At 38.7% G+C, this 57,671-nt stretch carries 57 protein-coding genes and 1 tRNA gene (1 of these 58 running past the window's edge); 24 read left to right on the top strand and 34 right to left on the bottom strand.

From position 1 onward, the window contains the following. The 4 genes from CWB62_RS11325 to CWB62_RS11340 form a co-directional block, all read right to left on the bottom strand. Nucleotides 1-1,578: FimV/HubP family polar landmark protein (locus CWB62_RS11325; RefSeq protein ID WP_283235178.1), on the bottom strand; the 1,578-nt coding region annotated here is incomplete at its 3' end. 350 nt (nt 1,579-1,928) lie between these two features. Then, entirely contained in the window at nt 1,929-2,945 is a 1,017-nt protein-coding gene (locus tag CWB62_RS11330; protein WP_006793896.1) for an aspartate-semialdehyde dehydrogenase, read from the bottom strand. 45 nt (nt 2,946-2,990) lie between these two features. Further along, a complete protein-coding gene (locus CWB62_RS11335) occupies nt 2,991-4,112 on the bottom strand; it encodes a 4-phosphoerythronate dehydrogenase (RefSeq protein WP_138527413.1) in 1,122 nt (373 codons plus the stop codon). Between the two features lie 152 nt (nt 4,113-4,264). After that, nucleotides 4,265-6,487 (bottom strand): TonB-dependent receptor, encoded by a 2,223-nt coding sequence (locus CWB62_RS11340; protein ID WP_138527414.1) that lies wholly within the window; start codon nt 6,485-6,487, stop codon nt 4,265-4,267. 463 nt (nt 6,488-6,950) lie between these two features. Here CWB62_RS11340 and CWB62_RS11345 point away from each other — a divergent pair, with 463 nt between their 5' ends. Together CWB62_RS11345 and CWB62_RS11350 are read left to right on the top strand one after the other, a co-directional pair. Further along, a complete protein-coding gene (locus CWB62_RS11345) occupies nt 6,951-8,096 on the top strand; it encodes a porin (protein ID WP_058404777.1) in 1,146 nt (381 codons plus the stop codon). Between the two features lie 12 nt (nt 8,097-8,108). After that, the gene (locus CWB62_RS11350; protein ID WP_138527415.1) at nt 8,109-8,516 is read left to right on the top strand and encodes a type 2 periplasmic-binding domain-containing protein; all 408 of its coding nucleotides are present in this window, start codon (nt 8,109-8,111) and stop codon (nt 8,514-8,516) included. 280 nt (nt 8,517-8,796) lie between these two features. Here the strand turns inward: CWB62_RS11350 and CWB62_RS11355 are convergent, their stop codons facing one another. The 8 genes from CWB62_RS11355 to rlmE form a co-directional block, all read right to left on the bottom strand. Then, nucleotides 8,797-10,422, bottom strand: coding sequence for a methyl-accepting chemotaxis protein (locus CWB62_RS11355; protein WP_138527416.1), 1,626 nt, complete (start codon nt 10,420-10,422; stop codon nt 8,797-8,799). Nucleotides 10,423-10,714: 292 nt separating this feature from the next. Continuing rightward, nucleotides 10,715-10,799, bottom strand: a tRNA-Leu gene (locus CWB62_RS11360). Nucleotides 10,800-10,865: 66 nt separating this feature from the next. After that, nucleotides 10,866-11,219 carry a preprotein translocase subunit SecG gene (gene secG, locus CWB62_RS11365; RefSeq protein WP_138527417.1) on the bottom strand — a complete coding sequence of 118 codons (354 nt, stop codon included), beginning with the start codon at nt 11,217-11,219 and terminating at the stop codon, nt 10,866-10,868. A 1-nt stretch (nt 11,220) separates the two neighbouring features. Beyond that, on the bottom strand, nt 11,221-11,970 hold the full coding sequence (tpiA, locus tag CWB62_RS11370; RefSeq protein WP_138527418.1) for a triose-phosphate isomerase: 750 nt from the start codon (nt 11,968-11,970) through the stop codon (nt 11,221-11,223). 71 nt (nt 11,971-12,041) lie between these two features. Then, on the bottom strand, nt 12,042-13,391 hold the full coding sequence (gene glmM, locus CWB62_RS11375; protein WP_138527419.1) for a phosphoglucosamine mutase: 1,350 nt from the start codon (nt 13,389-13,391) through the stop codon (nt 12,042-12,044). Continuing rightward, nucleotides 13,388-14,236 carry a dihydropteroate synthase gene (gene folP, locus CWB62_RS11380; protein WP_138527420.1) on the bottom strand — a complete coding sequence of 283 codons (849 nt, stop codon included), beginning with the start codon at nt 14,234-14,236 and terminating at the stop codon, nt 13,388-13,390. Before folP ends, glmM begins: the two co-directional genes overlap by 4 nt. A 114-nt stretch (nt 14,237-14,350) precedes the next feature. Beyond that, nucleotides 14,351-16,294 carry an ATP-dependent zinc metalloprotease FtsH gene (gene ftsH / locus CWB62_RS11385; protein WP_138527421.1) on the bottom strand — a complete coding sequence of 648 codons (1,944 nt, stop codon included), beginning with the start codon at nt 16,292-16,294 and terminating at the stop codon, nt 14,351-14,353. 66 nt (nt 16,295-16,360) lie between these two features. Continuing rightward, nucleotides 16,361-16,990 (bottom strand): 23S rRNA (uridine(2552)-2'-O)-methyltransferase RlmE, encoded by a 630-nt coding sequence (gene rlmE, locus CWB62_RS11390; protein ID WP_006793907.1) that lies wholly within the window; start codon nt 16,988-16,990, stop codon nt 16,361-16,363. A gap of 87 nt (nt 16,991-17,077) precedes the next feature. On the opposite strand from rlmE, the gene yhbY reads away from it, so the two are divergent. After that, entirely contained in the window at nt 17,078-17,374 is a 297-nt protein-coding gene (gene yhbY / locus CWB62_RS11395) for a ribosome assembly RNA-binding protein YhbY (RefSeq protein ID WP_006793908.1), read from the top strand. Between the two features lie 59 nt (nt 17,375-17,433). Here the strand turns inward: yhbY and CWB62_RS11400 are convergent, their stop codons facing one another. Then, on the bottom strand, nt 17,434-17,967 hold the full coding sequence (locus CWB62_RS11400) for a SixA phosphatase family protein (protein ID WP_138527422.1): 534 nt from the start codon (nt 17,965-17,967) through the stop codon (nt 17,434-17,436). Continuing rightward, the gene (locus tag CWB62_RS11405) at nt 17,964-19,118 is read right to left on the bottom strand and encodes a serine hydrolase domain-containing protein (RefSeq protein WP_058404785.1); all 1,155 of its coding nucleotides are present in this window, start codon (nt 19,116-19,118) and stop codon (nt 17,964-17,966) included. The genes CWB62_RS11400 and CWB62_RS11405 overlap by 4 nt, the downstream gene beginning before the upstream one ends. A 112-nt stretch (nt 19,119-19,230) precedes the next feature. Between CWB62_RS11405 and CWB62_RS11410 the strand changes: the two genes are divergently transcribed. The 6 genes from CWB62_RS11410 (at nt 19,231) to CWB62_RS11435 (ending at nt 24,951) form a co-directional block, all read left to right on the top strand. Continuing rightward, the gene (locus tag CWB62_RS11410) at nt 19,231-20,034 is read left to right on the top strand and encodes a hypothetical protein (protein WP_138527423.1); all 804 of its coding nucleotides are present in this window, start codon (nt 19,231-19,233) and stop codon (nt 20,032-20,034) included. A gap of 91 nt (nt 20,035-20,125) precedes the next feature. Next, on the top strand, nt 20,126-20,983 hold the full coding sequence (locus CWB62_RS11415; RefSeq protein WP_058404787.1) for a MipA/OmpV family protein: 858 nt from the start codon (nt 20,126-20,128) through the stop codon (nt 20,981-20,983). Continuing rightward, nucleotides 20,973-21,356 (top strand): DUF3019 domain-containing protein, encoded by a 384-nt coding sequence (locus CWB62_RS11420; RefSeq protein ID WP_058404788.1) that lies wholly within the window; start codon nt 20,973-20,975, stop codon nt 21,354-21,356. The genes CWB62_RS11415 and CWB62_RS11420 overlap by 11 nt, the downstream gene beginning before the upstream one ends. Nucleotides 21,357-21,377: 21 nt before the next feature. Next, entirely contained in the window at nt 21,378-22,082 is a 705-nt protein-coding gene (locus CWB62_RS11425) for a response regulator (protein ID WP_058404789.1), read from the top strand. Nucleotides 22,083-22,101: 19 nt separating this feature from the next. Then, complete coding sequence (locus CWB62_RS11430; protein WP_138527424.1) at nt 22,102-23,385, top strand: ATP-binding protein; 1,284 nt, start codon at nt 22,102-22,104, stop codon at nt 23,383-23,385. A gap of 213 nt (nt 23,386-23,598) precedes the next feature. After that, a complete protein-coding gene (locus CWB62_RS11435) occupies nt 23,599-24,951 on the top strand; it encodes a sodium-dependent transporter (RefSeq protein WP_138527425.1) in 1,353 nt (450 codons plus the stop codon). A 54-nt stretch (nt 24,952-25,005) separates the two neighbouring features. Here CWB62_RS11435 and CWB62_RS11440 read toward each other — a convergent pair whose 3' ends face one another. After that, the gene (locus tag CWB62_RS11440; protein WP_138527426.1) at nt 25,006-25,464 is read right to left on the bottom strand and encodes a GNAT family N-acetyltransferase; all 459 of its coding nucleotides are present in this window, start codon (nt 25,462-25,464) and stop codon (nt 25,006-25,008) included. Between the two features lie 103 nt (nt 25,465-25,567). Continuing rightward, nucleotides 25,568-26,311: a sporulation protein gene (locus tag CWB62_RS11445; protein ID WP_138527427.1), complete on the bottom strand. Its 744-nt coding sequence runs from the start codon at nt 26,309-26,311 to the stop codon at nt 25,568-25,570. A 267-nt stretch (nt 26,312-26,578) separates the two neighbouring features. Between CWB62_RS11445 and CWB62_RS11450 the strand changes: the two genes are divergently transcribed. Next, nucleotides 26,579-28,156 carry a cation:proton antiporter domain-containing protein gene (locus CWB62_RS11450; RefSeq protein ID WP_058404794.1) on the top strand — a complete coding sequence of 526 codons (1,578 nt, stop codon included), beginning with the start codon at nt 26,579-26,581 and terminating at the stop codon, nt 28,154-28,156. A 327-nt stretch (nt 28,157-28,483) separates the two neighbouring features. Beyond that, nucleotides 28,484-28,699, top strand: a complete 216-nt coding sequence (locus tag CWB62_RS11455; RefSeq protein WP_006793920.1) for a DUF3820 family protein — start codon at nt 28,484-28,486, stop codon at nt 28,697-28,699. A gap of 104 nt (nt 28,700-28,803) precedes the next feature. Here CWB62_RS11455 and CWB62_RS11460 read toward each other — a convergent pair whose 3' ends face one another. From CWB62_RS11460 to ilvY, 6 genes are all read right to left on the bottom strand, one after another. Then, nucleotides 28,804-30,048, bottom strand: coding sequence for an ATP-binding protein (locus tag CWB62_RS11460; protein ID WP_138527428.1), 1,245 nt, complete (start codon nt 30,046-30,048; stop codon nt 28,804-28,806). A 21-nt stretch (nt 30,049-30,069) separates the two neighbouring features. Beyond that, a complete protein-coding gene (locus CWB62_RS11465; protein WP_058404796.1) occupies nt 30,070-30,762 on the bottom strand; it encodes a response regulator in 693 nt (230 codons plus the stop codon). 14 nt (nt 30,763-30,776) lie between these two features. Next, a complete protein-coding gene (locus tag CWB62_RS11470; protein ID WP_138527429.1) occupies nt 30,777-31,145 on the bottom strand; it encodes a DUF3019 domain-containing protein in 369 nt (122 codons plus the stop codon). 13 nt (nt 31,146-31,158) lie between these two features. Beyond that, the gene (locus tag CWB62_RS11475; protein ID WP_502704953.1) at nt 31,159-31,992 is read right to left on the bottom strand and encodes a MipA/OmpV family protein; all 834 of its coding nucleotides are present in this window, start codon (nt 31,990-31,992) and stop codon (nt 31,159-31,161) included. Nucleotides 31,993-32,165: 173 nt separating this feature from the next. Further along, nucleotides 32,166-33,212: a GGDEF domain-containing protein gene (locus CWB62_RS11480; protein ID WP_138527431.1), complete on the bottom strand. Its 1,047-nt coding sequence runs from the start codon at nt 33,210-33,212 to the stop codon at nt 32,166-32,168. 112 nt (nt 33,213-33,324) lie between these two features. Beyond that, nucleotides 33,325-34,230: an HTH-type transcriptional activator IlvY gene (gene ilvY, locus CWB62_RS11485; RefSeq protein ID WP_138527432.1), complete on the bottom strand. Its 906-nt coding sequence runs from the start codon at nt 34,228-34,230 to the stop codon at nt 33,325-33,327. 134 nt (nt 34,231-34,364) lie between these two features. Here ilvY and ilvC point away from each other — a divergent pair, with 134 nt between their 5' ends. From ilvC to CWB62_RS11505, 4 genes are all read left to right on the top strand, one after another. Then, nucleotides 34,365-35,837: a ketol-acid reductoisomerase gene (ilvC, locus tag CWB62_RS11490; protein WP_058404797.1), complete on the top strand. Its 1,473-nt coding sequence runs from the start codon at nt 34,365-34,367 to the stop codon at nt 35,835-35,837. A gap of 179 nt (nt 35,838-36,016) precedes the next feature. Then, a complete protein-coding gene (locus tag CWB62_RS11495; protein ID WP_058404798.1) occupies nt 36,017-37,930 on the top strand; it encodes a methyl-accepting chemotaxis protein in 1,914 nt (637 codons plus the stop codon). Nucleotides 37,931-38,063: 133 nt separating this feature from the next. Further along, complete coding sequence (locus tag CWB62_RS11500) at nt 38,064-39,239, top strand: tetratricopeptide repeat protein (RefSeq protein WP_138527433.1); 1,176 nt, start codon at nt 38,064-38,066, stop codon at nt 39,237-39,239. Further along, nucleotides 39,236-40,153, top strand: a complete 918-nt coding sequence (locus tag CWB62_RS11505; protein ID WP_138527434.1) for a M20/M25/M40 family metallo-hydrolase — start codon at nt 39,236-39,238, stop codon at nt 40,151-40,153. The genes CWB62_RS11500 and CWB62_RS11505 overlap by 4 nt, the downstream gene beginning before the upstream one ends. Here CWB62_RS11505 and CWB62_RS11510 read toward each other — a convergent pair. After that, complete coding sequence (locus CWB62_RS11510) at nt 40,117-40,440, bottom strand: GIY-YIG nuclease family protein (RefSeq protein ID WP_138527435.1); 324 nt, start codon at nt 40,438-40,440, stop codon at nt 40,117-40,119. The genes CWB62_RS11505 and CWB62_RS11510 overlap by 37 nt on opposite strands. Nucleotides 40,441-40,547: 107 nt before the next feature. Here CWB62_RS11510 and CWB62_RS11515 point away from each other — a divergent pair, with 107 nt between their 5' ends. Further along, nucleotides 40,548-40,907, top strand: coding sequence for an outer membrane protein assembly factor BamE (locus CWB62_RS11515; protein WP_138527436.1), 360 nt, complete (start codon nt 40,548-40,550; stop codon nt 40,905-40,907). 53 nt (nt 40,908-40,960) lie between these two features. Here the strand turns inward: CWB62_RS11515 and CWB62_RS11520 are convergent, their stop codons facing one another. Both CWB62_RS11520 and CWB62_RS11525 read right to left on the bottom strand, forming a co-directional pair. Beyond that, nucleotides 40,961-41,284, bottom strand: coding sequence for an RnfH family protein (locus tag CWB62_RS11520; RefSeq protein ID WP_138527437.1), 324 nt, complete (start codon nt 41,282-41,284; stop codon nt 40,961-40,963). Continuing rightward, nucleotides 41,281-41,721 (bottom strand): SRPBCC family protein, encoded by a 441-nt coding sequence (locus CWB62_RS11525; RefSeq protein WP_058404802.1) that lies wholly within the window; start codon nt 41,719-41,721, stop codon nt 41,281-41,283. Before CWB62_RS11525 ends, CWB62_RS11520 begins: the two co-directional genes overlap by 4 nt. Nucleotides 41,722-41,866: 145 nt before the next feature. Between CWB62_RS11525 and smpB the strand changes: the two genes are divergently transcribed. After that, the gene (gene smpB / locus CWB62_RS11530; protein WP_006793936.1) at nt 41,867-42,346 is read left to right on the top strand and encodes an SsrA-binding protein SmpB; all 480 of its coding nucleotides are present in this window, start codon (nt 41,867-41,869) and stop codon (nt 42,344-42,346) included. A 421-nt stretch (nt 42,347-42,767) separates the two neighbouring features. Beyond that, nucleotides 42,768-45,359, top strand: a complete 2,592-nt coding sequence (locus tag CWB62_RS11535; protein WP_138527438.1) for a TonB-dependent receptor — start codon at nt 42,768-42,770, stop codon at nt 45,357-45,359. Nucleotides 45,360-45,420: 61 nt separating this feature from the next. Here the strand turns inward: CWB62_RS11535 and CWB62_RS11540 are convergent, their stop codons facing one another. The 4 genes from CWB62_RS11540 to CWB62_RS11555 all read right to left on the bottom strand — a co-directional run bounded on the left by CWB62_RS11540 (nt 45,421) and on the right by CWB62_RS11555 (nt 48,785). Next, nucleotides 45,421-46,026 carry a peroxiredoxin gene (locus CWB62_RS11540; RefSeq protein WP_006793938.1) on the bottom strand — a complete coding sequence of 202 codons (606 nt, stop codon included), beginning with the start codon at nt 46,024-46,026 and terminating at the stop codon, nt 45,421-45,423. A 260-nt stretch (nt 46,027-46,286) separates the two neighbouring features. After that, nucleotides 46,287-47,000 (bottom strand): fatty acid metabolism transcriptional regulator FadR, encoded by a 714-nt coding sequence (gene fadR, locus CWB62_RS11545; protein ID WP_006793939.1) that lies wholly within the window; start codon nt 46,998-47,000, stop codon nt 46,287-46,289. A gap of 880 nt (nt 47,001-47,880) precedes the next feature. Then, the gene (locus CWB62_RS11550) at nt 47,881-48,132 is read right to left on the bottom strand and encodes a hypothetical protein (RefSeq protein WP_138527439.1); all 252 of its coding nucleotides are present in this window, start codon (nt 48,130-48,132) and stop codon (nt 47,881-47,883) included. 341 nt (nt 48,133-48,473) lie between these two features. After that, the gene (locus CWB62_RS11555; protein ID WP_058405096.1) at nt 48,474-48,785 is read right to left on the bottom strand and encodes a hypothetical protein; all 312 of its coding nucleotides are present in this window, start codon (nt 48,783-48,785) and stop codon (nt 48,474-48,476) included. Nucleotides 48,786-49,136: 351 nt separating this feature from the next. On the opposite strand from CWB62_RS11555, the gene CWB62_RS11560 reads away from it, so the two are divergent. Next, the gene (locus tag CWB62_RS11560; protein WP_058405095.1) at nt 49,137-50,399 is read left to right on the top strand and encodes an IS110 family RNA-guided transposase; all 1,263 of its coding nucleotides are present in this window, start codon (nt 49,137-49,139) and stop codon (nt 50,397-50,399) included. Nucleotides 50,400-50,439: 40 nt separating this feature from the next. Here CWB62_RS11560 and CWB62_RS11565 read toward each other — a convergent pair whose 3' ends face one another. The 3 genes from CWB62_RS11565 to CWB62_RS11575 form a co-directional block, all read right to left on the bottom strand. Next, on the bottom strand, nt 50,440-51,186 hold the full coding sequence (locus CWB62_RS11565; RefSeq protein WP_138527440.1) for an SIMPL domain-containing protein: 747 nt from the start codon (nt 51,184-51,186) through the stop codon (nt 50,440-50,442). A 128-nt stretch (nt 51,187-51,314) separates the two neighbouring features. Then, nucleotides 51,315-51,767, bottom strand: coding sequence for a hypothetical protein (locus CWB62_RS11570; protein ID WP_058405093.1), 453 nt, complete (start codon nt 51,765-51,767; stop codon nt 51,315-51,317). Nucleotides 51,768-51,873: 106 nt separating this feature from the next. Then, nucleotides 51,874-52,413, bottom strand: coding sequence for a hypothetical protein (locus tag CWB62_RS11575; protein WP_058405092.1), 540 nt, complete (start codon nt 52,411-52,413; stop codon nt 51,874-51,876). Nucleotides 52,414-52,657: 244 nt separating this feature from the next. Here CWB62_RS11575 and CWB62_RS11580 point away from each other — a divergent pair, with 244 nt between their 5' ends. The 3 genes from CWB62_RS11580 to CWB62_RS11590 all read left to right on the top strand — a co-directional run bounded on the left by CWB62_RS11580 (nt 52,658) and on the right by CWB62_RS11590 (nt 54,697). Then, on the top strand, nt 52,658-53,629 hold the full coding sequence (locus tag CWB62_RS11580) for an integron integrase (RefSeq protein ID WP_058405091.1): 972 nt from the start codon (nt 52,658-52,660) through the stop codon (nt 53,627-53,629). A 241-nt stretch (nt 53,630-53,870) separates the two neighbouring features. Continuing rightward, nucleotides 53,871-54,389 (top strand): disulfide bond formation protein DsbB, encoded by a 519-nt coding sequence (dsbB, locus tag CWB62_RS11585; RefSeq protein ID WP_058405090.1) that lies wholly within the window; start codon nt 53,871-53,873, stop codon nt 54,387-54,389. 5 nt (nt 54,390-54,394) lie between these two features. Next, nucleotides 54,395-54,697: a DUF6170 family protein gene (locus tag CWB62_RS11590; RefSeq protein WP_058405089.1), complete on the top strand. Its 303-nt coding sequence runs from the start codon at nt 54,395-54,397 to the stop codon at nt 54,695-54,697. A gap of 11 nt (nt 54,698-54,708) precedes the next feature. Here CWB62_RS11590 and CWB62_RS11595 read toward each other — a convergent pair whose 3' ends face one another. After that, nucleotides 54,709-55,005, bottom strand: coding sequence for a ComEA family DNA-binding protein (locus tag CWB62_RS11595; RefSeq protein ID WP_058405088.1), 297 nt, complete (start codon nt 55,003-55,005; stop codon nt 54,709-54,711). Between the two features lie 315 nt (nt 55,006-55,320). Here CWB62_RS11595 and CWB62_RS11600 point away from each other — a divergent pair, with 315 nt between their 5' ends. Next, complete coding sequence (locus tag CWB62_RS11600) at nt 55,321-55,638, top strand: YebG family protein (protein WP_058405087.1); 318 nt, start codon at nt 55,321-55,323, stop codon at nt 55,636-55,638. Nucleotides 55,639-55,709: 71 nt separating this feature from the next. Here CWB62_RS11600 and putP read toward each other — a convergent pair whose 3' ends face one another. Then, entirely contained in the window at nt 55,710-57,188 is a 1,479-nt protein-coding gene (gene putP, locus CWB62_RS11605) for a sodium/proline symporter PutP (protein WP_058552264.1), read from the bottom strand. A 332-nt stretch (nt 57,189-57,520) separates the two neighbouring features. Here putP and CWB62_RS11610 point away from each other — a divergent pair, with 332 nt between their 5' ends. After that, nucleotides 57,521-57,671, top strand: partial view of an EAL and HDOD domain-containing protein gene (locus CWB62_RS11610; protein WP_058405085.1) — the 5' end (the start) only. 1,073 nt of this gene lie beyond the right edge of the window; 151 of the gene's 1,224 nt are visible here — the first part of the coding sequence; its start codon is at nt 57,521-57,523; the stop codon falls past the right edge of the window.

The raw sequence follows: 57,671 nt of genomic DNA on the forward strand, positions 1-57,671 counted from the left end.
AAAATCAAAGTCATCACTTTCTTCAACTAACGTATCAGTTGGCGTTTCATTAGCTGAATCATCATTTGCTTCATCAATTAAGCTGTCGATATCGTCTAAGTCAAAATCGTCACTTTCTTCAGAAGTTTTATCAGACGTGTCTACTGGTTCGGCACTCGTTTGATCAAGTAAATCATCTATATCAAAATCATCGGTCGCCAGCTCTTCGCTCAATGCTGCCATTTCATCGTTAGATTCTAAACTATCACTTTGTGGCTCTTTTTCTGCTGGTGAATCAAACTCAGGTAAGCTGTCATCTTCGTCAAATAGGCTATCTAAGTCATCATTACTTAAAATATCATCAGTTCCAGACGGTTCTTGGTCTAAATCTAAATCAATGTCGTCTAAGCTATCATCAGCAGTGTCGTCAAACCCTTGCTGCATAAAAATGTCAACTTCATCGTCTTCGTCACTTTCATCGTCAAAAACAATATCGTCACTGAGTAAACTTTCTAACTCATCTTGATCGAGAAGATTGTCAGATTCATCAAGCTCGTCTGTATCATCTTCTAATAAATCATCATCAGAAAGCATATCGTCTTCAAGATGATCGTCTAACTGAACACTCAAATCATCAAGTGGGTCTGGAATAATAGGATCATCAAGTGGGTCTGCTACATCATCATTTGAATACGTTGGCGTTTGCGGTAAAAACTCATCATCTTCTTGAGGCTCTTCTTGGCTATTTGCTTTTTTACGCAAAAACATAACAATACCAAAAATAATCAATAAGCCAGGAATAAACATTAATAGCCCAAGAACTATGGGATTAGATAAAAGCGCAAGCAGGTCAAAATCGCTTTCAGGTTCTACCTCTTTTGCTTTTTGCTGAGCAATTATTTCGTTTTGTTTAAGTATTAATTCTTTTAACTGCAGCTGTATTTCACTGTCTTGACCTAATTGTTGGCGAACATTTTCGAGCTCTTTAGAAATTCCAGTTAGTTGTTTTTTAAGGTTATTATTTTCAACTAAAATCTCTTCAACATTTGTTACTGAACTTTTAAATTGCTGCTGTAACTCAACTAACTTATTAGTTTGGTCTGTTTTGATCTCTTTTATTTCTTGTTGTAATTCTTTTTTGGCGTCGTCTACATCAACTTTACGTGCTTGTGTAACTTGTGTTTGAGCCGTTGTTATTTCAGTCTGTGTGAGTGTTCCGTTTTTTTTCTTTTCCCACAACTCGTCGTCTTGCTCAGAACGCTGCCTAGCAAGTTGAGTGTTCACACGTATAATTTCAGATAAAGTAGGTATTTTTAAGTAAGCCCCACTTCGCATATGATTGAGGTTTTGATCTAAAAATGAGTCGGGGTTTTTGTTATACAAGGCCTGCATAACTTGATAAATACTTACTGAATTATCTGGGCGTACTTTTACAGCTATACGCCAAAGTGTATCGGTAGGTTTAATCGGACCAATAGATCGCCCTTGAGCACCATAGTCAACGCCTTTAGGCCCCTTTAATTGGGTACTATCTTGTGTATATACAGGCGTTACTACTAGTGCAGACGCTAATATTAAAAGTATAGCCAAACCGCGCATGCTGATCCTTTAATGTCTAAATGTTACAAAGCACTCTAAACTAAGTGTGTAAACATTGATTACTCTTGCCTTATCAGCCTAATGACTGACTCACATTTGTTATTACAATCTATTTTTGTTGCAAGCTCTATTCCAATTACAAACTATAAACCACTTAGGGCACAATATCCATTGCAACACATTGAAAAGAAATGCCTTAACAACACATTTTTAATATTAATTTATTGAGTATTATCAGTAACTTTATTAAATATTATAAAAAACGGCAAAAAAGTGGCACTCTATTTAAACAAAAAGCGGCAAACACATAGTGCTTACCGCTTTTAAAGAGTGCTTAACATTTAAAAATGTTACATATAATTTTCTATTAACTCTTCAGCTATTTGAACGCTATTGGTTGCAGCACCTTTACGGGTATTATCACTAACAACCCACATATTTAGGCCATGAGGGTGTGAAATATCAGCGCGCAAACGGCCAACATATACAGTATCGTTACCACTGGCATCGGAAACCGCTGTTGGATAATCACCTTCATCGTCAATTAGCTCAACGCCTGGTGCATCATTTAACAGCTGTTTAACGTGTTCGAAGTCGTATTGCATACGTGTTTCAATATTAATAGATTCAGAATGACCAAAAAACACAGGAACACGCACACACGTTGGGTTTATTGCGATTGTTGTATCACCTAATATTTTGTGCGTTTCGTTTACCATTTTCATTTCTTCGCGGGTATAGCCGTTATCTTCAAAGCTATCTATTTGCGGAATAACATTAAAGGCTATTTGCTTAGGAAATATTTCATTATCCATTGGGCGTGCATTCATCAAGTTAGCTGTTTGCTTTGCTAACTCATCAACAGCTTCTTTCCCAGCCCCTGATACCGCTTGGTAAGTTGATACATTTATTCGATCAATACCATACGCATCGTAAATTGGCTTTAGTGCCAACATCATTTGAATAGTCGAACAATTTGGGTTTGCAATAATATTACGATTTCTAAAGTCGGCAAGACTTGAGGCATTCACTTCTGGGACAACAAGGGGGATTTCAAAATCATTTCTAAAATGCGAGGTATTATCAATAACTATACAACCTGCATCGGCTGCAATTGGGGCATATTTTTCTGAGACGCTCCCACCGGCAGAAAACAATCCAATATGCGCTTGGCTAAAATCAAAGCCTTCAACGTCTTGTACTTCAATTGTCTCACCACGAAACTTAATGTCTTCACCTGCACTGCGGCTGCTCGCAAGCAAAAATAGCTGATCAACCGGAAATTTACGATCTGCTAAAGTTTCGATAATTTGACGTCCTACTAAACCAGTAGCACCAAGTACAGCAACGTTATATTTTTGCGACATATTTTTTCCTCTTTAAACGATATTAAAACACCGTTAAATTAATAATTAGTTGGTTAGTTTAAAACCAAGTTGACCTAAGGCAGCTAACTGCGAGCCATCACCATTAACGGTTAAGGTGCTAAATTCTCTCCTTACAGGATAGTTTTTACGTAAACTATCAAAACCATCCGACTCTAGATGACGAAGTAAAATCCCATCATCCCTTCTTACATCGTAAATTGTGTGCACCAAACGTGCGATGTCTTGCTCTGTAAAACTCTCAGCAATAGCCACTTGCGTTATAGCTGGTACGGGCAAAAAATCAGTTAAAGATTTTGAAGCCTCAACGCCTTTAAGCTCACACAGCTTTTGGTAAAGCATTTGTGTGCCTCTGGCCTTGCCTTCAAGTGTATGGCCTGCAATATGCACACTGGCGTAGCGTACATGTGCAAGTAAGTCTGTTAAAATATTAGGTTCATTTTCCCACACATCAAGCACTAAATCTAAATCAGCCCCTGCTTCCATTAAATCTAGTAAAGCACTATTGTCAATAACATCCCCTCGGCTGGCATTAATTATCGTAGTACCCGGTTTTAAGGCGTTAAGCCTTACTTTATCCATCATGTGAAGTGTTTTATGTGGCCCTTTTTTAACAAGTGGCACATGGAAAGTTACAATATCTGATTGTGCAAGTAGTTCATCTAACTCTACATGCTCATTCAATAACCCTTGTGCATGTTTTAATGGATCGCACAAAAGCAGCTTTACATTTAATGCTTTTAACTTTTTAGCCAAACAACTGCCAATACTCCCGACCCCTACTATGCCAATAGTTTGGCCTGTTAATGGGCGGGCATTTTCTTGGCTTAATGCAAATAAACTACTAATAACGTACTCTGCAACAGCAACAGCATTACACCCTGGAGCACTTGTAAAAGCGATGTTTTTGTCTTGTAAAAGATCTGTATCAATATGATCGATACCAATAGTCGCAGTACCAACAAAGCTTAATTTATTCGCTTTTGCTAATAGCTCACTAGTAACATTGGTAACAGATCGCGTGAGTAATACTTCTACGTCTATCAGTTGGTCAGGTTTTAAGTTACGCCCATCAAACCGCTCAACCTCACCAAAATCTGAAAAGTACTGCTCAACTAAAGGCATGTTTTGATCGGCAAGAATTTTCATCACAGAGTCCATTTGGCAATTTAGGGCGCTATTGTATCGAACAACCAGACCTTTGCACAAACTAAAAAGGCCGAATCAAAAACTGATCCGGCCTTTTTAGCAAAATAAAATATAATGTTTAAATTACATTGTATTTTAACGCAAACTTCAGTTTATAACTCAAAATCTTTTTTGAATTTTAAACCAAATTCGCTGCGGTCATTACTTCTCATAACACCAACAAACCCTGATTGCTGTAAACGACCTACATCGTATACTTCATTCAGTACGTTTTCGCCATAAAGTGTTACTTCCATATCGCCATATGCGTTAGTGTAAGAAATATTAAAGCCAACTAGCTCACGCGAATCAATCGTTTCACTCTGGCTATAAACTGACTGACCTTGCATTTCACTACGGTATGAATAATTAGCATTTAGTGCAACCGTTGCACCACTGTCTAAATCCATAAAGTATGATGGGGCAACCATTACAGTCCAACGAGGTGTTAATGCCGGTGAATCACCTTTACCAATACCTTGAACACCCGCATCAACCTCAGTGATCTCTGAATCTAAGTAACCTACCGCACTTCTTATTGTAAAGTCGTCAGTAATTGCAACGGTGGTTTCAAGTTCTATACCTTGCGCTTTTGATTGGCCCGCATTTTCAACAATAGTTACAAAACCACCACCCGCTGTTGGGTCTGAAAACGGAAGTGCTAAATCAGTGTAATCAGTAACAAATACCGCTAGCATCATAGATACGTTTTCGTGTACTTGGCCTTTTAAACCCATTTCGTAGTTTACGGCTTTAGTTTCGTCGAACGACACAAACTGATCAGGTCCACCAAATGGACGTGGTGGGAAGCCACCAGTTTGATAACCTTTTTGAATTTGACCATAAACGTTCATGTTGTTACTGATTTGGTAAGATGCATTAATATCCCACGTCACCGCGTCAAACTCTGCACTTACGTATTTACGTTCAGCAAATGTAGGGAAAATCGCATCGGCATCTTTCTCATCTTTTGAGTATCGAAGACCACCACCAATACTTAAATCATCTGTTAAATCGTAACTTGTATTAAAGTATACAGCGTATGAATTTGTTTCTTGGTTTATTTCAAAGTCACCATAGCCACCAAATGAAGGTGTAACACCATCGTTTAATAAACCATTAGGTGTGTTGAATGGGCTAAATACAAATGGACCAGAACGAGTGAAACCATCTTCATTAAAGAAGTAAAGGCCTGATACAAAGTCCATATTGTCGTAAGTCGCATTTAGTTGGATTTCAAACGAGTACTGGTCTGCACCACCCTCTTCTGGGAACTCAGATAAGTTAAGAGGTGACGCATCATCATCAAGTCCACCTTCGTATTCAGAAGTGCGGTAACTCGAAATAAATTTAGCCGTGTACGTATCATCAATTGCCCAATCAGCAGTAAATGACGTACCCCACCCTGAGTAAGACGTAGATTCAATACCAGCAACAGTAGTGCCTAGATCGTCAGGGTCTGATGGGATCATGTCCTGTGTTAATAGAGGAAAGTCACCATTAAATACATCATTTGCATCAAGCGGCTCAGTTAATTCAATAGTATAAGGCGATTGACCCGACTCGTTATCAACACCGTCAAGTGAAAAAGTAAACGCTAAATCGCTATTGGCCTGCCATTTAAGGGCTACGCGGCCACTAAACTCTTCTTCTTCACCAATTTCTTTTTCTGGATTCGCCAGGTTTACTGCTTCGCCAACGCCGTCACGTGTTTTGTATGACGCACTTGCTGACATACTTAACTCATCATTTAATGAGTTATTAAAGTACACATCGCCTGCAATACGGCCACGGCTACCTAACTTTGCAGACGTTGTTAAAATACCTTCATCGCCCGGCTGTTTTGTAATAACGTTTACTGCGCCACCTAACGTGTTACGGCCATAAAGAGTACCCTGTGGGCCGCGCAGTACTTCTACACGCTCAACATTAGGTAATGATAGGTTAGACCCCATTTGACGGCCTAAGTAAACACCATCAAGGTATACACCCACACCAGGGTCGGTTGTAATAATGTGATCTTGCAAACCAATACCACGGATAAATACCGAAGCATGGGCTGCGTTACCTACACCGTAACGTGTGATGTTTAGATTAGGGACGTATTTACCAATATCTTCAAGGTTACTCATATTGGCTTTATCAATTAAGTTAGCACCAATTGATGTGATAGCGGTTGGAGATTCAAACAAGCTCTCTGTACGTTTACGAGCTGTAACTTCGATTTTTTCAAACGCATCTTGTTTTGCAGTTGTTTTGGTTTCTTCAGCACTTACTGAGGTAGTCAGGGCAGCAACTATTGCTAGGCTTAACTGTGAGAGTTTGCGTAGTTTCAAAATATTCTCCAAAGGATACCGTAAATTGTTTATTATGCATTTACTGGTGCAACCAGTAAATTTTGGGCATAAAAAAAGATGCGTGGTAGCATCTTTCCTCTGGAAGGGCATTATATTACACAATTGTGAATTTATGTATTTATTTTTTGGTAAAAATGCAAATGTTCCTATAAAGGAAAGGTTAACACGTTGCAGCAATACTTACTTTTTACGCTATTACTGCATAAAACCTCACTCTACAAATATATGTTATCAAATTAAATTGGTTGCAACTTTTCTTAATATTTTTACTTAAAATCATAAACCTGCATTAAAAATATCAGGTATCCCTCTTCAAAAACCAATAGTAAAGTATTAATTTAATTAATTTTTACTACTAACTTGCTAAATTGATTAGATATAGCTCTATTTCACTTCTATAATATGCTCGAATCAACATCTAATTAACTAATAGGAAATACATATGAAAAAGCTATCTGTAGCAGTAGCATTATGTGCGGCTTTAGCAACAAACTATGCTAGCGCCGAAGTTCGAATTAATGGCTTTGCATCAATTGTCGGTGGAAAGAGCCTTGATAGCGACAGTACCTTATATGGATATGATGATGACATTTCATTTAAAAACGAAAGCGTCTTTGCATTACAGCTATCAGCTGACCTTATGGAAAAGCTAACGGCAACAGCTCAAATTGTTGCTCGTGGTGAGAATGATTTCGACGCAGAATTTGAATGGGCCTACGTAACTTATGAATTAAGCGACGAGTTACAAATTAGCGCGGGTAAAATGCGTGTACCTTTTTACCGTTACTCAGATTTTATTGATGTAGGTTACGCTTACCGCTGGGTACGCCCGCCTCAATCTGTTTATAGCATTCCTTTTTCTACCTATGAAGGTTTAAGCTTATTGCACAATACACAACTTGGTGATTGGGATTCAACAGTACAAGTCATGTACGGTAGTTTTGATGGTGAAATAGACGCAATCACTGAAAAAACTCAAGCTGAGCTTAATGATTTTGCTGGCATTAACTGGACGCTTGCATACGACTGGTTCAGTGTTCGTGCTGCATATTTGATTGCTGAATCATCATTTGCACTTGACGGAACAGACCCCAGCGGCGCTGCATTAAATGGATTAGAAGCTGCACTTCGCGCAAACAGCTTAAACACGTTAGCTGACGATATTGCAATAAACGAAGATGACAGCAGCTTTTTCGGCTTTGGCTTCTCAATTGATTATGATAATTTCTTATTTGATGCTGAATATACACAATTTGAAGTAGAAAACAGTATTTTGACTGAGCAAACACAATATTATGCATCTGTAGGTTACCGCTTGGATGACGTTATAGTCCATTTTACGTATGAAGATAATGACGATAAGCATGATGCATCTCGCTTTGACCCTATCGCAGCAGTACCGAGCCTTAATGCAGCTATAAACGGTGCCTTGACAGGTGTTCAAGCGCAAAGCAATGTATACACTATCGGCGCGCGTTACGACTTTCACCCTTCTGCAGCGTTTAAAATCGATTTTAGCCGCTTTGAAGACGATGTAACTGATACAGAAACTGATGTTGTTGCTGTTGGCGTTGACCTTGTATTTTAATTGGAGCAAATAATGAAAAAATTAATTTTAGCTAGTGCACTTTCATTGTGCTCAATTAATACTTTTGCAGAAGTTGCGGTAATAGTTAACGCTGGTAACGCAAATGCTTTAGATGCAGATACAATTAAAAAGATATACCTTGGTAAAGCCAAGTCATTTGGTGATGGTACTAAAGTAAATCCAGTAAACCAAGATGGAACCGCTGCAGCAGATGAGTTTAACGATAAAGTTGTAGGTAAATCTGGCAGTCAGCTTAATGCTTACTGGTCTAAACTTGTATTTACAGGTAAAGGTACACCACCAGAGAAGTTAGGCTCAGATCAAGCTGTCATAGATTTTGTAGCAGCTAATGCTGATGCTATCGGCTATGTAGATAGCGCAAAAGTGAGTGGCAACGTAAAAGTAGTTGCGACCTTTTAACCGTTTAAATCGGTAAATTAAAAAACCACCAAATGGTGGTTTTTTTGTGCCTGTAAAAAGTTATATCAATTAGCTTAATTAACTAAGCTGTTAAAAATATGGGAAACGCGTTAATAAGCAAGGTAAAAGTTTGTTATCCAATTCATCAATGTAAATAGTACAGTTAGCGTCCAGTCTTGCACTTTAAAATGCTCTGTTATTGCAGGTCGGTAATACCTACTAGCCTACAAAACAAAAAAGCCTCCACTTGGAGGCTCTATTGGTGTAAATTTTACGTATATTACTCAATTCTAAATTTGGCTGTTGCATCTAGCAGGTTATCTGATAAGTAATGTAGATTTTTAGCTACATCTCTTACAGCTAGTAATGAATCCATGGTATCTTCAAAAGAAACATGCATATTAGAAACATTTTCTACAACCATGGCTGCAACCGATGTTTGCTCTTCTGTCGCTGCTGCAATCTGAGAGTTCATACCGTTTATTTCTAACATTTGCTCTGCTATTTTTTCTATTGATATACCTGTTTTTTCAGCCGCTGTTGCATTATCTGTAGCCATATCACGAGCAGAAGTCATGGCAGTAACCGAGTCATTAGCAGCCGTTGTCAGTGCTCCTAACAACTCTCTAATCTCATTTGTAGAATGAGCGGTACGTGATGCAAGCTCTCGTACTTCATCAGCTACTACCGCAAACCCACGACCATGTTCGCCAGCGCGTGCTGCCTCAATAGCTGCGTTTAGAGCAAGTAAGTTGGTTTGATCAGCAATTGAAGTAATTACATTCAATATTTGCGATACGTTTTTTGTGTCGTCCGCAAGTTTATTAATTGTTGTTGCCGCTTGGTTAATTTCATCACTCAATGTACGAGACGCATTTACTGACATTTGTACTTGTGTACGGCTTTGTTCTACTTCTTTTTCTGCTGTTTCAGCGGCGTGTGATGCATTTGCTGCAGATTGAGAAATATCACCCACACTTTGCTTCATCTCTTCCATTGATTGCTTAACAATTTCAGCATCTGTTGTTTGCTTCGTTGTTGCACGCTCTGCCTGCTCCATACCTTGTACTAATCGGGTAGAGTTTTCCATTAGAGGTTCACATACAGCAATTACTTCAAGTACGGTTTCTTTTAACAGCGCAATAAAAGAATTAAAGTTGATAGAAACTTGGCCAATTTCATCTTTAGAATTCACGGTTAACTGGGTACTCAAAGACCCTTTACCATTCGCTAATAAACTTAAATTATTTGCTGCATCACTTGCTGAAGAGCCAATATTCTTTGCTATCCATATAGCCATAAATAAAAGCAGCAATAAAGACACGATGGACACAGCAAGCATTAAAGTAAGTGCATTATCAGAACGCGTGTTAGTGCTTTCAACTAATTCAAAAAAACGATTATCAGCTTTTTGTTGCGCTGCTTTAAAGCTCTCTAAAACAGAACCATAAAGACTTGTTTTTAACTGGGCTTGCTGCTGGATTTTACTAAAGTCGGCAGTGCCATTTACCATTCCATTAGCAATGGTTGCTGAGATTTTTTCGTAGTCGGCTAATTCTTTCACTACATCATTACTAATGTAGCCATTACTTATCTGCTTAATTAGATTTATATTTGATTCAATTGTTTTGTAAGTGTCATCAGCTTTGGTTATTAAGTCTTGTTCACCAAATGTCACTGCTTGCGTGTAAAGCTCATCGAGTTTTTCTAACAGCCCTACATTCGCTGATGTTAACTTTACAACTTTATATGAAGAATTCCCCATTTCATCTAAAGAAGCCCTATTATCATCTATGGCAAGAAAATTAATTAATACCATAATTATAAAAGCAACAACTGCAATACATGTTATTGCATGTATTTTTTTAGTTATGCTTAGGTTTTGAAAAGAGAAGCCTGAAGCCATACTATTTACCTTTTTGAGTTATCTAAATATATTATCGGCTCAATACTGATAAGTGTGAGTTAAATTTGTAAAATTTCTAGTTTTTTTTTCATTTTAATCATTAATTAAGCCAAAAACTAAAATTAACACAAAAAAATAAACATTATTGGGTACGCGATGTATTTTTCGTAGAAAAGACCAACAACAAAATCTAAATTATTGTTGGTACACAAACGTTTGAAGTGCAAAAAACAATCAAAACAAATTTTAGAAATAAAAAAACCAGTAACATTACTGCTACTGGTTTTAAATTTGGTGCGGATGGGGGGACTTGAACCCCCACGCCCTAAAGCACTACCCCCTCAAGGTAGCGTGTCTACCAATTCCACCACATCCGCATTTTAAATTTTTGTTCGCTTTTTTTATTTGTTTGAGGTTAACAAATAGCTGAACGTTAAACTGTATTAGTTTGGTACGTCTGAGTTACTTTCTTCGTTAGAAGTAACAGGAACATCTTCTTCAACAGGTACTACTGTTTCTAGTGCAGGCGCTGCTTCTAGGTTTTCCCATTCATCAGTCTGTTTTATTTGACCGGCTGTTAAGTTACCTAAAACTATACTTAGCACAAAAAAGACTGTAGCTAGGCTTGTTGTCGTCTTTGTCATAAAGTTACCAGCACCTGAAGAACCAAATACAGTTCCAGAAGCGCCTGCACCAAATGAAGACCCCATATCAGCACCTTTACCTTGTTGGATTAAAACCATACCAACTAAAGCTAAAGCTACAACTAAATAAACTACTAATAAAATTTCGTACATCTTATACGGTCCCTTTTGCACTATTACAGATAGCAACAAAAGATGCTGCTTTTAGACTAGCACCTCCAATAAGGCCACCGTCAATATCTGGTTGTGCAAATAATAATTCGCTATTTTTTTCGTTAACGCTTCCACCATATAAGATGGTAAGCCCTTGTGCTAAATTACTGTCTAAAGACGCAATTTTGTCACGGATAAATTTGTGAACAGCTTGTGCCTGTTCTGGCGATGCAGTCTTACCTGTGCCTATGGCCCAAACGGGCTCGTATGCTATCACAGAATCTTTCAGCGCTGCTACACCTAATTTTTTAATTACCGCATCTATTTGAGCAGCAACTACATGTTCTGTTTGTCCACTTTCTTGCTCTGCTTCACTTTCGCCAACACAAAGAACGGGTATTAAACCAGCCGATTGAGCTCTAGCAAATTTATCAGCAATAACATCGCTGCCTTCGTTATAAATACTACGACGTTCTGAATGGCCAACTAGCGCATAATTTACGCCAAGATCTTTCAGTAGTTGTGCATCAACTTCACCAGTAAAAGCGCCTGGCGTGTTTTCAGATACAGTTTGAGCACCTGTTATGACACCGCTTGCAATCATTGCTGAAACAAGTGGGAATGGAGGAAATAAAATAACATCTATTTCTGGTGATTTAATACTATTTATAGCATCCGACATATCTTTGACTAGCTCTATTGAGCCATTCATTTTCCAATTGCCAGCGACCATTGCCTTACGTATTGCCATTTTCCACTCCACATTAGAAAGCGGGCGAGATATTAACTTTTATCGCCCGAAGTTACAAGAGGTTATTGTTATCAATCAGGTTGTTTGCTCATAGATTCGACAATCTCTGCAATCTTACGTGCACTGTCTAATACTATTTTTTCTTGCTCTGCTTCAACCATAACACGAACGACAGGTTCAGTGCCTGATTTACGAAGTAAAACGCGACCTTTATTACCTAAGCTTTTTTCTACCTCTTCTACAGCCGCAAGCACTTTTGGCGCCGTTGTAGGATCGGTACCCGGTGTATAACGCACGTTAATCATTTTCATTGGGTATTTTGTAAACCCGGCGCCTAAATCTTGAAGCGTTCTATTTTGTGCAACCATAGCAGCCAGCACTTGCAAGCTTGATATAATACCATCACCCGTTGAAATTAAGTCTAGGTTGAGTACATGGCCTGAACTCTCTCCACCAATTTTCCAGCCTTTTTGCTGAAGTAATTCCATTACATAGCGATCGCCAACTTTGCTTCTAGCAAACTCAATGCCTTTTGCTTTTAGTGCATTTTCAAGACCCATATTTGACATAACAGTACCAACAACACCGCCACCTAAAATATGATCGTTCGCTGCCTGACAAGCAATTATATAAACTAAATCGTCACCATCAAATACACGGCCATTATGGTCAACCATCATTACGCGATCGCCGTCACCATCATAAGCTATGCCTACATCGGCTTTATGTTCAAGTACTTTGCGTTTTAACGTGTCTACATGAGTTGCACCGCATTCATGGTTTATATTTACACCATTTGGCTCACATGCATGCGTAATTACGTCAGCGCCGAGCTCACGCATGACTGATGGGGCAATATGATATGTTGCGCCGTTAGCGCAATCTACAACCACTTTTAATCCCTCTAAAGACAGCCCTTGTGGAAACTGACTCTTACAAAACTCAATATAACGTCCATCTGCACTTGCCAAGCGTGTTGCTTTACCTAACTTATCTGAGGCCACACAGGTCATTTGCTCATCAAGCATTGCCTCTATTTCGAGCTCTACAGCATCATCAAGTTTTAAACCTTGACCATTAAAAAATTTGATACCGTTGTCGTAATATGGATTATGTGATGCGCTTATTACAATACCGGCTTCAGCCCTAAATGTTTGTGCTAAATAAGCAACAGCCGGCGTAGGCATTGGGCCAAGCAGAACAACATCAATACCGGCGGCTATTAAGCCTGCTTCAAGGGCTGTTTCAAGCATGTAACCAGAAATACGCGTGTCTTTACCAATAATAACTTTTTTTGTTCCACCTTTTGATAGCACACGTCCTGCAGCCCAACCCAGCTTCATTGCAAATTCAGGGTTGATTGGCGCTGTTCCCACTAAACCACGTACGCCATCTGTGCCAAAATACTTTCTTTGTTTCATTCTATTATTCCTTTTATACACGCTTGGTAAACACCAAGTACATCTGCAGTTTCTTTTACGTCGTGAACACGAATTATTTTTGCGCCATTTTGTGCGGCAATAAGAGCGCCGGCTAAACTACCGGCCATTCGTTCACTCGTGCCTCTGTTTAACAGATTGCCAATCATCGACTTACGAGATAACCCCGCTAATAATGGCAAACCAAATTTATTAAAGTCATTAAACTTGGTTAAAATTTCGTAGTTATGGCTTAAGGTTTTTCCAAATCCAAAGCCAGGATCAAGAATAAGCTGTTGAGCTTTTATCCCCATTGTCTCACAGGCAATAATGCGATTTTTAAAAAACTCATTCATATCGCCCATTAAATCATTATACTGAGGAGACGTTTGCATACTTCGGGGCCGACCTTGCATGTGCATTAAACAAATTGCGATATTTTCAAATTGTGCAACAACACTCAGTGCGTCAGGTTCTTGTAATGCGCGAACATCATTTACCATATCTGCCCCCGCTAAAATAGCCTGCCTCATCACCTCAGCTTTACTCGTATCGACAGAAATAACACAATCACTCTGAGCACGTATTGCCTTTATAATGGGAATTACTCGTTCAAGCTCATCATCAAGACTTACAGCCTGAGCACCCGGACGCGTTGACTCACCACCAATATCTATTATTTTTGCGCCATCACTTAATAGTTTTATTGCGCGCTGTACAGCGAGATTAGGGTCTATAAACTTCCCACCATCTGAAAATGAATCAGGGGTTACATTTAATATCCCCATAATCACAGGTTCAATTAAATTAAGCGTTCGACCATTTGGCAAATTAATAACGTTATTCATCGTGAGCCTTGTTTGCATTTCAGCATCCAAACACACTCTAACTATAAATTAGAGCGAAATTAAAACCGATACAAAAAAGCCCCGAAGTACGGGGCTTTTTTAGTATTTTAACGATTATTCAGCTTTGTCATCAACATTTGTTTCATCTTTTTTAGATGATTCTGTTGTTGATTGGCTTTCATCACTAACAGGTTCTTTTACAGAATCTGTTTTTGCTGCTTTGGGCTCATGACGGTCATGAGCATCGCGAGGCTCACGCACTGGCTGACGCGCCATTAAATCATCAATTTGCTTAGCATCAATCGTTTCGTATTTCATCAATGCATCTTTCATTGAATGAAGAATATCAATATTGTCTTTCAGTATTTTTTCGGCACGCTCGTAGTTTCTATCTGAAAATAAACGAACCTCTGCATCAATTACTTTAGCTGTATCATCCGACATGCTCGATGCGCGACTACCGCCACCACCCATGTACATTTCGTTTTGATCTTCAGCGTAAAGTAGTGGTCCTAGTTTTTCGCTTAGACCCCAATGTGTAACCATTTTGCGTGCTATATCTGTTGCACGCTCAATATCGTTACTCGCACCGGTAGTCACTTTATCGGCACCGTAAATAAGGGCTTCAGCAATTCGGCCACCATAGAGGCTAGAGATCATTGACTCTAAAAGCTCTTTAGAATGACTAACACGGTCTTGCTCAGGTAAATACATAGTTACACCTAGCGCACGGCCACGTGGAATGATAGATACCTTATAAACAGGGTCATGTTCTGGCACCATGCGTCCAACAATTGCATGGCCGGCTTCGTGATATGCCGTCATTTCTTTTTCTTGCTCGCTCATCACCATGGTCTTGCGCTCTGCGCCCATCATGATTTTGTCTTTAGCGGCATCAAATTCAGCCATGTTTACAACACGTTTGTTACCACGTGCAGCATAAAGTGCAGCTTCGTTAACTAAGTTAGCTAAATCAGCCCCCGAAAAACCGGGTGTGCCGCGCGCGATTACAGCCGCATCAACGTTATCACCTAGTGGTACTTTACGCATATGTACTTTAATAATTTGTTCACGACCGCGTATATCAGGTAAACCTACTTCTACTTGACGGTCAAAACGACCAGGACGAAGTAATGCTGGGTCTAGTACGTCTGGGCGGTTAGTCGCAGCAATAACAATGATGCCTTCATTACCACCAAAGCCATCCATTTCTACCAGCATTTGGTTTAATGTTTGCTCGCGTTCATCGTTACCGCCGCCCATACCTGCGCCACGTTTACGACCTACTGCATCAATTTCATCAATGAAGATAATACAAGGCGCTGCTTTTTTTGCTTGTTCAAACATGTCACGTACGCGCGATGCACCTACACCTACAAACATTTCTACAAAGTCAGAACCCGAAATTGTGAAAAATGGTACTTTTGCTTCACCCGCAACAGCTTTAGCAAGCAATGTTTTACCAGTACCTGGTGGGCCAACCATTAGTACACCTTTTGGAATACTACCGCCTAATTTTTGGAATTTAGACGGGTCACGCAAAAAATCGACCAATTCGGTAACGTCTTCTTTTGCTTCATCACAACCAGCCACATCAGCGAACGTAGTTTTAATTTGGTCTTCGCTCATTAAACGTGCTTTGCTCTTACCGAATGACATAGCGCCTTTGCCGCCACCGCCTTGCATTTGACGCATGAAGAAAATCCATACACCAATAAGCAGTATCATTGGGAACCAAGAAATAAATATGCTTGCTAAAAATGATTGTTCTTCAGGTTTTACACCTTTCACATTTACATCACTTTTAAGTAAGTCATTTAAAATGTCTTTGTCGTAAATTGGCATAATGGTTTGAAAACGCTCACCATTATTTTTAGTACCGGTGATTGTTCCACTGGTGCTCTCGATTGCCACTTCTTGTATTGAGCCATTTCGGGCATCTTTTACAAACTGACTGTAACTTGTTTGACGGTCGATTTGCTCGCCACCATTAAAGCTCTGAAAGACTGACATAAGCACAACTGCAATGACCAGCCATAATATTAAATTTTTCGCCATATCGCTCAAGGGGTTAACCTCTTGTATCCAATTAATTTAAATTCAACTAAACGCCAAGCAACTGTACTACAGTTTGTATCCAGTCGCTACTATATATACTTCCCGAGAACGGGCACGTGAGGCATCAGGTTTGCGTATTTTCACTGCTTTAAAACTATTACGTACTTCCTGCAAGTATTGATCAAAGCCTTCTCCTTGGAAAACCTTAACAATAAATGCGCCATTTTTCTTTAAAACTTGATTACACATATCTAGCGCAAGCTCGACTAAGTACATGCTTCCAGCTTGGTCCACTGAGTTATTACCACTCATATTCGGTGCCATATCAGAGAGTACCACATCAACATTTTTTCCATCAATGCGTTTTAGTAAAGCATCTAACACGGCTTCTTCGCGAAAATCACCTTGTAAAAAATCTACACCAGCTAAAGAGTCCATAGGTAAAATATCACAAGCAACAACCTGCCCTTTGTCACCTACTTTTTCGGCTAAATACTGTGACCAACTACCTGGGGCTGCCCCTAAATCCACCACAGTCATACCAGGGCGAAGTAACTTATCTCTATTTTGTACTTCATCTAATTTAAAAACCGCTCTTGAACGCCAGCCTTTTTTTTGCGCTTCCTGAACATATTTGTCATCAAAATGTTCTTTCAACCATCGCTGTGAACTGGCTGACTGTTTTTTATTTGTCATAAATTACACGCAACTAATTAGTAATATTCTCTAGATGGCGTTAGAATACCCTTAATTCAAGCCATATTCAGCAAAATTTGTATAAACATGACATTATCAAATAAACAAAAGCAGTTTTTAAAAGGCGAGGCACATAGCCTCAAGCCTGTAGTTTTACTAGGTTCTAACGGTTTAACCGAAGGCGTAGTGATGGAAATTCAAAGTGCATTAGAAATTCACGAATTAATCAAAGTTAAAGTACCGACTGATGATCGTGAAACTAAAGCGCTTATTTTTGAAGCAATCGTTCGTGAAACAGGTGCAACAAAGCTTCAAACAATTGGCCACACAATTGTGCTTTACCGCCAAAGCCCTGAGAAAAAAATTCAACTGCCGCGTAACTAATATACTTTTTGTATAATTTATCGCACTAAATAAAAAAACCAGCTGATAGCTGGTTTTTTTTATAATTTATTTAAACCTGAATTTTCAAAAGTAAAATTCATTTCTAAGTCTTCAAGCAAATATTTTATTTCTGAACTGTGTTCTTTTTGGCTTAACAAAAAGTAGCGTGAAAACTGCATTTCATTCATGGGCGCTACTTCTTCATTTGAAAGCAACACGGCAAGGTCAGGCGTTGTATTACTATGACCAATCACAGCAACTACCCCTTCCAACAACACTATTTGGTTTTTTAAATCTACCAAATCTCTAGCATTGTAAATTTGTATTTGTGAATCAAAATGCGCAGCAAGAGGTGCTGCTGTTTGTAAGGTGCGTTTATAGTTACTACTAAATACATGAACCCTATCGTATTGTTTAAATAATGAAACTAAATGCTGAGCCCGCTTATTGCCTTGTTGTGTGAGCTCCGGGTCTTTTCCCGCTAATTTTTCACTATGGCGAAAAAGGTATATTTTTTCTGGAGCCGAAAATACATAGTGGCTTTTAAATAAAACTGCACATAATAAAATAAAAACACCCTGTTTTATTTTCATACCTTCTGCTCACGTTTGTACTTTAATAACCGATTAATAAACTCGGTTGTTAATTCATTAATTAACCCAGTTTCAGCGTTTAACACCAAGCTAAAGCCAATATTTAAATGGGGAAATACCACTAAGTCGCTTCTGTATCCTTGTACCCAGCCACTGTGGTAATACAAGGTTTCATTGTCGTAATTGTATACTCGCCAACCTAAACCGTAATAAGCTTCGTTAAGTTGTTTTTTCCATACCCTGCGGTACATTTCTTTTTTCGTGCGTGTGTATGGCCGAGTTTGTTTAGACAATGCATCAAGTGATAACACTTCAGGGTAGTGACCTAATTGCGCCTTTAACCAAATAGCCATATCGCTTGCACTGGCGTTAACCCCCGCAGCAGGCCCAACTTTGTAATAGTTTTTCTTAAGCTTTGCGGTGTACCACCGTTTTTTTCCACGTACGTGCGGTAGTGCATAATTGTTATCAGCTACCATGGCTTCAAAACCCAAGCTGGCATCAATCATTTTGAGTGGCTGAAAAATACCTTCATTTAGCCATTGTGAATAATCTTTATTGGTACTTTTTAAAATAACATCATCAATTAAGCTAAACATGACATTCTGATAACCGTAACATATCCCAGGCTCGCAAATAGGTTTAACTGTCACCAGCTTTTGAACTATATCGGGATAGTCCATCCGCGATTCAATTAAGTTGTCGTACGCATTTGGCACCAAGCCGCTAGAGTGACTCAATAAGTGATAAACTTTTAAATCCTCTTCGTATACTGTGCCTTTAAAATCAGGTAGGTAATCACTGACGTAGTTATCTAATTTTATGAGCCCATCACTAGATAATTTTGCAGCTAGCGAACCTGCAAATGTTTTGGATACTGACGCCAATCTAAAACGAGTATGAACATTAACCTTTTGACCATTTCGGGCTTTAGTGCGCCCAACTCCATGGATGTAATCACTGTTGCCTAAATTAACTATGGAGAGTGCGGCACCAGGTATGCCCTTACTCGCGAGTTTTTTTTCTGCGTAACGGCCATATTTTTTTACAAAACTATCCCAATTTGGGTCTTGCTGCGCTGCAAAACTAACGGTTGCATACACATAACACACTGCAGCTAAGCAATACTTTAAAAGTGGTAAGCGCTTCATTTTTTAATACTTTGTCTTTTTAACTGCGTCTATATGCATAATATCATGAACTTTTCTTTGGACTAACGTACAATACAAAAATTATTGTACTTTTTGTGGGTGTTAAGTATTTATGCGTTTTTTAGTTGTATTACTTTTTGTTTTATTATCATCAGGTTGTGCCATTACCAAACAACCAGCAGAGCCTTTGGCTATGCCGCTAAAGCCAGCACTAAAAACTCAAACATATCAGCTCAAATACCAAACTGAGCATGCTTCACCAAAAGTAAAGTCGGTGCAATTACCTGCGCACAAAGTTTTACAAAATCAAACGGTAAAAATAATTACCGATAAAGCAAGCGTAACCGATACACTGCTTTCACAAATAAGCCAAGCTCTTAACGATAAACAACTTAAAGTCACAAGTAAAAATAACAGTGATTACACGCTTACCATTCAAAAGCTCGACTTAACATTTAAAGAAAACACACAGTACTCACTTGTCACACCAGAAAAAAAATTCCCTCTGTTTAACAGTATTGCAAATCAATACCCAACGCAGCAATGTGCATCTATATTTGCAGAGGTTAACATGCGTTTAACGCACAAAGCTTCTGGTGATGTAGTGTGGTTTGCCACGTCGTCTATAGACAGCGCCAGCTTTCACCGAGAGCCGCTAATTTATAGCTTAAGTGAAGAGCAAAGAATTACAAACGAGTTAGAAGTTGTTGCGTTTATCCACCAGCAAAACACCGAAGAAGCGCGTATGGCGAGAGTGGGTAAAGAAGTGAAAATCCCTGAATATCAAATGCTCTCTAAATTATCTAGCCTAAGCAAATTAAGTGGTCCGTGTAACCGCACAGAAGTGAGTGCGCTTACACCTATGATGCAATTTTACTTAAGCAGTATCCTAATAGATAAGATTAAAGTTCAGTAAAATTAACATTTACTACATTTTTTTACAGATTAAGGGTACACCTTAACAATATACTACACACTATAACATCAAATAATCAGGCTCAATGTGGATGAAACATACCTTACTTAACCATACTACTTTTTGTATTGTCTTGTTTATTTTGAGCCTTATATCGACCTCAACCCAAGCAAGTAATCGCTACTATGCAGATAACACCCTTGAGCCAACTCAAGGCTTTGCATGGGATTGGAGTGCAGGTGCAAGCTACTTTGTAGAAGATACTTACCTAATTGGCACAAATGCCTACGACACCGATTTAGAGCTCGATTTAAGCCTTGCTGTCTCCTACGATCGATTTTATCTCGACTTTGACCATAACCAACTCAGCGGTGGGCTTGTTATCGGTTACAGTATTATTGATAAGTATGATTGGGGCTTGGATATACTGGGCACAAATACGCAAGCTGGCTTTGACGAAAAAGGCCTTGGTTTTTATAACAATGGTGTTATAGCAGAACTTGATGGCATAAAGTCTCGTCGCTATGACTTTGGTGTAGGCCTCAGGCTTACACGCCGATTCGAAAATTCTCAAATTTCATTTGAATACCTTCATGATATTTCTGGCGCTCACAACAGCTGGGTTATTAATACCTTTTTTAGCCAAATTTTACCCTGGCGAAACTGGGAATTTAGATCCGGTGTTGGCGTAAGTGCATACTCAGCTGACTTTACAAATTATTATTTTGGCATTGACCAAGAAGAAGTAGCCGAAAACCGACCCTTTTATGATGCACATGCAAGTACCAGCTTAATATTTGAATTTCATGCAGAATACCCAATAAGCCAAGATTGGGTCTTTTTAGCAGGGTTTCTCTCTACCTGGTTCTCAGCTGAAATCGACGACAGCCCAATTATTTCTCAAGGGTATCAACATAAAGCCAAGGTAGGCCTCCGTTATGTTTTTTAGATGGCTCTGTTTACTAATAATTTTTCCTGCATCAACGTTTGCACAATCGGACGGCGGACAAGATAATTTAACCGCTGTTCCTGATACCTGTGTGGCTCTTCGTGAGGGGCGTGACTGTTACGCTGATGTAGTCATTACTTGGCGCCAACCAATTATTGGTAACTACTGCTTACGCGATGCTACATCTAAATACATTATGCAATGCTGGCTAAAACAGCAGCAAGGCACATTAAATTACGCGTTTGACTCTAAGCAAAGTATCGCTTTTGAATTATTTGATAGTAATACATCACAAATAATTGGCACTGCAGAAGTGAAACTTCAGTGGGTTTATCAAAACAGACAAAAAAAACGTCGCTGGCGATTATTTTAACCACTGTATTAAGGATAATTTATGGATAACTACGGCACTATTTTATTAGTAGAAGACGATATATCATTGGCTCAATGGGTAGCCGAATACCTCACTGAACAAGGCTACACTACGCATGTTTGTCACCGAGGCGATGAAGTTGTCAGTAAAGTAAAAACCTTAAACCCAAACATTGTATTGCTCGACATTATGTTACCAGGTCAAGATGGCATTAGTGTATGTAGAGAACTTCGTAGCTTTTACAATGCGCCAATCATTATGCTGACAGCTCGAAACGAGGAAATGGATGAAGTTATAGGTTTAGAGGTCGGTGCAAGCGATTATATAATGAAACCTGTGCGCCCTCGCGCTTTACTCGCTCGTATAAAAGCTGCACTTCGTCAAAGTAATGAACCCAATAAATCGGCAATAGTAGAAAGCACAATTTCGGTCGGTTCGCTTAATATTAATACCGAATCAAGAAACGTAAAATTCAACGATCAAGATGTAAATATTTCCAGTGCGGAATATTTACTCCTGCATTATTTGGCAAGTAATGCAGGGCAAGTTGTATCACGTGACGCTGTTTTTAAAGCAACTAAAGGACGAGAATACGACGGACTTGATAGAAGTGTTGATGTGCTTATCTCTGCACTTAGAAAAAAATTTAACGACGATCCACAAAACCCTGAAAAAATTAAAACAATTTGGGGCCGTGGTTACTTGCTTGTCTCTACCGCATGGTAACTTACAGCTGTATGTTTAAATGAAAAAGTTTTACATATCACTGCTTGGCAGCGCGCTTTTATCTATAGTGGTTTTAGGCTGGCTAATAGACGCCTTTAGCCAGCAAGCACATACCCCACAAGACGAGTTTAGTGTGCAAAGTAAAATGATGATGGGGTTTAGTAAGCAACTGGCAAATGTTCCCACTTCCGAGCGTGGCGCATATGTTAAACAGTTAGCTAAAGAATTTGAGCTATCAATAGATTACAAACCAAACGAATCGCTTGCCTTACCCCCTTCGTTATTGCTTCAAATGCATGCTGTTGGTGGGTTGATTTTAGAAGATCAGCAAGGCTTTTATATGCTGTATAGCAATCAAGCACTAAACCCCTTTCATATTTCTATGCGACTTAAAAAGAGCGCAGAAGCCGACAAACGAAACGATATATTCTTAACTTTGCTTTTTTATGCTGGGTTATGCATTTTAATGGGGTTCATTATTGCGCCACTAGCAAAGCGACTAAGCGTACTAAATGAGGCTGCTAAACAGTTTGCTTCGGGTAATACACAAGCCAGAATTAAAGCATCTCATTTTACTTATATAAGGGACGTAGAGTTAACGTTTAACCGAATGGCGAGTCAAATTGAAAAGCTTGTTGCTGAAAATAAACTAATGGCGTCAAGTTTATCGCATGATATACGCACTCCTATTGCCTGTCTTCGCTTTGGTTTAGATGCCGCCATAGATACCCATGATGAGAAAAAAATAAAAACCTATTTAGAGCGCATGGAAAACGATTTAGATCATATGGAATCTATGCTTAAAAGCTATTTAGCGTTTGCAACACTTGAACAAAACGCAAATAAACTGACGTACTCTTCAACAAATATCAAGCATTACCTAGAAGATATTTTAGTTCAGCTTGCGCCAAAGTTAGAATCACAAATGCTAAGTGTTGATCTTAATTGCTCAAGTGACATCATTGTGGCCGATCTTCATTGGCTAGCTCGTGCAATTACAAATCTGCTTACCAACGCTTGCGATTTTGCCGAGCAATATATTTATTTAAGCGCAAAGGTTCACGAGCACCAACTTATAATAACAGTTGAAGACGACGGCCCTGGAATTGCTCAAGAAAACTTTAGGAACGTATTTAGCCCCTTTTTTAGAGAAGAAGAACACAGAAACCGCGCAGATAAAAGCTATGGCCTTGGCTTAGCTATTGTTGAAAAAGTAGCAGATTGGCATAACGGCACTATTACTGTTAGCAAAAGTAAGCACTTAGGCGGTGCCTGCTTTACCCTTAATATTACCCAACAGTAAAAGTCGTAAAGTATAAATTACGCAGTGTAATTAACATTTTTAAAACAAAATCAAGCTATTAATTTTAATTAGCTAGTAACATTGACTAAAAACAGCGTATTAATCATGCCGCTGGAAAACTAAATTGTGTGGGATCAGCAAATAAGCACTTTTTATTTTTTTACATTTCCAGTAGATTGTCAGCGCCGTTAAAAAACAGAGAAGTATAATAATATGAGCGCAGTTAGAGGCGAGTTTAGTTCTCGCTTTGGATTTATTATGGCCGCCGCCGGTTCTGCCGTAGGTTTGGGCAATATATGGGGCTTTCCCACACAAACAGCCAGTAATGGCGGTGCCGCATTTTTGGTTGCCTATTTAGTGTTAGCTTTCTTTTTGGCTTATCCTGCGCTAATGGCCGAACTAATGATTGGTCGACACGGCCAAGCCAACGCCGTGGTTTCTTTAACTAAAGTGTCCAATAAACCTTGGCAAAAACACTTTGCATTTATTGTCGGCTTTGGGGGTATTTTATGTGCCGGCTTTATACTTAGTTTTTATGCTATTGTTGCCGGCTGGATGCTCAGTGCAACAGCCCAACCTATTGCTACCTTGGCTGGAGCAGACGCTGCATCTTTGTGGCTAAGCGAACAGTCACTCACTCGCAACATTATATTTACCCTTGTTTTTATTGTTTTAACGATAGCAATCATTAGCCGTGGTGTTGAAAACGGTATCGAAAAATGGTCAAAGCGCTTGATGCCGGCTTTATTGGGCATTTTATTTTTATTAATTGCTTATGTAATGACACAAGAGGGTGCAATGGAAGGGTTAAAAGCCTACTTGCTACCTGACTTTTCATCTATTTTTGACACCCAGTTAATTGTTAGCGCCTTAGGCCAAGCCTTTTTCTCATTATCACTTGGTACAAGCGTTATGATTATATACGGCTCGTATATTAGTAAAAAAGAAAACCTAGTGTCTCTAGGTGCATACGTAACATTAATTGATGTGTTTATCGCGTTTGTTGCTGGTTTACTTATTATTCCAGCTATGTATGTAGCTCAAGCTCAGGGCGTTGAGATATTTTCAGCCAGCGGCAAGTTACTCTCAGAAGATACTTTGGTATTTCAGGTACTTCCCGCTTTATTTGATGGCATGGGCAGTGTAGGTTTATTTGTTGGCTTTGCATTTTTTGCCCTGATGAGCATAGCAGCGCTAACGTCCTCTATTTCAATGCTAGAAGCCCCTGTATCTTATAGCGTTGAACGCTTTGCGATGAAGCGAATTCAAGCTACATGGTTAATCGGCGTCTTAATAGCCGTCGTTAGTATTACGATTGTATGTAACCTAGGCACCTTATTTGGCTTTGTAATTACTTTAACAACAAAAGTTGCACAGCCTTTGCTTGGCTTAATGTGTTGTATTTTTGTAGGTTGGATTTGGTACAGAAACTCATTATTACAAGCTATTCAAGAAGGTAACCCAGAAGTACACAACAGCTTATTTTGGAAAGTATGGCCTTGGTACACCAAATTTGTTTGCCCTATTGTTATAGGCGCCGTGTTCGTGCATTCAATATTAAGCTAGCAACACACTATAAAAAAGCCCACTTTTTGGGCTTTTTTATAGTGACTCACAACATTACGTTTTGAGCTTTTCAATTGTTAGCAGCATATCCTGGTGAGGTATACCGTCTTCTAAGTAGGCCTCCCCTATACACTTAAAACCAAATGAACGATAAAAATCTAACAAGTAGGTTTGCGCACCTATCACTATATCGCGTTCGGGCCAGTGCAATGTACAACACGCTATTGCCTTTTCAACCAGCTTATTCGCAATCCCCTTACCTCGGTGCTGATCGTTAACTAAAACACGCCCAATTGCACTGTACTGGTCATTTTTCTCATAGCAACGGGCATAGCTCATTAACTGCATATTATCCAAGGTATAGATATGCTGAGTTGTTTTAAAAATATCAACATCGTCTAACTCAGGGTAAGGGCAATTTTGTTCTACAACAAATACGTCTACACGACCTCTCATAATTGCAAACAAAGTATGGGGGGTCAGATTTTCAAATGGCTCACAGTTAAAATGCATGGCAATCCTTAAACAAAAACCCAGCTAAAGCTGGGTTTGATATCGCTATAATACTAAAATGAACAATAAAAATTATATTCACCGCTTAACGCTATGCTAAGCGTTAAGCAAATAAACGCTCTAACTGATCACATAACTGAGACAGATTCACATGGTCATGTTCAATGGTTACATCAATATATCCATCGCCTCTAAATGCACGGTCAAGCTCAATTAAAACGTGAGTTTTATGTGCTTCTGGCACAAATGACAACTCGATTTCTTGAATCCCAAACAAGCTTCTGCTGTTAGGTTTATATTCAAGCTCTTGGTAACACCCAGAAACAGACGCAAATGTAGAGGCACGTAAAAAACCTTTTTCAACATCGGCTTTAGATAAACTAAAACCTAATTTATCCATTGCCTGCATGCACGTTTTAACGGCTTCATTTGGGTAAATATGAAGATGATCTTTGTCTGTTGGATCTAATGCTAAATCAATGTCCAGCCCAGTTTCTAACCAAACATGAGACTGATTGTAACCCGCATTAATTTCAGTGATCGGTGTTTCTGAATGCAGACGCGCTTCAAAAGGTATGCTTTTTACGTCACCTGGCTCCAACTTACCTAAATCTGTAATTCGCCATTGATCAATCACATGGTTGGTAAAATAATCACCGTCATCACCAGCTACTTTTACGCGGGTCATTAGCAATAAATCTAAGCCTGCAATTTCTTGGCTAACGTCACCTGCTGTAATAACAATATTAGCGTTAAAAAGCTGTCCTGGTTGTAGATGTTCAGTTTCTAAAATAGTATCCACTTTTGCTGCACCAATACCAACCGATGCTAAAATCTTTTTAAACATATAATTCTCCTTAAGCTGAGCCGCTCTTAAATATGCCCTAACTTAAATGTTTTCGTTATCTCATCTTAACCATAATTAAAAGCCGTTGTCAGTTTAAAAGTAGGATTTAAATGCTTTTAAAGGTTAAATATGCATAATTTGTGCGTTTATTATCCAAACAAAGTCCTAAAAGCGACTAAATAAACAAAGCTCAAGTGGTATATTTAATTTTCATTAATCGTTGTTTTTAGCTACACTGCAATACCAAATGATGTAATTTTAAGTATTATGGAACTAATTTACTTTGCTACCGCATTTGTGTGTGGTTTTGCCGTTTATCAATTAAAACTCCCCCCACTTATTGGCTTTTTGCTGGCTGGCTTTGCGCTAAACCTCGCAGGTTACAAAAGCACAGATCTACTTGATACAATTGCCGCATTGGGCGTTACTTTATTGCTGTTCAGTATTGGCTTAAAACTTAAAGTAAAAAGCTTAATAAAACCCCAAGTGTGGGCACCCGCTACCCTTCATATTATTTTTAGCAGCGCTATTTTTAGCGGTTTTATGTTGTTATTAGGTATTTTTGCTCTGCCTCTTTTTGTTGATTTAAGTTGGCAGAGTGCCTTATTGGTCGGCTTTGCTCTTAGCTTTTCAAGCACAGTATTTGCTGTAAAAGTACTTGAAGAGCGCGGTGAAATGGCAAGCCTACACGGTAAAATCGCTATTGGTATACTTGTAATGCAAGATATTTTTGCGGTTATATTTTTAGCAATTAGTACAGGTAAAGTACCCAACATTTGGGCATTAGCTATCATTATTGCCCTGCCTTTAATACGCCCTATTATGTATTTTATGCTTAACCGCTCTAAACATGGTGAACTACTTCCCTTGTTTGGCTTCTTTTTTGCGCTTGTTGCTGGTTATAACGCATTTGAATTTGCAGGTCTCAAAGGTGATTTGGGTGCGCTAATCATAGGCATGATGTTTGCGCCACATAAAAAAGCGGGCGAGTTATCAAAGTCATTACTCAACTTAAAAGATATTTTACTTGTTGGTTTTTTCTTAAGCATTGGTTTAAATGCTCAGCTAACCCTTGATTCGCTCTTTATTGCCATTGTGCTTATTTTTGTACTCCCTATTAAAGTGATTCTTTATTATGTATTTACCAATGCGTTTAAATTGCGTGCACGTACATCGCTACTTACCGCATTTACCTTATCTAACTACAGTGAATTTGGCTTGATTGTGTGCGCCGTTGCAGCTTCAACAGGTATTATTACACCTGAATGGCTAGCCGTTATGGCTATTGCGGTATCTATTACCTTTGTTATTGCCTCACCACTTAACAAACGCTCTAATGAGCTATATGTAAAAATAGAAAGCTGGTTAGTCAAGTTTGAAAGCAAAACACGCCTAGCCGAAGAATTACCAGTAAACCTTAATGATACAAAAATTGTTATTTTTGGCATGGGCCGTATTGGCACCGGTGCATATGAAACAATTAATATGACTCACCCAAATTTAGTAGCAGGTATTGATATTAAACCCGAAGTTGTCGATAAACATATAAGTAGAGGCCGTAAAGTACTGATTGCAGACGCTACCGACCCTGATTTTTGGCAACGTGTAAACCACTCTCACGTTGAAATGGTTATGTTAGCTATGCCGAAGCACATGCAAAATATTTTTGCATTAGAGCAGCTTCAAGCGTCAGGCTACACAGGGCAAGTTACTGCAATTGCAAACTACCCAGACCAACAAAAAGAACTTGAAAATATGGGAGTTCATTCAACCTATAACTTTTACTTAGAAGCAGGAAGTGGTTTTGCTGAACACGTAAAACAAGAATTGTTTGGTGAAAAGTAGTATTTAATGTGTATAAAGGCAAAAAAACAATTTTTTTTATTAGTAAATAAATAAAAAGCAATTGTATTTACATTCCTTTACAAGTGCATACACCACACCTGCAAAAAACAGGTAAACTGTCTTCGTTGGTTAAATATAACCCATGTTAAATACAATCTAGTTAGACTCCAGCTAACAAAAATTGTGTCGGGCGGTTACACCAACAAAAATTCTTAAATCAGAGGGCCTACTCCCTCACTCAATAGGCTGTTTCTTGCCCGTCACAGCCTATTTTATCTCTCTAAAATACCTTACACTCAAATCATTATTACACCACTAAGTAAACCTATGGATCCGGAACAATTAAAAATTGCCATAAACACTAAAATGCCATTTGGAAAATACTCAGGCCGCCCATTATTATTACTTCCAGAGCCCTACTTAGTCTGGTTTAAGCAGCAAGGCTTTCCAGATTCAAAACTTGGCAGCCAATTAGCTATGATGTATGAGGTTAAATTAAATGGCTTGGAGCAAATGTTAATGCCGCTGCTAGAAAAAAAATAAAATTATCCGGAACTATTTTATATATTCACGGTCTATTTAATTGCTACTTGTTGATTTTGGTTTTAACCACAAAAAAGCGCCTTTTGGCGCTTTTTTCATATCTTTTAGTTTTGCTCCAGGGGTAAGCTAATGATGAACTTTGCCCCACCTAAAAACGAGTACTCAATACGATAACTTCCCTGATGCCAAGCAATAATTTTAGCGACTATGGCTAACCCTAGGCCAAATCCACCTGTTTTTTTGTCTCTACTTTTATCGAGCCGTGTAAAAGGCTTAAATACGTTTTCTCGCTCTATTTCAGCAATGCCCCGGCCATCATCTTCAATTACAAACTGTATTTCGTTATGCTGCGTAATGAGTGATATTTTAACCTGGCTGTTGGCGTATTTAATTGCATTACCAATTAAGTTTTGAAAAGCACGCGCCATAAAATGCGGGTCACATTGGTAAATTAAGCTACTTGGCAATACTTCATACAAATTAATTTTCTTGTCAAAATTAAGCTTTTCAACGCTTACTCTTACTAACTCAACCAAATCACTAGGGAGAGGCTGCAAGCTAGGTTGCTGAGAGTCTAGTTTTGCGTAATCGAGCATTTCTGAAACTAGGCTTTCAAGTTCATTAATGTCGCTGTTCATTTTTGCAATGTAGACTTCACTTTTTTCATCTAACAAACGCTCTTTGAGTATTGCCGTTGCAAACTTTAGGCGAGCTAAGGGGGTTCTAAATTCATGAGAAACCGACGAAGTCAGCTCTTGTTGAGCGGTTAATAAAAAGCCAATGCGTTGCTGCATTAAACTGAGTGTTTCAGTAATTGGTAAAAAAAATGATTTAGAGGAGTCAGAAAGTTGAAAGTCTTGAGCACCTTCAACCGCTTCGCATGCATTGCGTAATTTCGAAAAGTCACGCCAAAGTAAAAAGCTCCATAAGCCTACGGGAATACCCACAATAGTGAGCAATAATACGTATGGCCATACCGAAGTCGATACAGGGGTACCTAGCCCTATAGGGCCTACCTGCAAAAGTTCACTGTCATTAAGCGTTATGTACCAAACAACTCGCTGCTGTTTATCATATAAATATAGGTAGTGATGACTATTTAACTGAACCTGCTGTTCTTGAGGTAGCACTAAATCAGCGCGACTGATAACAAGGCTTTTGTAGTGTTCCTTTAATTTTGCTAATCCGTCAGGTGTTTGCGAAAGCAGCCAGAGCGACTGCCCAAACTCGTCATCGAGAAAAACGGTCTGCTGCGATTCATCATATGGCCATAATTGTTCTATAACGCCGCTAACAACGAACAATGAAACCACAATATAAATATATAAACTTGCAAACAGCTTTCCCATTAATGCCTATTAACCTTGTGTTTAAAGATCCCACGCATCAGAAACAAATAAGTAGCCTTGCCCCCATACTGTTTTTATTCTAAATGGTTTGTCGCTGTTGTCACCGAGCTTTTTGCGAATACGCGACACACGAACGTCTACGGTGCGGTCAAGCCCATCATATTGGCGACCGATCATATGTTGGTGTACATGCTCTCTACTAAGCACTTGACCTGCATTTGAGGCTAATAACCAAAGTAATTCAAACTCATGCGACGTTAGCACTATTTCTTTGTCAGAAAGTTGCACTATACGGCTAGTCTTATCAATAATTAAATCACCAAACTGTAACTCTTCACTCGCTTTTGTCACTGTTTGACCACGGCGTAGTAGTGCATTGACTCTTGCGAGTAAAACACGAGGTTCAGCGGGTTTAATAACATAATCATCTGCGCCCAGTTCTAAACCCAAAACTTGGTCAAAATCTTCGCTTTTAGCTGTTAACATTAAAATTGGTAGAGAAAACTTATCGCGCACTTGACGACACACGCTAAATCCATCTTTTCCCGGTAACATAACATCTAGTATCATTAAATCGACGTGATTATTTTCTAAATAACTAAATACTTCATCACCACGTTCTAAAGCTGCGACTTCTAATCCATTATGTTCAAGGTAATCTTTTGTGAGTTGTTGTAAACCAAGATCATCTTCAACAAGTAGAATTTTTGGCATTGATTGCTCCTAAATTAAAAAAAGCTCCATGGTGAACGAAGCCGACGCCTACTTTTTTGTACATGAGTACTTTGTACTTCAACCTGTGCTTTAGCTAATAACACACCAGATTTTGAATTGATTAAGGAGTATATGGTTTCGACCTGAACACGCGCTTTATAATTAAACTCTCCTGCGCGCTGCTGTTGCCAACAATGTATCTTTTTACTCTGTTCATATATACACACATCACCTACCACATCGCCCTGCCATTCAAACGTTAAATCAAGATCGCAAAAGTCCTGAACGTTTGAAATAACACATACTTTAGGTGACACAGTAAATGACGCAGCATGCACACGGCTAAAAGGCATAAGCAGTGGTGCTAAAAATAAAATGACCATTAAATATTTCATATTAAAAAGTGCGTTCTAATCCTAAAAATGCAGTCATTGAATAATCACGCTCTAAAAGTGGGCTGTCATCTATAGCTGAATAGTCATAATAAGCTAAATGAAAACGAACAGAATAGTCACCGCTTAAGGGGAATTTGGCATCAATTTTTGCATAGGGTTGCCAACTGCTACCAACATCTACCTCGCCCAATAAAGTTTCACCGTCTTTAAGGCCATAATAATAAGTATTTAGTTCCGCAGATTTATAATTTAAACCAAACGATGGCTTAATATTTATAGGTCCTAGTTGAGTATGGTATTGCCACTGTAATGCACCGCGAACACCGTTATACACATTTGTCACATCATGTAGTACCTGTACAGAAAATACATGGTGATCATTCACGTAATGATATGCAAGTCCTGCATCTAAGGCTACATGACGTTTATGCAGGTCATTTAAATTAATATTTTTTACTGAAGAGGCCTCTGCTGCCTGCAAATAAAACGGGCTATCTGCACTACTACCTTGCAGCGTAAACACATTATTAGGATGCCAATCTATAAAAAAGCGAGACTCAGTATTGAGCTCGCTAATAATGTTTAAATGGTGCTTAGAAGTTTGCAAAAAAGAATAGCCTAAGCGGCCATTGTCAAAAAACCACTCTTCAGCATAAAACGCTATTTGAGGAATAACGACTAAAGGAACATTGTCGCCACCACGCAAAGGATTAGTGATAACACCCACACCAGCGTTAATACTAAACATTAGCTGGTGAGATTGAACATGCTGCTCTGAGTATTCTTGTTCCGCGTACGTATTTTGCTTGGCATTTAACGTAAAACAAGTGAACAATAAATTTAAACTAAGAATGGTGAGTAGAAAAAAATTAAACCGCATCAGCGTAAATCAGAGCACAAGGTTATTTATTTACGTATGGTAACAAGGTTACCTAAAACTATCTGCAGCTGATTACAATCATTCACACTTTTTATACACAATGTAAAAGTTTAAACCCCTTATAGTGATTATATATCAGGGGCTATTTCAACTCGGTTGCGTCCATGTGTTTTAGCAATATAAAGCGCTCTATCGGCACGCTCAACCAACACAGAGCTTTTTGTAAATGGGCGTAGCATAGCTAATCCAAAACTGGCCGATATAGCACGCTTGTTATTTACATCTTGTTTTTTACGGATAGCCAGTTTCGAAATTTCTAATCGAATACACTCTGCAAAAGCAACCAAGTCATTTATGGTGTCAAAATAGGCGGTAATACAAAACTCTTCTCCGCCGTAGCGATAAACTTTCGCTTTTTCAGTTAAATTTTCTTTTACTTTTTTTGCCACTAGCTTAATGACTTCATCGCCTTTTTGGTGACCAAAATCGTCGTTAAATCGCTTAAAGTGATCAATATCAAACATAATAAGTGCAGCAAGTGAACTTTCAGTTGTTTGCTCTGAATATTCACGACAAAAATCAGTTATATCAGAGTCAAATTTACCTCTGTTATAAAAACCGGTTAATGGATCTGTGTCGGCAGCTTCTTTAGAAAGGTTAAGCGCTTCTTTTAAATCTTTGATTTCGTTATATGCAACCGATAGCTTTGTTTGAAACTCGCGGGCTGAGTCTTGCATAGCAATAGACTCATCGGTCAAGCGCTCTACACAACCAAGAATATCGTTAAAAGAGTTAGTATCTATCAGGCTGTTAATTTCGTTTTGTGAGTCAATAAGTGAAGTGCTAAAGCTTTTAGAATGACCCAGTGTAATACTTATATCTTGCTGAATGTTTTCAACCGTATTGTGAAACTTATCCGACATTTCTTGAAAAAGAGCTAAATCTTCATCACTTAAATGCTTATCGAATATTTCTTTTGCTTTACTTTGAGTACATGTTTGGTGCTCTGAAATAACTTGATCTAATTCAATGTTTAAAGACGGTTTATTACCCTGAAAATAGCAATACCAAATAGCATAATTAATAGGTGTTACCGGCATACGGTACTTCACCATCATAGGTACTGCTTTTTTTAAATACTGAGCGGAATGAGAAAGTGATACAGCATTATTCATAAAGAACTCTCAAGCGTCATTTTTATTATTAGCATTCAATGTTAAGTAATAGTAAACCTTTACGCAAGCCATAATAATACTATTTTATGAACTTATTTAACGGTAGATAAATCTAAATCGCTTTTGCGTCTAAAGTTTGTGCAATATTCCATAAAGCACTAATAGCGGGGTCGTTGAGCTCTTTTCTTAAAACCGCCAAGCCAATATCAAAGCCTTCTGGGGCCTGCATTTTTGGTGTAAGTATCTGTACTTTATCTATAAGAGGGCTGTTATCTAATACTATTTTAGGAACCATTGCGACCCCAAATCCCAGACTAACCATAGACACCATTGCCTCATGCCCCGCCACTTGTGCATAAATTTTCCCGTGAATATTGTTTTTTCGCCACCACATCTCTAAGCGTTGGCGAGAAAACCCCTGCTCAGGCACAATAAACTCCAAATCTGAGTAATCAGGCTCCTCACTACAGGATGTTAACTTTTCGGTGATCGTACACTGAACCTTTGGCCCAATAAGCACCAAGGGTGAATGGCCTATATCTACAAAAGCAATTTGGGCGGGTAATTTAGCGGGTTTAGCTGCTATCGCCATAGATTCATGACCATCTAATACACGATTTATAGCAAGCGCAGGGTCGCCCGTATTTAAGGTAATTTCTATATACTGATGCTGCGCTCTGAGTTGCTCCAAAATTTGATGCAAAAAGCTATAAGATGCCGTAACAGAACAATAAATACTGACTTTTCCATAAATATGCTGCTGTGGCTCTTTCACATTAGCTTTGAAGCGTTGCCAATTAGCAAGAGTGGCAGTGGCGTAATCAATAAAAGACTCTCCCTCTTTTGTTAACTTAACACTACGGTTATCCCGCATAAATAGCGCAACACCCACCTCTTCTTCTAGGTGTTTAATATTACGACTTAATGTAGGCGCACTCACATGACAAAGCTCACTTGCCCTAGCAAAGTGCAATGTTTTAGCCAGAGCTAAAAAATATTTTAAATGCTTATGATCCATAGCAACACCAGTATTTCATATTTTGAAATACTTTAATTCAAATATATCATTTTACGCAAGTGGCATTTTTAAATATGGTGTTTACAAGCGCAAAATACAGCGCATCTAACAAACATATTTATAGGACACTAACAATGGCGAATTACTTTAATACTTTACCTTTACGCGAACAATTAGCGCAATTAGCACAATGTGAATTTATGGACGCAAGCGAATTTACAGACGGTGTTAATGCACTTAAAGGTAAAAAACTAGTTATTGTAGGCTGTGGCGCACAAGGCTTAAACCAAGGCCTTAACTTACGTGATTCAGGTTTAGATGTGTCTTACACGTTACGTGATTCAGCTATTGCTGAACGCCGCCAATCATTTTTAAATGCATCTGAAAACGGTTTTACTGTAGGTACTTACCAAGAGCTAATTCCAACCGCCGATGTAGTACTAAATTTAACGCCAGATAAACAACACACAGCAGTCGTTAGTGCCATCATGCCGCTAATGAAGCAAGGCTCTACACTTGCTTACTCACATGGCTTTAATATTGTTGAAGAAGGCATGCAAGTTCGCGAAGATATTACAGTCATCATGGTTGCACCTAAATGCCCGGGTTCTGAAGTACGTGAAGAATACAAACGTGGCTTTGGTGTACCAACACTTATTGCCGTTCACCCAGAAAACGACCCACAAGGTCATGGCCTAGCACAAGCTAAAGCCTACGCTGCTGGGACCGGTGGTGACCGCGCAGGCGTGCTTAAATCGTCATTCATTGCTGAGGTTAAATCTGACCTTATGGGTGAACAAACTATTTTATGTGGCATGTTACAAACGGGTTCTATTTTGTGTTTTGATAAAATGATTGAAAAGGGTATCGATGCAGGTTACGCATCTAAACTAATTCAATTTGGTTGGGAAGTTATCACAGAAGCCCTTAAATACGGCGGTGTTACAAACATGCTTGACCGTTTATCTAACCCAGCAAAAGTAAAAGCATTTGAACTTAGTGAAGAACTAAAAGTAATTATGCGCCCACTGTATAATAAGCATCAAGACGACATTATCGATGGTACATTTTCACGTGTAATGATGGAAGATTGGGCAAACGATGATGCTAACCTTCTAAAATGGCGCGCAGAAACAGCTGAAACTAATTTTGAAAAAACACCCGCTGGTGATGTAGAAATCTCAGAACAAGAATTCTTCGACAACGGTATTTTGATGGTTGCGATGGTTAAAGCAGGTGTTGAACTTGCGTTTGAAACTATGACAGCGGCAGGCATTATTGAAGAGTCAGCATATTACGAGTCACTTCACGAAACACCGCTAATTGCGAATACCATTGCGCGTAAAAAGTTATTTGAAATGAATCGTACTATTTCAGATACCGCTGAATACGGATGTTACCTATACAATCATGCATGTTTACCATTACTTGCCGACTTTATGAAAAACATCGACACCGATGTAATTGGTAAAGGCCTAAGTGAGCAAAGTAACCAAGTAGACAACAAAGCGTTAATTGAAATTAATACAGCGCTTCGTGAGCATCCGGTTGAAAAAGTAGGTGCTAAATTACGTGGCTATATGTCAGCTATGAAAAAAATTGTTTAACGTTACCCTTTAAGTTTCGCTTGTTAGAAACCAAGCTCACATGCTTTGCGTGTGGGCTTTTTTATGGCCTATAGCTTAGTAACAAAAAGGTCTAATTTTATGTCCGTTAGCATTATTTAACTCTAAATAAATTGTGTGCTAACATCGTATTCTACTTCGTTGTAAAAAATTATTATAAAATGATACAAAACCTTTCTATTACTCAAAAAATCACAGCACTTGGCAGTGGCATCGCTATTTTTGTTGCAGCACTCATTGGCATTACATCGTTATATAGTTCTGAAGATATAATAGAACAACGTATGATTGAGTCAGAGTTACCAGGTAAGCTGCAAACAATTAGTAACCACATTGGTGGTGAAATAAACATGCTAATTGGTGCTGCAGAGCAACTTTCATCAAACGAGTTTATTTTACAATGGGCACAAACTAATAATAACGATGCGCTGCTTTTAAAAGAGCTAAACCGCTTGGTAGAACAATACGACTTAGCCACAGCATCGTGGGCTAACCGAAACACCGCACAATACTGGAATCAAGAAGGCTTTTTACGCGTACTAAAAAACGATGAAGCCGATGGGTGGTTTTTTGCATTCAAAGAATCAAGAAAACCCTACTCTATCAGTATTTATCAAGAGTCAGTGAATGATGTAAAAATGTTTATTAACCACCAGCAGGTGAATGGTAAAGGTTTAGCAGGGCTAGCTAAAAGCATTACTGATATGCAAAAACTACTGCAACAATTTAAAATTGAGCAAACAGGGTTTGTATATATTGCTGACAAAAGCGGCCTTATTCAATTACACAAAGACTCAAATAAAGTAGCCAAAGCAAATATTGATTCGGTTTATGAAGCGAACATTAGTAATGAAATACTAAGCTCAAACGGCTTTAAGCTAAAAGAAATCACACTAGATGGTCAAGCCACCCTTGTAGCAGCAACCCCGATAGAAAATACCGACTTATTTATTGTGGCCCAAGTTCCAAAAAGTGAAGTGTTTGCAAGCGTAAGTACACTTCAGTGGCAAATATTTACGTTTACCCTAATCATTGCCTTAATTGCCAGCTTAATTAGTTACTTGTTAGCGCGCTCGTTGTCTTCACCATTATTTAAAATGGGCGAATTATTCTCTCGTTTAGGTTCTGGCGACGCAAACCTAGCGTATAGATTACCCGAATCGAGCCAAGCAGAGCTTAATAACTTAAGTGCAGGGTTTAATCAGTTTATTAGTAAAATTGAAGTGGCTATTGGCCAAGTTGCCACAGAAAGCCACGATATAAAGCGCAGCTCTGACCATGTATTTGAGCAAGCCAAACGCAATTCTCAAGCAATCGATAGCCAAAAAGAGCAAACTATTTCTGTCGCGGCAGCTATTAATGAAATGGGCGCAACAGTTCAAGAAATTGCTCAAAGCGCTGCCAATGCGGCCAAACTTACCGATAACAGCCGCGAAAACACAATGCAAAGCCATAACCAAGTAATGCAAAGCCAGGCAACTATCTCTGCGCTTGCAAGCGACATTGACGGCATAACAGAGCAAGTGTCACTACTCTCTAAAAAGACAGTGGATATTGCCAGTATTATTGATGCAATTCGTAGCATTTCAGAGCAAACAAATTTATTAGCTTTAAATGCGGCAATCGAATCTGCTCGTGCTGGTGAGCATGGCAGAGGGTTTGCTGTTGTTGCTGATGAAGTAAGAGCGCTTGCAAACCGGACCTCTCAATCTACCAACGAAATTCAGTCGATGATTGAGGAGCTTACACAAATATCAGATGACGTAGTAAAAGACATTAGTCAGTCAAAAGATAAAGCACAGCAAAGTGTGGGGGCTATGCAAAGCTCAGTTGAATTACTCGATGTAATAAGCGAAACATCTAATCAAATAAATGACATGGCAACGCTTATTGCAACAGCTACCGAACAGCAAAGTAATGTAGTTGCCGATGTTGGCCGTAATATTGAGCAAATTAGCGAAATTAGCGACAACGCAATGAGTGAACAAATTAACACTGAACAAGCTATTCGTGACCTAGCAAATAGCGCTCAAACATTAGATGCCTTAGTGGCAACGTTTGAAAAGCACCGTTAAAACTTTCTGCATTACACCAATTCGCTTGATTAATGATCCCGAGGGGTTTGATATTAAAGCGAATTGGTATTAGGTACCCCTCTAGGCAAAATTACGACTAAACTTATTAAGACGTTTTTGTTTGGAGGTGGTTATGCAATCCCATCGATTTCAATCTTTGGTCATATTGGTGGGGCTATTTACGCTAAGCGCATGCAGTTCAATACCGCCTGCCCCGCCGCCAGTTAAATTGACCCAAATAAATTCGTTTGAGTCATATACTCTAGAATCTCCAGAAGAGATTTTTACTCTCAGCGACAATCTCAAGCAGCAGCTACAAAACCATCTAAAAAGTCAGCAATCTGCCCAAGCGCTGGCACACAGTATATTGAGCTTTTTACTTAAAAATGGTGATGATTCGCTTTCATATCAATCAGGGGCAACCCTCACCGCGTCACAAACCTTTAAAAACTTAAATGCAAATTGCTTATCGCTCTCTATTTTAGCGTATAGCCTTGCTGACTATTTAGGTATAAAAGCACGGTTTAATAAAGTACATATCCCAGAATACTGGGCTCTTAACAATGGATTTAATTTACTGACGGGCCACATTAACTTAAGTATTGATATCGCCATTGAACCTTCTAACCAGTCAGTATTTGTTTACCAAGGCAAAAAACGCTTAACAATAGACTTTGACCCTAATAGCCGCCAAGCTCGCTTTAAAACAACACCTATTAGCAAACAGAATATTACAGCCATGTTTTATAACAATAAAGGCGCAATTGCACTCGTTAATAAGCAGTACGATTTAGCTTATAACTACTTTAGCCATGCAGTTAAAGTCGACCCTAATTTCAGTGCTGGGTGGGGAAATTTAGGCGTATTGTTTAGACAATTAAACTACTTAACTGAAGCTGAAAAAGCCTACACCCACGCAATATTGCTTAATCAAAACAACAATACCGCACAAGGTAACTTGGCTGTTTTGTATCAGCTAACAGGCCGTTCGCAGTTAGGCACTGACATCTTAAACAAATTACATATCAAGCGTCAAAACAACCCTTATTACTATATATCGCTTGGTAATACAGAGTTTGAGCAATCTAATTTTACACTTGCATTAGCACATTATAAAAAAGCCTATAGCCTTTCACCCTCATTGCACGAAAGCCACTTTGGCCAAGCTCGCGTGTATTTTAAATGGGGAAATACCCAAAAAGCGACATATCATCTTAAGCAAGCGGGCAAAAAAGCTGACTTTTTACATGACAAAAAACGCTATGAGAGTAAATTAGATACATTACGTTCACTAACAGCAAAGCTATGACCATTAAATACTTTTTATGCTTTATTTTAATAAGTGTGTGCGCTAATAGTTATGGAAATGCCTTACACACCCAACTTATTGATGATTTAACTTATTTAGCCAGTAATGACCTAATGGGTCGAAAAACAGCAACAGAGGGCGCCGTAAACACTCGAATATACTTACAGAATAGACTTTCTGAAATTAACCTAAATGTGAGTGAGCAAACATTTACTTATAAGTCAGGCGTTTTTGAACAAATACAAGGTATTAATATTGTTGCTAAGCCAGCTCAATCAACACCCCATCCAAAAATTATTATTACTGCCCATTACGATCATTTGGGAAAACGCGGTGGAAAATATTATTTAGGGGCAAATGATAATGCAACAGGCGTCGCTGCCCTGCTTTATCTGGCATCTTCGTTACAGAATACAGAAATCCCTTACGAGTTTATATTTGTATTAACCGACGCAGAAGAGAATGGTTTACATGGCAGTAAACATTTTGCGCAAACACTTAATCCTAATAACGTTTTAATGAATATAAATTTAGATATGCTGGGGGTAAAAAAACATAAAGCCCGTGTGTATGCATTAGCATCGTACTCACTAAAACAAAAACTAAAACCTGTGTTCTGGGCTTTAAAAAACACTAAAATAACAATCAAACCGGCCTATTCGTCAAAACAAATGAATCGGCTAATTAAATCACAAAATATTGATTGGCATAGGGCAAGCGATCATTACTCATTTGCGCGTAACAACATACCTTACGTGTACTTTGGAATGGGTCACGACCCCCATCACCACACAACTAAAGACACCGCAGAGCACATCGACCTACCTAAGTACATAAACACGGTGCTCACGATAGAGCAATTTATTAAGCAGCTTGCTCAGGCCCCTGCTGATGATTTAAACGCTGAAACATAAGCCTCTTTTTTCGCTCTGGGTAGTTTTTTTATTTTGCATTCAAGCTTACTCGCCTCGCTTTTAGTTCCTACCTCTTGTTGATGAATAAGTAAAAGTGGCCCTTTACCTTTTAAATTTTTCGCCCCCTTACCTGCTTGATGCGTTGCAAAGCGCTTATCTACATTTGTAGTAATTCCGGTATACCAATGTCCAAACCGTGTTTGCACTATGTACAAGTGCCATAAAGTGTCTGGTGTGTGTGTTTTTGGCTCTGTGGTTAGTAAACTTTTTTCATTATTGGTGGTCAAAATATTACCTTAATACCCTTAACTTAAAACAATTGCTTAAAAGGGTTTTACCTTCAGTGACTAATCGGTATCATGCAGATTATAAAAAATAAGGATCACAACAAACAATGCAGTCGTTAAAAACTTTTTCTCTTTGGCTTATCGTCGCTTTAACACTTAGCTCTGCAGCAGGTTGCTCTAGCTGGGTATACAGAATAAACATCCCTCAAGGTAACTTTTTAGAGCAATCGGATGTTGAAAAGCTTCGTGTAAACATGACTCGAGACCAAGTTATTTATGTATTAGGCCGTCCTATTGCTAAAGATGCTTTTGATAACAACACATGGCGTTATGTTTACAGCTTTAACAAAGGCCGTGAAAACGAACAACATAAAGAGCTTGTTATTAACTTTGAAAATGAAAAACTTGTTTCGCTTTCAGGTGACTATGACCAGCCAGAAAATTTCAACACCCCTTTAGAACAATAATATTGTCGCTAAAGTAAAAAGGTAAGCATTGCTTACCTTTTTTTATACCTAAATTAACGCTCGAGTGGGCGACCGCCTGTTATTTTATTTGCTCGACCTTCTTCTTTTGCCTTTTCAGCGCGTTTTCTTCGTGCATCTTTAGGGTCTGCAATTAATGGGCGGTATATTTCAATACGGTCACCATCTTTTAATTCGTAGTTTGCCTTAACCGTTCTATTCCACACACCTAATGTCAGTGCATTTGCGTCTATTTCAGGGCACTTTTCAATAATACCCGACTGAATAACCGCTTGTTCTGCTGTGCAGCCTGGTTGCACCTCAAGCGATAAACAGGTAGCTGTAGTGGGTAAAGCAAATACAACTTCAATATTGATCATACTCGCGCTCCGTATACTTCTTTAGCTCGCGAAGTAAAAGCACTGACCATATTTTTTGCAACATCATTAAAAATTTTGCCAAACGCGAGTTCAATAATTTTGCTCGAAAACTCAAATTCAAGTTCTAAATAAACTTTACATGCATAGGCATCTAATGCTTGAAAATGCCAACGCCCTTTAAGTGTTTTAAATGGACCATCAACCAGTTTTAACAACACGGTTTGTTCGTCTATAAAGGTGTTTTCGGTGGTAAACCACTTTTTTATACCCGCCTTGGATATTTCTATACTCGCGGTCATGTTATTATGCTGTTGCGAAACAATTTTTGAATCAGAACAATTTGGTAAAAACTGAGAATAAGCTTCTACATCATTAACTAGATCAAACATTTCTTTAGTGCTGTACATAACCAGCGCACTTTTTTCTATTTGTGGCATACTCACTCCCAAATGTGTGGGCGAATTTTAGCAAGCTTTGTTCGTTTCCCCAAACTTTCATGACGCATAAATTAGATCTAATTTTTTAAAATCATTACTAAAAATCGATGTAAAACATCTCACATTACGTATATTATAGGGCACTATGGCTAAGAAAAATTCATCAAAATCGACAAGTAATACCATCGCGCTAAACAAAAAAGCGCGACATGAGTATTTTTTACACGATAAGTTTGAAGCAGGTGTCGAACTACAAGGCTGGGAAGTAAAAAGTATCCGAGCTGGTAAAGTAAATATCTCTGAAACTTATATACATCTTAAAAACGGCGAAGCATTTTTACTTGGTAGTCAAATTCAACCATTAAATAGTGCCTCTACTCACGTTATTTGCGACCCTATGCGTTACCGAAAGCTTTTACTAAGTAGACGAGAACTTGACCGCTTAGTGGGGGCAACTGAACGTGACGGCTATTCATTAGTCGCAACAGCCATGTATTGGAAAAAATGCTGGGTGAAACTTGAGTTTCATTTAGCAAAAGGTAAAAAAATGCATGACAAACGCGAAGATGGTAAAAATAAAGACTGGTCACGCGAAAAAGAACGCTTAATGAAGCACAAAGTATAAGTAAAGCGCCTAACTCAGTTAGGCGTTTTTTTTATAAAAAACTAATCGCCATTTGTTTTATTAATATACAACACGATTATTATTCACCCTAAATATGGAAATAAATAATTTATTACAATTTTATCATCAATCAATTAATTTAATTATTACTCTTATTTAGGCTGTATTTTTTATCTCTTGAATAAAGCATATGCGCCTATTTCAACCTCCTTCAGCGCATAAAACCTGTTTTAAAATCATCCAAAACCACACTAAAAGTCATACTAAAATCACATTTCGGTCTAATTGCTAACACTTAAGTTACATGATATTAATGTCGTCGCTTGTTATATCAATCCGATAAAATGTGGGATTTATTTAACAATTTAAAAGGATTGGTATTGAGCAACTAAACTTATTACATATCAACAAGGATTTAAGGATGAAGCAATCAATTGCATTTACACCAAGTATTATTATTGGTGCAACACTTTCACTATCAGCGGGCTTTACAACAACAACCTACGCTGCTGAAGAAGCAAAAAAAGTAGAACGCATTGAAGTTACAGGCTCGCGTATTAAACGCTCTGACATTGAAGGCCCTTCACCGGTGCAGTCAATCAGCAAAGCCGATATTGAAAACATGGGTTATGACAACCTCCAACAACTCCTCGAAAGAATGCCTGTAGCAGGCAGTGGTACTTTTTCTACACGTGGTAATAACCAAGATTCAACGGCAAATGGAGCTGCCGCTGTAAGTTTGCGTGGCCTAGGTGCCGACGCAACGCTTGTGCTTATTAACGGGCGAAGAGTCTCAATTAGTGCATTTGCCGAAGGTATAACAAATTCGTTTGTCGATATAAACAGCATTCCAGTATCGGCTATTGAGCGTATCGATATTTTAAAAGACGGTGCATCTGCAATTTACGGCTCTGATGCCGTAGCCGGTGTTGTTAATGTTATTTTGAAAAAAGATATCGATGGCGTAGAAGTAAACTTAGGTTACGGCGGCACTGACGGTCCTAACTATGAAGAGACAACTGCAAGTGTTGTATGGGGCACTACTAGCGAAAAAAGCAGTGCGTCGGTAATCATTGATTACTTTAAAAACACATCGCTTTCATCAGATGAAATGGGCCGCTTAGGCACCGCTAACCAATCACCTTATGGCGGTGAAGATTTCCGTTCTTCTCGTGGCTTTCCTGGCTACTTTTACGTTGATGGCGTAAAAACAATTGACCCAGATTGCCCAGCTGAAAACGCAACAGCAAGCGGAAGCTGTTTATTTGATTATGGTCCATTTGGCTACATTGCCCCTGCCGCTGAGCGTATTGGCGCTATATCGCAATTTGAATATCGTTTTGACAACGGCATTACGGGCTTTTTAGAAATGGCCGTTCAGCACAATACCTCAGTTGCAGCCGGTGCACCAACGCCACTTGACGAGGATGCCGGCCTAACGGTACCAGCAAATCATCCAAATAATCCTTTTGGACAAGACATCGAAATTGGCCGCTACCGTACTGTCGATGCAGGTGCACGCCAATGGGATATTGAATCAGACACAATGCGTATTGTGGCAGGCTTAAAAGGCGAAATTAACGACTGGAGCTGGGAAACAGCAGTACAAAAAGGGCGGAGTAAATCAATTCAAACCGGCGACCGTTCGCAAGGTTGGGTTCGTACAGATTTCTTACAACAAGAAATTGACGCAGGTAACTACAACCCATTCGGTGGCACTTACAACGATCCGGCTGTTGTAGACAGAATTACCACCAGCCTTGTTCGTCGTGGCGAATCGCATATGACTTCATTTGACGCAAACATCACTGGTGAAGCATTTAGCTTTGGTGATGATGTTGTGATGATGGCTGCAGGTATTGAATACCGCGAAGAAGACGTTAGTGATATTCCAGATGACCAATTCCAACGTGGTTTAATATTTGGTACTGAATCTGTATCGGCATCAGCAAACAGAGACCAGTACGCCGCGTATGTTGAGTTTTCAATTCCACTTGCAGAAACCCTAGAACTGCAACTGGCAGGTCGTTACGATGACTACAGTGACTTTGGTACGACTACCAATCCAAAAGTGGCACTTCGTTGGGCACCAACCGATGAAATTACGGTTCGTGGTTCATGGGCTCAAGGCTTTAGAGCTCCGTCTCTTGCACAAGTTGGTTTAGGTCCATCTCAAGAAAGTCAGTTTTTTGTAGACACCTACCGCTGTCAGGCAACGGGTAAAGACTGTAGCGCTCTTGATTACAACATTGAGTTTGCAGGTAACCCAGATCTACAACCAGAAGAGTCTGAATCATGGAACGTTGGCTTTATTTGGGCACCAACAGCAGAGTTTGGTTTAAGCGTAGACGTGTGGAGCATCACACAAGATAACAAAATTGACGAGCAAGAATTTGGGCCTATTTACGCCTCTGAGTGTAATAACCAAAACAGCACCGTGTGTGTTCGTTTAGCACCCAATGGTGGTGATGCACTCGGCACAATTCAAAAAATATTCAGTACCTTTGAAAACGTATCATCGCAAGAAGTATCGGGCGTAGATATTTCAACAAACTACAATCACTCGCTTGACGATTTAGGCTTATTAAAATTCAATTTAGAATGGGCATACCAAGATAAATTTGAAAAAGATGGTCGTGATTACACCGGCGAATATGGGTACCCAGAGCACCGCTTTATCTTCTCAACTAACTGGGAAATGGGCGCGTTTAACACTAACTTAAACATTAGCTATGTTGGTGAGTTTGAAGATACGCCAGATATCGATTTCGATGGTAACTTAGATTTCGACACCAATACGTCGCGTATGGTTGATTCGCAAACACTGGTTGACTTACAAACGTCTTACCGTGTTTCTGATGCAGCAAAAGTATCGTTAGGTATTAATAACTTATTTGATGAAGAGCCACCATTTGCAATTGGTGACGGTGATTCTGATTTATACGGCTATGCGTCAGGTGTTCATAACCCTCGCGGTCGTTATATTTATACTAAAGTGAGCTTTTCTTTCTAAACGCTACATAATTAAAAAAACCGCCAACTGGCGGTTTTTTTATTTAAAAAAAAGGGCTAAATTATAGCTCGCCTTCGTTTTCAGATAGGAACTTAGCAACACCTTCAGGGCTTGCATCCATACCTTTTTTACCTTCAGTCCAACCAGCAGGACATACTTCACCGTTTTCGCTGTGGAATGCAAGTGCGTCAACCATACGGATCATTTCGTCGATGTTACGACCTAGTGGTAAATCGTTCACTACTTGGTGACGTACGTTACCTTCTTCGTCGATTAAGAACGAACCTCGAAATGCAACACCCGCTTCTGGATGTTCAACGTCGTATGCTTTACAAATTTCGTGTTTAACGTCTGCAACAAGTGCGTATTGTACTTTACCAATACCGCCGTCAGCTACAGGCGTGTTACGCCATGCATTGTGAGAGAATTGTGAATCGATAGAAACACCAATTACTTCAACGCCGCGCTTTTTAAACTCTTCAAAACGCTTATCAAATGCAATAAGTTCAGAAGGACATACAAACGTGAAATCTAATGGGTAAAAGAAGATTACAGCTTTTTTACCTTTAATTGTTTCGTGTAGATTGTAGCTATCTACAATTTCACCATTACCTAAAACTGCTGCAGCGGTAAAGTCTGGTGCCTGGCGGCCTACTAATACACCCATTTTATTCTCCAAATATTTTGAGTTTGTTTTCAATTGCTTTCGCAATGCTGGTACATATATGGGCGCTAAAATTTAAAAACCAATAGCACCAACATATAATTGTTTTGTATATTAAATATAAATATTTGAAAAAGACAATCGTATTTACCGATGTAAGCAATCGAAAATACCGAATAGAAAGAATCGAATAGAAAATACCGAATAAAAATTAAAACACCGCAAATACAAAAAAACCTGCAAATGCAGGTTTTTTTAAATGTTTAGTCCATTATATCCGACGGCATATCACCACGAATTTTTTGCCAAATTTCACCCGTTTGATGACCATATTTACGCATCATAGAAATTGCACCATCGTGCTCATTATTTTGCGCTAATACAGTTAAATCTTTATAAAACTGGCGGGCAAGCTCGCGGGTACCCGGATCTGAAAAGTAATGGCAACCAATTTTAGAATAAAACCCTCTAAAACCATTTAAAATTAAAACGTAAATTCGGTTATTCCCTGCAACGGCTAATTCGTGGTGCACTTTATAGTCGTAATCAGCAAAGGCTTGTGCAGTATCTTCAAGTTCGTGGCTTAATGATAAAATTTCAATAACACGTTCAGGATTAAGCTTAATTGCAGCACGGGTGTAAATAGCACTTATATTAGTACGAGCAGACAACAACTGATCTGTCAGCTCAGGCATTTTATCTTCGTCTAAACGTGCTAACGTTTCTAATATATTCAAGCCCGACGTTTCCCAAAAGTTATTCACCTTTGTTGGTTTACCGTGCTGAATAGTTAGCCAACCGTCTCGCGCCAAACGCTGTAACACTTCGCGTAATGTAGTTCTTGTTACGCCAATTAACTCCGAGAGCTCTCTCTCAGCTGGTAGAATTGAACCTGGAGGGAAATCGCCATTCCAAATAGACTCAACTATGTATTCTTCAGCAAATCCTGCTGGGCTTTTTGCTTTAAAAATTCTCATCCAATTCCCACTCGAATTAATCTACAACGTTTCGCTTACACGAATAACTGACTGATTGTACCAGACGAAACTCAACTAACAAGTAAAGTAAGATATATTGTTAAATTGATCATACACATCAAGGTAAAGTTACTGAGGAACGTGAATTTCCGACCTTTTTAAAGGAACAAACATAGCTTTCAATAAAACAAATTCATTGAAAATGTCAAATTAGAATTAGGCTACACACAGGGTAAAGATGCTGATACTCAATGTAAGCAACCTACCATGAGCCGGTATGGGTAAAACCAATGTAGACCGGATAAGCGAAGCGTCATCCAACACAGTGAAATAAAGTGATAATTTAATGCTATCGGGTGACTGGAAAGCAGCATTTACACGCTATTGCACCAAAGTCGCTTGTTATGCGGACGTTACTTTGAGTACGCTAAAACTAACTGTATGAATACTATTGCCCCCATTACATACATATTAATAAGTCCAGATGGCAATGCAGCTAACGCTGCATTGAACCACGAACATAGACTGAAGACAGGTGCGATCGGTGACCGCCACAGGACGCAATAAGTAAGGTCTGCTCTTTTACTAGAAATAGTAATAACCAACGACAAAATTGTCAGGAACAATTTTGAACAGCGAAGCTGATTCACGAAAGGCAGGACGCCTGTAGTCATATCAGCAAGATAACCGACGACATTACTTGCTTCATCCTATGTATTAACTCGCTCTAATTCGAGCTGAAGTAATTATGGCTTAAAAAGTTAAGCAAGGATCAGTGTGTTTAACATGACAGTGGGAGTCATACCAACGCCCAAAGCAGCGGCCGAGCGTAGCGAGGTCCAGCCCCGCAGGGGCGATGCTGCCTTTGCTTGTTAGTTGCTTAAACCTCAAGATTAGACACCTGCTCTTTTAGAACTACATTTAATTCTTGTTGACTCATTTTAAACTCTTCATAGGATCTCGATGTTATTTCAAGCATCACATCTTGAAAGCACGCTACATAGTGCGACAGCCCAGAAAACAACGAATCGCTATGTCGGGGATGTACTTTATTTAGTTCAATTTGCTCTTTTATCCATGGAGAGTTTTCAACTTCGTAGAAACCATAAAAACCTAAGCCATACTTAGTCAAAGGATGCCCTCCCCGCGCTTCATCGTTTGGACTGCCATATTTGACCAGCCTAGACCTAAATTTAATACCGTATATGGAGTCATCAGTCCTTTCGATTAGTAGATAAACATCGTGCTGAGTTGCCAGTACAAAGTTTTCATACGAAAAATCATACTCCCGACTCAACTTGATCTCTTTAACTCTAGGATTTTTCTCGAACAATGTACTGAATCCTTATGGGCAACTAACTTTTCAATAACGGTCGCAGGCACGTGGGGCATAATGGGGAAGCCGCCCAGCGTGTATGCGTCCCAGCGAACGAAGTGAGTGAGTTTATTGAGTTGTTAGGCCGTGCTGATAAGTTAGTCATGGCTATTAATAAAACTTTGTAACTCATCTGAGAAGTCACTAATTTGTTTAACTTCTAGAAGGCCGTCTGATTTCATTAATGCAAGTTGCAGCATAGCTTTAGACCTTGCATTGTAATCGAATGTGTTGGCGATACGTTTGTCGCTGTTTTCCATCAATTTATACAAATAAAGATATTTTTCATGATTTGAAAGTTCGGGGTTATCGATTCCTTTACGCACTTCGTCCAAAACTTGCTGGCAGCATTTATCTAATGCATCTGCCTTAACTTGTTTGAAGTGTTTCCAATCTGCCTCTGAAATCATGTTTTACCTCTATAGGCCTGACGCCTCATTAAGAAGCGAGTTAAGGCTTGCTAAACTAAGTGACGAAGGAACTCGAGCAAGCCGTGACGAGTCTTTCTTTAATGACTTATAGTTCGACCAAGCCACTTAATTTAAAAGTAACTGACTATTATATTAAGTGGAATATGCTTCTGTTGGTTACGAATATTGAATGACAAACATCCAATGTTTTTAACAAGACGTTCGAGCCAACAGAGCACCTCGATTTCAAAACGCATACTCAGGGATTGCCGACCAAGACTATCTATAAGACCTGCGAGAAACCAGATTTAAGCACATTCCGTCCTTAACTTTAACCGTAGGCGCTATAAAATGAAAGCATATAACGTTGATAATTTTGCTGCACTCATTGGCATTGATTGGGCCGATAAAAAATATGATATTTGTGAGCATCCAACAAGCACTAATAAATATCATTACACCGTTGTTAAACACAGACCTGAAGCGTTGCATGAATGGGCTATGGATATTAAACAGCGTTATCCAGACCAAAAAATAGCGATTGTTTGCGAACTTAAAAAAGGCCCGCTTATTTATGCATTAGCTAAATACGACCACCTTACTTTATTCACCGTTAATCCTTGTGCTGTTGCTAAATATCGCCAGGCTTTTACGCCCAGTGGCGCAAAAGATGACCCATCAGATGCCTTTCTGCAAGTTGAAATTCTTAAGTTACACATGGATAAGCTCTCTGTCATTGAGCCCGAGTCAGCAGCTATGCGAACGCTGTCTCAGCTTGTTGAATATCGCCGAAGTTTAGTGCAAGACAGTGTCGATTTATCCAATAAAATAACGGCGACATTAAAGAATTATTACCCGCAGGCACTTGAATGGTTTAAAGAAAAGGACACGTATATATTTTGCGACTTCATTCAGAAATGGCCATCGCTCATTGCGGTTAAAAAAGCAAGAAAACAGACCTTACTCGACTTTTTTGAGAGTCATAATTCACACTATTGCACGGTTAATAATGCACGACTAGACAGTATTAAAAATGCGATGCCATTAACTCTTGACGAAGGAGTAATTGTACCTAATCAAATGCTCGTTGAAGTGCTTATCACGCAATTTAAAGTGTTATTAAAGGGCATTGAAAAGCTCGATAAAGCAATAAAATCGGCTTATAAAGCCCAGCAGGATAAAAAGATATTTGATAGCTTACCCGGCGCAGGTCCACAACTCGCCCCACGATTACTTGTTGCTTTTGGGAGTAATCGTGCGCGTTACAATGATGCTGCAGAACTTCAAAAGTACGCAGGTATAGCGCCTGTTATTGAGCGCAGTGGTCAAAAAATGTGGACGCATTGGCGTTATAGTTGCCCCACTTTTTTAAGGCAAACATTTGTAGAATGGGCAGGCTTTTCTATTCGTTATTCATTTTGGGCTAAGGCGTATTATGAGCAACAAAAAGCCAAGGGTAAGCCGCATAATAGCATTATTAGATCACTGGCATTTAAATGGATAAGGATTGTATTTAGGTGTTGGAAAACGAATACACCCTACGATGAATCGACATATTTAGCAGCATTGAAACGCAGAGGCTCACCACTTTTAAAATTTGCAATTAATAGCTAAATTTTACTAGTCGTCCACCTCAGGGCGTGTTGTTATGTAACTATTCCACTATAAACTGAACCGTTACATTTGTACTGTAAGTTATTTTTTCAAATGATGTCTGGGATCGCTCTTCACTGTTAACACTTGAATAATCACTTCTCTTAACTCTACTTCCCGTTACTACAATTCTTTCAATATCGTCATTTGCAAACGAGGCTTGATTAGTAAAAGATATCGGCTTTAGTTTGAGCCCTAAACTTTTAGCGTAAAATTCTTTTTGTTTTAATACTTTATTTAATGCTTTTTCTTTTACTTTTTGTTTATAAAGTTCTTTTTCCGAGTGCCTGTATTCTGTACTTATTAACGTGACTTCATCGTAGGAATCTACAATTTTTGCAATACTTTGTAGGCCTGTTTCATTGTTTATAACAACAGTCACAGTGTTAGCAACTTTATAACTATCAGGTTTATTCCCAAACCAACCATAATCAGGTGAAGTTGAAAACTTTGAGTTTTTAATGTTTTCTAATGGAATTTTATTGGCGGTTAGTGCAGATGATATATCAGCCCTAACTTTAGCGTTTTTACTTAATGATATTGCTAATTTATCATCTTCCGTTGTTACTAACAGACTCAAAACAGCTTCATCTTTGAATGCAATTTCTTCGGCGCTTTCTGTAATAGATATAGTTTTAACTTCAGGGTGTAAAAAGCTTTTAAGCTCCTTAGGGCTACCTTTTAACTCTGTCTCTGCTGAAGCAGAAAGTGTAAAAAGTAATGCAATAGTCATTATTTTAAATTTCAAGAATACACTCCATAGTATAATTAGTTACATAACGCCGAGCTAAGCGGCGTGAAATGGTTGGCTAAATTTTGCGAGGCACGAGCGAAGCCAACCTTTGAACGTCCGTGTTTGAGCGATTTGTTAGGTAACTATTTGAACCAACCAGACAAATTTTCTATGTCTATGAACTCACAACCATTTGACTCTGTTATATGAAGAGTAGAATGCTCTGCATAATCTTTTTTAATTTGAATATGTACACCATGAAATTTAGGACTTAAGAAAGTAACTATATCGCTAGGTGAACGATACTCTTTTTTTGCATATTCTTCATCCCAGTCATAGACAGGAGTTGGAATATATAATTCTGAATCCTCTGTACCTTCAAGATCATAAATTATTGCTGCTGTGTCATATTCCGAAGGGATTCTAATATATAAATCACATAAGCCAGTAAAGCGACCACAGGACAATAGTGCTTCTACCCCAAGCGAATTTTTGTCACCTGCTTTAAGAACAAAGCCTTGCATATCAAAACAACCATTTGAAGCATACGAGCTAAATGCTTGAAGCATTAAAATCCACACTAGATATTTGCGCATGACCTTCCTTAGTTACCTAACGCCCTAATAATGGGCAAAAAATTGTTGGCTAAAATGTTGAGGAACGAAAACAGCCAACTGTTTTTTGTCCTTATTAATTAGCTTGTTAGTTTGCAATTTTAAACTCCGGTGCCCAATCATCGCTTACAGAATGGTGCTTGTAAAATGCATTTATGATCTTTTTAGGGTACTTGGAAAATCGAGCGCTTTTTAAATCACTAAAAAGACTCAGTGACTCAAGTGATAAGTCTTTTGGAACCACACCAAATAGCTCTAGGTACTTTAAATTAGGGAGCATTGATAAGGGACATAGTGAATCAATTATTGTCTTTTTACCCGAGGAGTCCCAGCTTGGCAATGTTTCAAGTGAGATCGTTTCGAGTTGTCTTAAAATAGGGAAAGTTTCAAGGCTTGAAATGTCTGGCAAATGAACAATTGATAACAGCTTTAATTTCGAGCACTTTTCAAGGAAATCAAAATCATCCTCAGGCAATGTCGCTATAGATAGTTGCTCTAAATTCACACAATTAGAGATTTGATTAAGCGACTCAAAGTTACAATGCCAGACCGTCATAGAAATAACCTCCTCAGGTTTTTCTATTTGTGGCATAACTCTACTTTTATCTCTCATGAATTCGATGTGCACGGTGCTTCCTTGCAAACTAACATGTTTATAGCGAGCTAATCGCGCGTATTTCTACCAAAGCGTAGCTCGTTTTCTTATTGGTTTATTTTTAACAAACTTGTCAACTAATTGCCAGTGTTATTAAAATTCATCAGTGCTCGTTTTTCCTCTCAGTATAAAACGAGCGACTGGGTCGTTTTCTTGACTATGCGAGCGACTGAGCTATAACTGTATATACATACAGTTAAAATTCGACGGATTGAAAATGAAAACTCGCTCTGCGTATTTAAATTACATTGCGGACTATATGCTCACTCGACAATATTCATTAAGAACTATTAATGCTTATTTGAGTTGGATCGCAAATTTTATTCACTTTCACAACAAACGCCACCCAAGCTCAATGGGAGATTCAGAAGTCGAAGCGTTTTTAGACCATATTGTATTAAAACGTAACATGTCAGCTAAAACACAATGTGCAGCTTTAAATGCGTTAGCTTTTTTATATAAACATATTGTCAAAAATGAACTTTCGTTAAACTTGAACTTTGCACGAAGTAAGCGACAGCCCAAATTGCCTGTTGTGATGACCCCTGATGAGGTCAAACAATTGATGGTTCATCTATCTAAGCGATATTACTTAATCGTGGGGTTAATGTATGGTAGTGGCTTGCGAGTGATGGAGGCTGTGCAGCTGCGAGTAAAAGACATTGATTTTGATTATAAATGCATTCAAATTTGGAACGGGAAAGGCAATAAGCATCGTATCGTTACACTTGCAACTGAGTTGCTCCCGTTACTTAGAAATCAAATTATGCAAGTTGAAGAATATTTGCGATTAGATTTACAAAACGAACAATACGCAGGCGTATGGATGCCAAACGCTTTAGCTCGTAAATATCCGTCAGCTAACAAATCACTCGCGTGGCAGTACTTATTTCCTTCCTACAAATTAAGTAGTGATCTAGAAACCGGCGAGATACGGCGTCATCACTTCCATCCAACATGTGTTAGAAAAGCGGTTAAAAAGGCATTAAAGCAAACCAATATTACAAAGATTGTTACGCCTCATACCTTTCGTCATTCTTTTGCAACACACTTGTTACAAAGTGGAGCAGATATAAGAACGGTGCAAGCTCAGTTAGGTCATACAGGTGTTAAAACCACGCAGATTTACACTCATGTTTTACAGCAAGGAGCAAACGGTGTTGTTAGCCCGTTAAGCAAAATTTTCTAGAGTAAGGCCTACTATGAGGCAAACAAATGGGCAAAGCACATATTTTCCAGTAGTAAAAATGTAAATCCATCAATACCACAATATGCATAAAAACATATCACAGAGTATTTCAACATGGCCTTTTAGAGTACTGGAACATTTTTTGGAGGATAGCTATAAAACTTTTTTATCTCACTCTTTTTGTTGCCGCTTACTTTTTCGTGCGTCATAATCTAACGCCTTATTTATTAGCGGACTTTTTATGAACTGGCTTGCGCAATTACCGACTCAACGAACACCTTGGCTTTTATTTTCTGCGATTGTTTTTATGCTAGAAGTAACCGCATTGTTTTTTCAATACAATATGGGGTTAGCGCCTTGTATTATGTGTATATATCAACGAACCGCGGTATTAGGATTACTTGGCGCGGGTATTGTTGGGTCAATTAATCCACAAAGCAAAATAATGCGTATAGTTGCTTATATTGCTTGGGGAGTATCGAGCATTTGGGGGTATTTAATTGCCCGTGAGCACATAGATATGCAAACAACCACCGATCCATTTGCGTTTAGCTGTGAATTTGAGCCTAATTTTCCATCGTTTATGCCGCTGCATGAATGGATACCAAGCTTTTTTGAAGCCACTGGCGATTGCGGTAACATAGATTGGGAGTTTTTATCGCTTAGCATGCCTGCTTGGATGGAAGTTATTTTTGCATTTTTTGCACTGGCATTTTTTATTGTATTGGGTAGTCGATTAATACTAAAAAGAACGGTTTAATAATTATGTTTACATTTTTTTCTAGCCAACTTAAACAGTTACAGCATTTAAAAATACGCGAGAGGCAGCTTGTTATAGCACGGTCTTTATCAATGTTGTCGCCAACAGACCGTGTATTACTCCGTATTATCAAAATATTGCTATTAAGCCCATTATTTTTAATATTTACCCTTTTTGAAGGTTGGTTAATTATTCCCTTTTTACTATTAGGTGGACTTTTTTATCCGTTATTAACCGCCCCTGTTGATATTAATTTTGCACGAAGAAACCTAGACGAAGCACTACAACAACATGAAAAGGGCGCTTAGCGCCCTTTTTTTTAAAGTTTAACTTTACCTTCTAACTTGCTCATTACTTTTTTACCTATCCCCTTCACCTTGGCTAAATCCTCAAGGCTTGTAAATACACCATTTTCATCTCGGTAATTTACTATTGCTTGTGCTTTTTTCTTACCAATTCCAGGCAGTTTAGCTAACATTTTAGCATCTGCATCATTAATGCTCACCGCCTCGATGGGAGCCATAGATTTGCTTACTTCAGGTAATTGCGCGTAAGAGGTCGTAACAGGTAGGATACTTAATAAGCTTGCTATAAGTAAAATTTTAAAGGTTTTCATTTTATCGTCCTTATTGTCCATTTTAGAACATATTTATTTTAATTATTAGGAACCCAAAAATAACAAACGCGAGGCTAGCCACTTTGGAGGTACCTAAATGCATTATCACTTTTCTCCGAAATCCTTAAAATGCAGCTGGTACAACCAAGTGATATATTAAATAAAGTTAAGTTACCGTTTTTTGTCAAATTTAAGACACTTAAAAATTACAACTCTGCGCTTGCATATTTACTTGCAAACCTTTACTGTATATAAAAACAGTAATCTTATGGTTTTTTATAAACCACAGTGCCAAGCAAGTTTGCAGGAGAAATCATGGCTGTTGTTGTTAAATATGTTGTAGAACGAAACGGAGTCGAACGCATGACGTTTACTACTAAAAAAGAAGCTGATGCCTATGACAAAATGCTAGACATAGCAGAATCACTTGAGCTGATGCTAGAAAAAGTAGACGTGCCATTAAGTGAGCAACAAATAGAATCGCTTGCGTTAGAAATAGCAAAAAGCAAAGACGACTTTATGTCGGTACTTAAAGGTGCCAAAGAACCTGCTACTGCTAAAGCGGTAAGTAAAAATAAAAAGTCAGATAACGTTGCATCGATAGACGATAACAACGCCAAACAAGCAAGCTAAATATTTTGCAAAAAGAAAGGGAGCAACTTAGTTGCTCCCTTTTTTACAGCTTTTATAAAAACAAATATTAATTAAAGCTCTTTCTCTACTTCATCAAATAACGTTGTTATATCTGAATTAGGCTCATTGGTTGCTAAACTTACAACTACAATAGCAATACTCGCGAGTATAAAGCCCGGGACAATTTCGTACATTACGCTACTTAAACTTTCACCATTGATTGTGAACGGGCCGTAAATCCATAGTAAAACGGTAACCGCACCCACAACCATCCCCGAAAGCGCACCCGCAAAGTTCATACGTTTCCAGTAAAGGCTAAACAATACAAGCGGCCCAAATGCAGCACCAAAGCCTGCCCACGCATTACTTACTAAATCTAAAATAGAGCTGTCTCTATCGTACGCTAGATAAATAGCGAGTATTGCAACAATAGACACGCTAATGCGCCCTACCAGTACAAGCTCTGCGTCGCTGGCTTCTTTACGTAAAAATGTTTTGTAAAAATCTTCAGTTAGTGAGCTTGAACTTACTAATAGCTGAGATGAAATTGTACTCATAATTGCAGCTAATATTGCAGCAAGTAAAAAGCCAGCAATAAGTGGGTGGAACAGGAGCTCTGAAAGGATCAGGAATATAGTTTCAGGATCATCCACTACTATATTATTCTCGTACGTATAAGCCGCACCAAAAATACCTGTACCTACGGCGCCTATTGCAGCAACAATCATCCAAGACATACCAATACGACGCGCTGTTGGCATATCTTTAACACTGCGCACCGACATAAAACGCACAATTATATGTGGTTGCCCAAAGTAACCCAGGCCCCACGCCATTGCTGAAATAATACCTAGCGCAGACCCTGCACCTATCCAACTAAGCATGTCTGGGTTAACGCTGTTTAAGGTTGACTGCAATGGTTGATCTAATAATGAATAAGCAACAGCGGGCACTAAAATAAGTGCAATAAACATAATACAGCCTTGCACGAAGTCAGTTAAACTAACCGCTAAAAAGCCACCAAAGAGTGTATACAAAACAACAACACCCGTTGTGATATACAGCCCCATTTCGTAGCTTAAGCCAAATGAGCTTTCAAATAGTTTACCACCGGCAACAACGCCTGAAGAGGTATACAGTGTGAAGAACACAATAATTACAACTGCCGATACAACACGTAGTAAATTTGATTTATCGTTAAATCGGTTAGAAAAGTAATCAGGGATGGTAATAGAGTCATTCGCTTTTTCAGTGTAAACCCTTAGACGCGGTGCAACTAAAAAGTAGTTTAACCATGCACCGGCAATTAAGCCAAATGCAATCCATGTGCTACTTAAGCCAGTAACAAACATGGCGCCAGGTAAACCCATTAAAATCCAGCCACTCATATCTGAAGCACCCGCTGAAAGTGCTGCAACACTTGGTGACAAGTTTCTACCACCCAGCATATAACCAGAAACATCACTTGTTGACTGCTTATAGGCATATAAACCAATACCTAGCATAACAACAAAATATAGTGACAATGAAATGATCATTCCTGTTTCCAAATTCGCCTCCATAAAACAATTAAAAGTAGCAGGCTTTTGATCCGAATATTGACTCTTAAAATTTTATAATAAAGTCACTATTAGGATAAAAGCATTCTTTCGGACTATATCATGCCTGCCATAAAAATCTCTATTTGTTGTATTTTCTTAGTTTAAAAATAATCATGTTGAAAACGATTGCTAAAAAAAGCGTTTTAACATGTACAAAATAGCTAAGCGCATTTATTTAATAATGCTATTTCATTATTTAGCAAAATATACAGCATGCTATTTTGTATGTTTTCTAATATATTATTACAATAGCGACTGACTTGACTGACACGGATTTTTTTATGTATTTTTATGCTGCGCGCCAACCTATTTTAAATCGTGATAAAGAGCTTATTGGCTACGAGCTTTTGTTTCGTGATGGCGTGGATAATGTATTCCCCAATATAGATGGTGACGAAGCAACTACGCGCTTAATTGAAGGCAGTCAGTTTA

Source organism: Pseudoalteromonas sp. S408 (assembly GCF_005886645.1).
Classification (GTDB): Bacteria; Pseudomonadota; Gammaproteobacteria; order Enterobacterales; family Alteromonadaceae; genus Pseudoalteromonas.

Excerpts from the sequence above, each read along its gene's own strand:
- CWB62_RS11330 (WP_006793896.1), bottom strand. The coding sequence starts at position 2,945 with ATGTCGCAAAAATATAACGTTGCTGTACTTGGTGCTACTGGTTTAGTA.
- CWB62_RS11335 (WP_138527413.1), bottom strand. The coding sequence starts at position 4,112 with ATGAAAATTCTTGCCGATCAAAACATGCCTTTAGTTGAGCAGTACTTT.
- CWB62_RS11345 (WP_058404777.1), top strand. The coding sequence starts at position 6,951 with ATGAAAAAGCTATCTGTAGCAGTAGCATTATGTGCGGCTTTAGCAACA.
- CWB62_RS11350 (WP_138527415.1), top strand. The coding sequence starts at position 8,109 with ATGAAAAAATTAATTTTAGCTAGTGCACTTTCATTGTGCTCAATTAAT.
- CWB62_RS11355 (WP_138527416.1), bottom strand. The coding sequence starts at position 10,422 with ATGGCTTCAGGCTTCTCTTTTCAAAACCTAAGCATAACTAAAAAAATA.
- secG (WP_138527417.1), bottom strand. The coding sequence starts at position 11,219 with ATGTACGAAATTTTATTAGTAGTTTATTTAGTTGTAGCTTTAGCTTTA.
- tpiA (WP_138527418.1), bottom strand. The coding sequence starts at position 11,970 with ATGGCAATACGTAAGGCAATGGTCGCTGGCAATTGGAAAATGAATGGC.
- glmM (WP_138527419.1), bottom strand. The coding sequence starts at position 13,391 with ATGAAACAAAGAAAGTATTTTGGCACAGATGGCGTACGTGGTTTAGTG.
- folP (WP_138527420.1), bottom strand. The coding sequence starts at position 14,236 with ATGAATAACGTTATTAATTTGCCAAATGGTCGAACGCTTAATTTAATT.
- ftsH (WP_138527421.1), bottom strand. The coding sequence starts at position 16,294 with ATGGCGAAAAATTTAATATTATGGCTGGTCATTGCAGTTGTGCTTATG.
- rlmE (WP_006793907.1), bottom strand. The coding sequence starts at position 16,990 with ATGACAAATAAAAAACAGTCAGCCAGTTCACAGCGATGGTTGAAAGAA.
- yhbY (WP_006793908.1), top strand. The coding sequence starts at position 17,078 with ATGACATTATCAAATAAACAAAAGCAGTTTTTAAAAGGCGAGGCACAT.
- CWB62_RS11400 (WP_138527422.1), bottom strand. The coding sequence starts at position 17,967 with ATGAAAATAAAACAGGGTGTTTTTATTTTATTATGTGCAGTTTTATTT.
- CWB62_RS11405 (WP_058404785.1), bottom strand. The coding sequence starts at position 19,118 with ATGAAGCGCTTACCACTTTTAAAGTATTGCTTAGCTGCAGTGTGTTAT.
- CWB62_RS11410 (WP_138527423.1), top strand. The coding sequence starts at position 19,231 with ATGCGTTTTTTAGTTGTATTACTTTTTGTTTTATTATCATCAGGTTGT.
- CWB62_RS11415 (WP_058404787.1), top strand. The coding sequence starts at position 20,126 with ATGAAACATACCTTACTTAACCATACTACTTTTTGTATTGTCTTGTTT.
- CWB62_RS11420 (WP_058404788.1), top strand. The coding sequence starts at position 20,973 with ATGTTTTTTAGATGGCTCTGTTTACTAATAATTTTTCCTGCATCAACG.
- CWB62_RS11425 (WP_058404789.1), top strand. The coding sequence starts at position 21,378 with ATGGATAACTACGGCACTATTTTATTAGTAGAAGACGATATATCATTG.
- CWB62_RS11430 (WP_138527424.1), top strand. The coding sequence starts at position 22,102 with ATGAAAAAGTTTTACATATCACTGCTTGGCAGCGCGCTTTTATCTATA.
- CWB62_RS11435 (WP_138527425.1), top strand. The coding sequence starts at position 23,599 with ATGAGCGCAGTTAGAGGCGAGTTTAGTTCTCGCTTTGGATTTATTATG.
- CWB62_RS11440 (WP_138527426.1), bottom strand. The coding sequence starts at position 25,464 with ATGCATTTTAACTGTGAGCCATTTGAAAATCTGACCCCCCATACTTTG.
- CWB62_RS11445 (WP_138527427.1), bottom strand. The coding sequence starts at position 26,311 with ATGTTTAAAAAGATTTTAGCATCGGTTGGTATTGGTGCAGCAAAAGTG.
- CWB62_RS11450 (WP_058404794.1), top strand. The coding sequence starts at position 26,579 with ATGGAACTAATTTACTTTGCTACCGCATTTGTGTGTGGTTTTGCCGTT.
- CWB62_RS11455 (WP_006793920.1), top strand. The coding sequence starts at position 28,484 with ATGGATCCGGAACAATTAAAAATTGCCATAAACACTAAAATGCCATTT.
- CWB62_RS11460 (WP_138527428.1), bottom strand. The coding sequence starts at position 30,048 with ATGGGAAAGCTGTTTGCAAGTTTATATATTTATATTGTGGTTTCATTG.
- CWB62_RS11465 (WP_058404796.1), bottom strand. The coding sequence starts at position 30,762 with ATGCCAAAAATTCTACTTGTTGAAGATGATCTTGGTTTACAACAACTC.
- CWB62_RS11470 (WP_138527429.1), bottom strand. The coding sequence starts at position 31,145 with ATGGTCATTTTATTTTTAGCACCACTGCTTATGCCTTTTAGCCGTGTG.
- CWB62_RS11480 (WP_138527431.1), bottom strand. The coding sequence starts at position 33,212 with ATGAATAATGCTGTATCACTTTCTCATTCCGCTCAGTATTTAAAAAAA.
- ilvY (WP_138527432.1), bottom strand. The coding sequence starts at position 34,230 with ATGGATCATAAGCATTTAAAATATTTTTTAGCTCTGGCTAAAACATTG.
- ilvC (WP_058404797.1), top strand. The coding sequence starts at position 34,365 with ATGGCGAATTACTTTAATACTTTACCTTTACGCGAACAATTAGCGCAA.
- CWB62_RS11495 (WP_058404798.1), top strand. The coding sequence starts at position 36,017 with ATGATACAAAACCTTTCTATTACTCAAAAAATCACAGCACTTGGCAGT.
- CWB62_RS11500 (WP_138527433.1), top strand. The coding sequence starts at position 38,064 with ATGCAATCCCATCGATTTCAATCTTTGGTCATATTGGTGGGGCTATTT.
- CWB62_RS11505 (WP_138527434.1), top strand. The coding sequence starts at position 39,236 with ATGACCATTAAATACTTTTTATGCTTTATTTTAATAAGTGTGTGCGCT.
- CWB62_RS11515 (WP_138527436.1), top strand. The coding sequence starts at position 40,548 with ATGCAGTCGTTAAAAACTTTTTCTCTTTGGCTTATCGTCGCTTTAACA.
- CWB62_RS11520 (WP_138527437.1), bottom strand. The coding sequence starts at position 41,284 with ATGATCAATATTGAAGTTGTATTTGCTTTACCCACTACAGCTACCTGT.
- CWB62_RS11525 (WP_058404802.1), bottom strand. The coding sequence starts at position 41,721 with ATGCCACAAATAGAAAAAAGTGCGCTGGTTATGTACAGCACTAAAGAA.
- smpB (WP_006793936.1), top strand. The coding sequence starts at position 41,867 with ATGGCTAAGAAAAATTCATCAAAATCGACAAGTAATACCATCGCGCTA.
- CWB62_RS11535 (WP_138527438.1), top strand. The coding sequence starts at position 42,768 with ATGAAGCAATCAATTGCATTTACACCAAGTATTATTATTGGTGCAACA.
- CWB62_RS11540 (WP_006793938.1), bottom strand. The coding sequence starts at position 46,026 with ATGGGTGTATTAGTAGGCCGCCAGGCACCAGACTTTACCGCTGCAGCA.
- fadR (WP_006793939.1), bottom strand. The coding sequence starts at position 47,000 with ATGAGAATTTTTAAAGCAAAAAGCCCAGCAGGATTTGCTGAAGAATAC.
- CWB62_RS11555 (WP_058405096.1), bottom strand. The coding sequence starts at position 48,785 with ATGATTTCAGAGGCAGATTGGAAACACTTCAAACAAGTTAAGGCAGAT.
- CWB62_RS11560 (WP_058405095.1), top strand. The coding sequence starts at position 49,137 with ATGAAAGCATATAACGTTGATAATTTTGCTGCACTCATTGGCATTGAT.
- CWB62_RS11570 (WP_058405093.1), bottom strand. The coding sequence starts at position 51,767 with ATGCGCAAATATCTAGTGTGGATTTTAATGCTTCAAGCATTTAGCTCG.
- CWB62_RS11580 (WP_058405091.1), top strand. The coding sequence starts at position 52,658 with ATGAAAACTCGCTCTGCGTATTTAAATTACATTGCGGACTATATGCTC.
- dsbB (WP_058405090.1), top strand. The coding sequence starts at position 53,871 with ATGAACTGGCTTGCGCAATTACCGACTCAACGAACACCTTGGCTTTTA.
- CWB62_RS11590 (WP_058405089.1), top strand. The coding sequence starts at position 54,395 with ATGTTTACATTTTTTTCTAGCCAACTTAAACAGTTACAGCATTTAAAA.
- CWB62_RS11595 (WP_058405088.1), bottom strand. The coding sequence starts at position 55,005 with ATGAAAACCTTTAAAATTTTACTTATAGCAAGCTTATTAAGTATCCTA.
- CWB62_RS11600 (WP_058405087.1), top strand. The coding sequence starts at position 55,321 with ATGGCTGTTGTTGTTAAATATGTTGTAGAACGAAACGGAGTCGAACGC.